The sequence below is a fragment of the Campylobacter sp. CFSAN093249 genome (assembly GCF_011067895.1).
GTDB classification, from domain to species: domain Bacteria; phylum Campylobacterota; class Campylobacteria; order Campylobacterales; family Campylobacteraceae; genus Campylobacter_D; species Campylobacter_D jejuni.
Genome location: NZ_JAAMWM010000002.1, coordinates 112,179 through 168,600, shown reverse-complemented (window position 1 = coordinate 168,600; position 56,422 = coordinate 112,179). Strand labels below are relative to the sequence as shown.

Genomic DNA, 56,422 nt, shown 5'->3' with positions numbered 1-56,422 from the left:
AACTGCAGTAAATTTAATGAAAGCTTTTGCAGGCGAATCTATGGCAAGAAACAAATACGATTTATTTGCTGATGTAGCTGAAGAAGAAGGTTGGCATGCGGTTGCTAGACATTTTAGAGAAGCGGCTGAAAATGAAAAATGGCATGCAAGAGCAGAATTTAAAGCTTATCATGAAATCGTTGATGGAAAACCTTTAGAAGTAACTACAAAAAACCTAGTAAGTGCTGCAGAAGGTGAAAACTATGAGCACACAACTATGTATCCAAATTTTGCAAAAATTGCTGAAGATGAAGGTAAAAAGGCTATAGCAAGATTATTTACAGCTATTGGTAAAGTAGAAATCGAACACGAAAGAGAATATCTAGCGCTTAAAAAAATGCTCGAAGAAGAAGAATTTTTTAATAGTGAAGTAGAAGAATTATGGGTTTGTGAAGTATGCGGACATATACATCGTGGCAAAAAAGCTCCAGCAGCCTGTCCTTTATGTAAAGCACCAAAAGAGTATTTTAAACGCGAATTTTTGGGTTAAGTTAAGAAATTCTTATCCTTTTTAAGATAATATTATAATTATTTTTTAATAAAAGGATAAGAAAATGAAAAAATTACTATTTTTATTTTTTGCTTTAACGGCTTTTCTCTTTGGTGCTGTAAATATCAACACTGCAACACTAAAAGAATTAAAAAGTTTAAATGGTATTGGCGAAGCTAAGGCTAAAGCGATTTTAGAATACCGCAAAGAAGCAAATTTTACAAGTATTGATGATCTTAAAAAAGTTAAAGGCATAGGTGATAAGCTTTTTGAAAAAATCAAAAATGATATCACAATAGAATAAAAGGGCATTTTTGCCCTTCTTTTTAGAAAAATTTGAAAACTTTATTTGACACAAAAGAACTTTTAAACGAATTTGATATAAATTTAATCGGTATTGATGAAGCAGGACGCGGTGCTTTAGCAGGTCCTATGATGATGGCAGCTTGCAAACTGAACAAACAACTTGATGGGTTGTGTGATTCTAAAAAACTAAGCGAAAAAAAACGCGAAGAACTTTATGAAATCATCATCAAAAATTCAAACTATCTCATACTTGCTTTTTCTTCAGAACAAATCGACGCACTAGGCTTAAGCACTTGTTTAAAAAAAGGCTTAAAACTTATAAAAAAGCATTTTAAAACAGAAAATAACTTCTTATATGATGGAAACACCAACCTAGGTATAAACGGGATAAAAACACAAATCAAAGCCGATGCTAGCATTTTGCAAGTAAGTGCAGCTAGCATACTCGCAAAAGTTAGTAAAGATAGGGTGATGAATTTCTTAGCTAAAGACTTTCCTTGTTATGAATTTGAAAAAAACAAAGCCTATGGCACAAAAGCTCATAAAGAATTTATAGCTAAATTTGGAATTTGCAAACTCCACCGAAAAAGTTTTAAACTTTTATGATTATTTTGCTAAATTTTGATGCAAACTCAAAGCACATTCTATACCATCTTTTATAGCCCAAACAACTAAAGATTGTCCTTTTCTAGCATCTCCACAAGCAAAGATTTTTTTATGAGTGGTTTGGAAATTTTCTGTGCTTATGTTGTTTTTCTCATCTAATTTCACTCCAAAATTTTTAGCGATAGCTTCTTCGCACCCGCTAAAACCCATAGCTAAAAGCACTAAATCCGCTTTATAAGTTTTTTTAGAATTTGAAATTTCAACATTTATAGCTTTGCCTTCTTTAAACTCGCGTTTTAAATCATTTGCTTCAACACATTCTACATGAGTTTTTCCTAAAAATTTCTTTGTCATTTTTTGATATTCCCTAGGATCTTTGCCATATACAGCAATGGCTTCTTCTAAACCATAATCAGTAGTAAAAATGTCAGCTTTTAAAGGCCAAGGATTGTTTTGGCTTCTTTGCAAAGGTCTTTTTGGACTTCTTTCAAAACGCACTATAGATTTAGCCCCTTGTCTTGTCGCTACAGCGATACAATCCACACTTGTATCCCCGCTTCCTATAACCAAGACATTTTTACCTTTGGCCATATCTGCACCCTTGCCTGTTTTTAACAAAGTTTTGGTATTTTGCGTTAAAAAATCAAGGGCAAATTCAACCCCTTTTAGCTTTCTACCTTCTATATCAAGATCTATAGGCTTACTTGCTCCTGTACAAAGCACCAAAGCATCAAATTCTTTTAGAAGTTTTGAAACCTTATCTTTGCTGTCTATATTTTCATTCACTTTAAATTCAATCCCACTTTTTTTAAGCAAATCCACCCGTCTTTGAACTATACTTTTATCAAGCTTCATATCAGGGATGCCATACATCAAAAGTCCGCCTATTTTATCGCTTCTTTCAAAAACACTTACTTTATAACCTAGTGAATTTAAAGTATTGGCACAAGCAAGCCCAGCAGGCCCACTTCCTATGACAGCGATTTTTTTGCCATTGTATTGCTTAGGTTTATTTACTCTTACTAAATTTTCCTTAAAAGCATTTTCTATAATGGATAATTCATTATTTTTTATGCTCACACTAACACCATTTATCGCACACACACAAGAATCCTCACAAGGAGCAGGGCAAACACGACCGGTAAATTCAGGAAAAGGATTGGTAAGATCAAGTCTTTCATAAGCTTCTTTCCATAAAGAACGATAAACAAGATCGTTCCATTCAGGAATGAGATTGTTTAAAGGACAGCCCACATCTTTTCCTTCGCTCATCACACCCGTATGACAAAAAGCTACCCCACAATCCATACATCGTCCACCTTGAATTTCTTGTTCTTTTTTATCCAAAGGTATAGTAAATTCTTTGTAATTTAAAACCCTTTCCTTAGGAGCAATTTTTTTAAAATCCATTCTTTTAAAGTCTAAAAAACCTCTTGCATTTCCCATTTTTACTCCTTATTTTTGTGTGATTTTCAAAAATGCTGCTAAATTTGGATCTTTTTCATTTTTACAAAGATCAAGCATTTTTAACATCTTTTCATAATCTCTTGGCATGACTTTAAAAAAGTCTTTTTTATCGAATTTTTCTAAGATATCTTTAGCCTTTTTAGAATCTGTATAAGCGATATGTTTTTCTATCACGGCTTTTAATTCTTTTTCATCCTTGGCATTAAGATCTTTAATATCCACAAGCTCGGTATTTACATGAGCTTCATTGTGTCTTCCAAAGATATAAACAACGCCCCCACTCATACCAGCAGCGAAATTCGCACCCACATCTCCAAGAACTACAACTTTTCCACCTGTCATATATTCACAACCATGCACACCTGTTCCTAAAACCACAGCCAAAGCCCCTGAATTTCTTACACAAAATCTTTCCCCTGCTATACCATCTAAATACACTTCACCTTTTGTAGCTCCATATAAACAAGCATTTCCTGCGATAATATTTTCTTCAGGTGAAAAAGTGGCTTCATTTGAAATTTTTGCTATGATTTTACCACCACTTAAACCCTTGCCTAAATAATCATTGCTATCGCCTATAATCTCAAGTTTAATGCCCTTTAACAAAAACGCTCCAAAGCTATTGCCTGCATTGCCTATAGCTTTGATATGGATACTATCTTCATCTAAAGCATCTTTTCCATAAGTTTTTAAAATTTCACTTGAAAGCATAGTTGCAAAAGTACGACTTTGATTTCCTACTTCTAAAGAAAGTTTGATAGGCTCTTTTTTCTCCACAGCATTTTTACAAAGTGGTAGTAAAATTCTATAATCAATCGTTTTTTCAAGTTTATTGTCTTTATAATCTTTAAAATGCACAGCGGTTCTATTATAAGTAGGCAAGGATTTTAAAATTTTATCTAAATTTAGCTTTCCTGCTTTACCTTGCACACTTTTTTGGCGGAGTTTATCCACGCGACCTATCATATCATCTAGGCGTTCAAAACCAAGCCTTGCCATGTATTCTCTAAGCTCCTCAGCTATAAAATACATGAAATTAATCACATCATCTACTTTGCCTTTAAAACGATCTCTAAGTTCTGTATCTTGAGTGGCTATACCAAAAGGACAGGTATTTAGATGACAAACTCTCATCATTGTACAACCTAAAACAATCAAAGGCGCGGTTGCAAAACCAAATTCTTCAGCTCCTAAAAGTGCTGCTATGGCTAAATCACGCCCGTTCATAAGCTTTCCATCAGTTTCTAATCTTACCCTATCTCTAAGCTTATTTAAGATCAAAGTTTGATGCGTTTCAGCTAAGCCTAACTCCCAAGGAATTCCAGCATGCGGTATAGAAGTTCTAGGACTTGCACCCGTACCTCCATCATAACCTGAAACAAGGATTAAATTCGCGCCTGCCTTAGCCACACCTGCAGCAACCGTTCCTATGCCATTTTCGCTTACAAGTTTTACTGAAATTTTAGCGTCTTTGTTCGCATGTTTTAAATCATAAATGAGTTGAGCCAAATCCTCAATAGAATAAATATCATGATGAGGAGGTGGGGAAATAAGCGTCACACCTGCAGTAGAATGTCTAGCCTTAGCTATCCAAGGATAGACTTTAAAGCCCATTAATTGTCCGCCCTCACCTGGTTTTGCACCTTGAGCGACTTTGATTTGAATTTCTTTTGCATGACTTAAGTAGTTTAAATCCACGCCAAAACGCCCACTTGCTACTTGCTTAATGGCTGAGTTTTTATCCACACCCTCTTTGATTTCATAGCGTTCTTCATCCTCGCCACCTTCACCTGAATTTGATTTAGCACCTATTTTATTCATAGCCTGTGCTAAACACTCGTGTGCTTCTTTAGAAATAGAACCATAACTCATCGCTCCTGTTCTAAAGCGTTTAACTATACTTTCTACACTTTCAACCTTATCTATACTGATAGCTTCACTAAAATCAAATTCCATCAAAGAACGCAAATTAACTTGTTTTTCATCTACTAAAGCCGAGTATTTTTTAAAGCTTTTATAGTCTTTGTTGCGACAGGCTTGCTGAAGATTAAAAATCACAAGTGGATCGATTAAATGTTCTTCTTTAGCACTTCTAAAACCATGAATTCCTTTAGAATCTAAAGCCTTATGCGTATCGTTAAAAGCATGTTTATGTAAAGCAATGAGCTCTTTTTCAAAATCTTCTAAATCCATACCTTCAATGCGTGAAGTTGTAGAAGTGAAGTATTTATCAATCACTTTAGAGCTTAAGCCCAGACATTCAAAAAGTGCAGAGCCATTATAACTTTGCAAGGTAGAAACTCCCATTTTAGAAGCAATTTTGACTATGCCACTTGAACTTGCCTTGATGAAATTTTCTACCGCCTTTTCATAACTTAAATTTAAATCTTTATTGACAATGAGTTTTTGTATGCTCTCATAAACCAAATAAGGATTAATAACAGTCGCACCATAACCTAAAAGACATGCAAAATGATGAATTTCTCTAGGTTCACCACTTTCGATAATAAGACTTGTGTGTGTTCTTAAATTTTTTCTTACTAGATGATTATGCACTCCAGAAACAGCAAGCAAAGCGGGGATATAAGCGTTTTTTTCATCCACTCCTTTATCGCTTAAAATGATAATAGAAACACCTTTTTTAACCTCATCTTCTATCTTAACGCAAAGCTCATCTAAAGCCTTTTCTAAAGTTTTTTTAGAATAATCATAAAGTATAGAAAATTCTTTAACTTGAAATTTATTTAAAGCCTTAACTTCAAAAAGTTCTTCATTGCTTATCACAGGCAAGGCTATTTTTACGCGTTTTGCATTGTTTTCATCAGGTTTTAATAAATTGCCTTCGCTTCCTAGATAAATCCTTGTAGAAGTAACAATCTCTTCTCTTATGGCATCAAGAGGAGGATTAGTTACTTGTGCAAAAAGTTGTTTAAAATAATTATACAAAGGTTGATAAGTTTTAGAAAGTATAGCCAAAGGAGTATCTACACCCATAGCTGCTATAGCTTCTTTACCATTTTGAGCCATAGCAGCCACACTCATTTTAAGCTCATCATAACTCCAACCAAAAGCTTTTTGGAGTTTTAAAACCTCATCTTCTTTTAAAAACTGATGTTTATAAACTCCGCTTTTTTGTTTTTCAAGTTCAACTAAATTTTTAAGCCATTTTTTATAAGGCTTAGCATTAGCATAATGCTCTTTGATTTCATTATCAGCTATAACCCTACCTCTTGCTGTATCAACGAGTAAAAGTTTTCCAGGTTCTAAGCGTTTTTTGGCTTTGATATTTTTTTCATCAAGTTTTAAAGCCCCTGTTTCACTTGAAAGTATGAGCATATCATCTTTTGTAAGATAATACCTTGAAGGACGAAAACCATTTCTATCCAAACTCGCCCCCATAATCACTCCATCAGTAAAAACTATAGCAGCAGGCCCGTCCCAAGGCTCCATCAATAAAGAATGATATTCATAAAAAGCACGCTTTTTGCTTTCCATATTTTCATTTTTATGCCAAGGTTCTGGCACCATCATCATAAAAGCTTCTTCTAAAGTACGACCATTTAGAGCTAAAAATTCTAAAGTATTATCAAACATTGCAGAATCACTGCTAGGCTTAGCTATGATAGGAAAAATTTCATCTAAATTTTCAAAATACTCACTTTGCATCAAGCCTTCTCTAGCTCTTATGCTATCAACATTTCCGCGTATGGTATTAATCTCTCCATTATGCACCATATAACGGTTTGGATGGGCTCTTTCCCAACTTGGGAAGGTATTAGTCGAAAAGCGAGAATGCACCAAAGCGATGGCTGATTTCATATTGACATCTTTAAAATCAAGATAAAAATCGCTCAATTGAGTTGAAAGAAGCATTCCTTTATAAACTATGGTGCGTGAAGAAAAACTTGAAAAATAAAATTTTGGCACATTAATAGCTCTTTTTTCTATAAGGCGACGCGTACTATAAAGCACTCTTTCAAACTCAAGTCCTGCACTTATTTTACTTGGTTTTTTCACAAAGGCTTGTAAAAAATAAGGCATAGCTTTTAAAGCACTTGCACCTATATCGCTAGGATTAAAAGGCACTTCTCTAAAACCTAAAAATTCAAGTTTTTTATCCTTTAAACCTTGTAAAAATATCTCTTTTGCTTCTTCTTTTGCATCAGTATTGGGTGATAAAAACATCTGTGCTACGGCATAATCACCCTTTTTAGGAAGTTCAAAACCCAATTCTTGAGTTTTAAAAAAATCATGTGGAATTTGGATCAAAATCCCCGCCCCATCACCTGAATTTTCTTCAGCTCCTGCACCACCTCGGTGCTCAAGATTCATCAAAATTTCTAAAGCATCACAAATAACCTTATAAGAGGCAATACCGCGTATATTAGCAACTGCAGCGATACCACAGGCATCGTGTTCGTTCTTTGGGTGATATAAACCTATGCTTTGATTATTTTCTAGGATATTTTCTAAATCCATTTTGCTCTCCTTATAAGACTGATTTAAATTTTGTTAGCTTTATAAGGATTATAGCATACATTTTTTTAAAATCGATATAATTTTTATCTTAAAAATAAATAAATTAAAAAATATTTTGATAGATTTGTAAAAATTATAAAAACATGGCGATAATACTACCTAAAATCAATAATGGGCCATTATAAAAAATAAAAGTTGGTATGCAAGTATCTTTAATGTGATCGTGTTGTTTATCAGCATTTAATCCTACAGTAGTTCCCATGGTTGTTTCACTGGCTGGACTTCCTGCATCTCCTAAAGCTCCTGCTACTCCTAAGATAAATATAATAAGTGCTGTACTAAAACCAAGTTCCAAACAAATAGGACAAAAAAGCGTAGCTATGATAGGTATAGTTCCAAAAGAAGTACCTATACCCATAGTGATGATAAGTCCTATTAAAAGCATGAAAAATACTGCTAAAAATTTACTTTGCTCCATCCAAGGAACGACTGAATTTACAAGATCTACTACTGATCCACTTTCTTTTAAAACTTCTCCATATCCTGCAGCAACAAGGATAACAAAAGCTATAAAACCCATCATTTTAAGCCCATCATCAAAAACTTCATTGACTTTTGAAAATTCAACTCCACCCAAAATAACCATTAAAACAAAACCCAAAAGCCCTGATAAAGGTAAATTCATAGTCAAAATTTGCAAAATTAAAGTTAAAACAAGCCCAGCTAAAACACCCCATTCTTTACGCGTCATTTCAAGATTTTCTAAATCCACTTTAGCAATTTCTACTTCTTGATACTCTCTTGACTTACGATAAAACACAAAAAGCGCTAGAAAAAGTCCTGCTATCATACAAATAGCAGCGAAATACATAGTATTTGTAACATCATTTAAAGATACACTTACATTATTTGCATTTAAATTATCTTTTAAAAGATCTTGAAAAGTAAGTCCAAAGCCTACTGGCAAAACCATATAAGGCGTAGTAAGTCCAAAAGTTAAAGCACAAGCAACCGCTCTACGATCGATTTTAAGTTTATTAAAAAGACTTAAAAGAGGTGGAATCAACAAAGGTATAAAAGCCACATGAATAGGAATTAAATTTTGAGAAAAACAAGAAATCAAAGCTATAGACAAAAGCAATAAATATTTTTTATGAGATATAAAATGACTTACTATCTTAATCAAATATGCAGTTAAATTTGTCTTTGAAATCGCTGCGGCAATGGCCCCTAAAAGTATATAGCTAAGAGCTGTTTTTAAATTTTCTTTCATTCCGCTTATAAGTATATTCATAGTATCTACGAGTTCAAGATGAGAAAATACACCTGCAACAAGAGCTGAGATCAAAAGACTCAAAAGTACATTAAAACGAAACAAACAAAGTAAAGTCATCAAAACAACACTGATAATGATAGGATTAGTAAGTAAAGTCAAAATTATTCCTTAAATAATTTTAAAAATTTAATTGTAGAAAAAACTTAGTTAAAATGTAATAAAACTCGAACATATAATGATTTTATTTTAATATGCAAAATTATAAAAATAATTATTTTTTTTAATCAAAAAGATTAATATAATCAATTATTTAAATTCCTAAAATTTATAATAAAATAAAAAAATCATAAAAATATAAGGATATTTCAATGAAACAAAACAATCAAAAAGAAGATCGCAGAAATTTCTTAAAAAATATAGGATTTGGTTTGCTTGGCATCAGTGTATTGTCAAATTTTTCTTTTGAGAATTTTTTAGGAAGTAAGGCTTTGGCAAAAGAATTGCCTGATTTTAAAATAGAAGGTAAAAAAGATCTTATCTACCATGGCGAAAAACCATTAACAGCAGAAACTGAAATTTATGCTCTTGATTCTGATTTTACCAAACCTGAAAATTTCTTTGTTAGAAATAATGGCTTACCACCAAGCCTAGAAACGATAAAAGAAAGACTTCACAAAGGTTGGACTTTAGAAATCGATGGAGAAAGCATTATCAATAAAAAATCTTACACCATAGAAGATTTAAAAAAGAAATTTAAAACCTATACTTATGCCTTAACAGTTGAATGCGGTGGAAATGGTAGATCCGAAGTTATACCTAGCACAAAAGGAACTCAATGGGGTTATGGTGCAGTAGCTTGCGGTAGATGGACAGGAGTGCGTTTAAAAGATATTTTAAAAGATTGTGGCATCAAAAATGATGCGGTTTATATCGGATATTATGGCATAGATACAAAATTAAATGGTGAAGAAACTTCACCTATTAGTAGAGGAGTTCCTATTTCTAAAGCTTTACAAGATGAAACTCTAATAGCTTGGGCTTATGAAGGCAAAGATATTCCTTTAGTCAATGGCTATCCACTTAGACTTGTTTGTGGTGGTTACCCTGCAAGTACAAGTGGTAAATGGCTTTATAAAATTTCAGTAAGAAATAAAATTCATGATGGTGAAAAAATGGAAGGTTCTTATAAAGTTCCTGTAAATCCGGTAAAACCAGGAGATTTTAACTATAAAGGCGAGATGAAAATCATAGAATCAATGCCTATAAGATCTGTAATTACTAATATCAAAAATGGTTCTGAAATAAAAGCAAATAAAAAATTTGAAGTTAGAGGTAAAGCTTGGGCTGGAGAACTTGAAGTTAGTGAAGTTTATATAAGCAATGATTATGGCGTAACATGGACTAAAGCAAAGGTAGAAAAACCATTAAATAGATTAGCATGGCAAAAATGGAGTGCTCAAATATCAATACCAACAAAAGGATATTATGAAATTTGGGCAAGAGCTATCGATAGTCAAGGTAACAGTCAACCTATGGTTTTAGCACAGTGGAATCCAGGAGGATATATCAATAATGCATGCCATAGAGTTAATATTTATGGAGTTTAAGTATGAAAAAAATTATATTGATCTTAGCATTGTTTTTAAGTGCAAGTTGGGCTCAAAATCTTGAAATTAACCCTGATACAGGATTGATTATCGATCCTGATTCACCTTTAGTGGAAGCAAATTGTTTAGCTTGTCATGGATCCAATCTCATTACTAATATGCATGCAAGTAGAAAAGCTTGGTTAGCAGCTATAAGATGGATGCAAGATAGTGAAGGACTTTGGGAAATAGAACCTGAAGATGAAGAAAAAATTTTAAATTATCTTGAAAAATATTATGGAGAAAAATACGATACAAGAAGAAGAATTCCTCTAGCTATACTCTTACAAAACAAAACTCATTGAAGAAATCATTTCTTCAATGATAAATTTACACATCCAAATGCTTTACATCTTTAGCGTGTGCTTGGATATAATCGCGTCTTGGTTCAACCTCATCACCCATAAAGAGATTAAAGGTATCATTTGCACTTTGTGCATCTTCAATAGTGATTTTTAAAAGTCTTCTTACACTTGGATCCATTGTGGTTTCCCAAAGTTGCTCAGGATTCATTTCCCCTAAACCTTTATAGCGTTGTATAGTAGCACCTTTTTTAGCATTGGTTTCAACATCTTCAAGAACTTCTAAAATATCTTTATCAAATTCCAAGCCTCTATCTTTAATCTTATCAAAAATATAATTTGCTTCTTCATATAGTGGATGAGTGAAAAGTTCTTCATTGATCACAAGTTCTTCTAAGCCATTTTGAGTTTGAACGAAAGCTCGAATTTCATTTTCGTTGATATAATGATTTAAGATATTGTGTCCTTGTGTTTCTAAAAATTGTTTGATTACACTAAATAATTCTTCATTATTTCCTTTAACTAAATTTGAATTTTCTATCATATAGCGTATCACAGAAATCACATTAAAACGCTTTTCAAGATCTTTTAAAATCGCACGATAAGCTGCAACGATTTTTAAATAATCTTTTAAATCATTCATTCCTATACCTTCATAGTTTAAACCTTCTATTCCTGTTTCTATCAGGTATTCGCTCAAAGCTTTTTCATCCTTTAAATAAATTTGCTTTTTAGCTTTTTTATAAAGATATAAAGGTGGTTGTGCTAGATAAATATGTCCATTTGCTACAAGTTCATTCATAAAACGGAAGAAGAAAGTTAAAAGCAAGGTTTGTATATGTGATCCATCAACATCCGCATCTGTCATGATGATGATTTTATGATATCTAAGTTTTGAAAGATCAAAATCTTCACCTATACCACAGCCAAAAGCGGTAATCATATTTTGAATTTGCTCAGATTTTAAAATTTTATCTAATCTTGCTTTTTCAACATTTAAAATTTTACCACGCAAAGGCAGTATAGCTTGAAAAGATCTTTCTCTACCTTGTTTTGCAGAACCTCCTGCAGAATCCCCTTCCACAAGATAAATTTCACTTTCACTTGGATCTTTACTTTGACAATCAGCTAATTTCCCTGGTAAAGTTCCTACGCTTAAACTTTCTTTTTTACGCGTTAATTCTCTAGCTTTTTTCGCTGCTTCTCTTCCTCTAGCTGCCATTAAGGCTTTGTTCATTATAGCTTTAGCTTCGATAGGATTTTCTTCAAAATATTTAGTCAAATATTCAAAACTTGCTTTTGAAACTATAGGACGCACATAAGTTGAACCAAGTTTTCCTTTGGTTTGTCCTTCAAATTGTGGTTCAGGCACCTTTACACTCACAATAGCGATCAAACCTTCACGCACATCATCACCCGTGATTTTATTATCCTTTTCTCTAGCACTTGCATTTGCTTCTATATAGTTACTTATCACACGAGTTAAACCCATTCTAAAACCAGCTTCGTGTGTTCCACCATCTGGAGTTTTGATATTATTTACAAAAGAGAGTAAATTTTCACTATAAGTATCATTGTAAAGCAAAGCTACTTCAACATTCACATCTTCTTCATCTACGCTAAAGAAAATTGCTTTAGTTAAAGCTTCTTTTTTATTTAAGTCTGTAACAAACTGAGAAATTCCACCTTCAAAGTGAAAACTTTCATGTTTGCCTACGCGGTTATCTTTAAAATTTATAGTGATTTTTGGATTTAAGTATGCAAGTTCACGAAATCTTTTAGCCAAAATTTCATAATCAAATTCAGTCACTTCAAAAATTTGATCATCAGGCCAAAATTCTATAGTTGTTCCTGTTTTTTTACTTTTTCCTATCACACCAAATTCACTGATAACTTTACCTTCTGAAAATTCTTGACGATAAATTTCTCCATTTCTTTCAACTGTAGCTACAAGTTTTTTAGAGAGTGCATTTACAACTGAAACCCCAACACCGTGCAAACCACCTGAAACTTTATAAGTATCTTTATCGAATTTTCCCCCTGCATGTAGGACAGTTAAAACAACAGTTAAAGTTGGCATATTTTCAGTTGGGTGCATATCAACAGGAATACCACGACCATTATCACTAACTATACAGCTTCCTTCAGTAGTGATTTCTACATCTATAGTATCACAATGTCCTGCCATAGCTTCATCGATAGAATTATCCACAACTTCATAAATCATATGATGAAGTCCGCCTATGTTTGTATCTCCTATATACATACCTGGGCGTTTTCTAACAGCTTCTAGGCCTTTTAGGACTTTAATATTACTCGCACCGTAATTTTCTTGCATATTTTTCCTTTATCTTTTACTTGTTTTATTACAAAATCATAGGCATGATAATCATTGATAGTCCTTGGGATTTGACTATAAATGCTGAATTAGGTTCATTTACACTTAAAGTGAATTTTTCTTCTTCTATAGAAGTTAAGAAATCAAGTAAATATTTGATTTTTATAGTAAGATTAAATTCTTCACTTACTCCTGTTTGAATTTCAAGTTCTGTTTTTGCTTCCATATTGTCTAAACTTATACCTTCAAAGATGATTTTATCTTTGTTAAAATGAAGTTTCATTTTTTCAGTTACAACGCTGATTTTTTTAAGACTATCTATAAAATCTTCAGTTGAAAAACTGAGTTCTTGTTTGAAAGTTTTTGGTATAACTTTTTCATAATCTGGAAATTTATCATTGATAAGTTTTGTAAAGAATTCAAAATTTTCATTTTTAGCGATAAGCATATTTTGATCATAAAAAATTTCTATTTTTTCATAGAAAAGTTTTTGCATTTCCATAATAGCTTTTTTAGGGATACTAAAACTAAATTCTTGATTATTTGCTTTTTCTAAAGTATAGATTGCAAGGCGTTTTGTATCAGTTCCTACGAAGTTAATTTTATCTGTTTTTATATCTAAAAATGCACCATTTAAGGAGTATTTTGGGTTGTTTGTATCAATACTTGGTAATATCTTTTTAAGAGAACGGCTTAAATCACTTGAATCAATGTCAAATTGGTTTTTTCCTTCTGTATTTGGAAAATTTGGAAAATCTTCGTGATTAAACATAGGAAGTTTGTATTTTGTACTCTTTTGTCTTATAAATAAAAAATTATCAATGGTTTCTAAAACAACTTCTTCATTATTTAAGCTTTTAATAACATCTGCAATACTTTTTGCGTTTGCAGTAGCAAAACCACTTGATTCTACGCGGATTTTTTTTATTTTATAGTTGATACCTATTTCATAATCACTAGCTTTAATAAGAAGTTTATCTTCATCAGCATGAAAAAAAAGATGAGAAGTAATGGTGCTTGAGTCTTTTTTTTCTACATAAGCATTACATAAAATCACTGCAGATTCTAAAGTATTTTTATTGATACTTAACTTCATTTTTTCTCCTTGGTTTATTTTAATTTTAAATTCGTTGTAATAATAAGCTTGTTGAAATTGTGAAATTTTTCAAAGCAAAATAATCAAATTTGTATTTTATCATACTTTGCTTAATTTCTTTTTTTCACACTCTAGAATTTATTTTTCACATCCTTTCACTTAACTTTGACTTTTAACAAGAATTTTGTTTTTAAGTTCTTCGATTTTTGCTTTTAAAGAACCATCATTTTCTATCATTTCTGTGATTTTTTTAACATTATGTGAAATAGCCGTGTGATCTTTCATTTCAAAATAATTTGCAAGTTGTGGCATAGTCAAAGCCGTAAGTGTCCTAGCTAAGTAAATCACAATGCGTCTTGCTGTGACTATATTTTGAGTTTTTTTATTGGATTTCACATCGCTTGGTTTGATGTTAAATTCCTTACATACCAAAGATAAAATGTCATCTATAGTGATATTTTCTTTCTTTTCTTTGATATGATCTTTCATCACACTTTTTGCAAGTTCGAGTGTGATTTCTTGTCCTAGTATGGTTGCATAGGCATTTAAACTTATAATGATACCTTCGATTTCTCTTATATTATCCCCTAAAGAAGTAGCGATATAGTTTATGATATCATTAGAAAGATTGATATCGTTAAATTCACATTTTTTTCTTATGATGGCTATTTTTGTATCTAGTTGAGGTGGAGTTATATCAGCTATGATCCCATGTGCAAAACGACTTTTTAAGCGTTCGGTTATACCTTTTAGCATGTTGGGTGGATTGTCTGAAGTCATGATGATTTGTCCATCGTTATTTTTGATTTCATTAAATATAAAGAAAAATTCTTCTTGAATTTTATCGGTTTTTCCTAAAAACTGCACATCATCTATAAGTAAAACATCGCAGTTTCTATATTTTTCATGAAATTTATCTAAAGAGCCATTTTTTAAATTTGAAGTAAAATCATTGATAAAATTTTCACTGGTAGCGTAAATAACTTTTTTTCCCATTTCTAAGCTTGCATTTCCAACTGCTTGAAGTAAATGTGTTTTTCCAAGTCCTGTAGGCCCATAAACAAAGATTGGATTATAAAGTTTTCCAAGCTTGTCTTTATGTATTATGGCTTTACACGCTCCATAAGCGTATTTGTTAGAATCCCCCACAACAAAACTTTCAAAAGTAAAAGAAGGATTTAAAATCGTGCTTTGTGCCTTTATATGAGCTATGTCGATTTTTGTGCTTTTGTTACTTTGTTTAGCACTTTGTGCTTGTATATTTATGATGGCTTTATTTCCACTTTGCACTTCATAAAAATGTGCGATTTTTTTACCGTATTTTGTTTGTATGAATTTAGCCATGAGTTCATTTGGAGCGTTGAAAACTAAAAGATCTGCTTTGCTTTGTTTTTCGTTGAATTTTAAATTTGATAAATAGTTTTCGTATTCGTTTTCACTTAATTCTTTTTTTAAATTTTCAAGTATTTGGCTTGGATTCATAATCTCTCTTTAAATTTTGCATAATGTATAAATTTTATCTTAAATTTTATAAAAAAAGGTTAAAATCCGCTTTCGTATTTTATTTTTCAAAAGGTATGAATTTGAAAATTTTAGGTATAGATCCAGGTTCAAGAAATTGCGGTTATGCTATCATAGAAGCCAACAAAGGAAAAAACATTCTCATAGAAGCAGGACTTATAAAGATAAAGCCAAGTACCTTACAGTATCAAATCACAGAGCTTTGTGAGGGTTTGGACTTGATTTTTAAAAATCATTCTTTTGATGAGGTGGCTATAGAAGATATCTTTTTTGCTTACAATCCAAAAACCGTTTTAAAACTCGCACAATTTCGCGGAGCCCTATCTTTAAAAATTCTTCAAATTCATGGAGACTTTGCAGAATACACTCCCTTACAAGTAAAAAAAGCCGTTACAGGAAAAGCCAAAGCAACTAAAGAACAAGTTGCTTTTATGGTAAAAAGGCTTTTAGGACTTAGTAAAGATATCAAGCCTTTAGACATCACAGATGCTATCGCAGTGGCTTTAACTCATGCGGCAAATTTAAGAGTTAGGGTGTGATTTTGGTAATTTTTATTACACAAAAGCCCAAAGCTTCATAAACTCCCAAAATACCTTTAAATTTTTTCTATAAATTTTTAAAAAATTCATAAAAAATTTCAAAAGTTGGAACAGAACTTGCTTGTAAACTTCACATAAACGCAAAAGTTTTTTAAAGCCAAAGCGTTAAATTTTTTAAAGCAATATTTTATAAAGGATTTAAGATGATGAGATCACTTTGGTCTGGCGTAAGCGGACTACAAGCACATCAAGTTGCGATGGATGTTGAAGGTAATAACATTTCAAATGTTAATACCACTGGTTTTAAATACTCCCGTGCAGATTTTGGGACTATGTTTAGCCAAACTGTGAAAATCGCTACAGCTCCAACTGATGGAAGAGGCGGATCTAATCCACTTCAAATCGGTCTTGGCGTTTCAGTAAGTTCTACAACTAGAATTCATTCTCAAGGTTCAGTTCAAACCACAGATAAAAACACTGATGTTGCTATAAATGGTGATGGTTTTTTTATGGTGAGTGATGATGGTGGTCTTACAAACTATCTTACAAGGAGCGGGGATTTTAAACTCGATGCTTATGGAAATTTTGTTAATAATGCAGGTTTTGTTGTCCAAGGGTGGAATATCAACTGGGATACTCAAAGTATAGATAGCTCAAGAACTCCGCAAAATATTTTTATCGATCCAGGTATGCATATCCCTGCAGCGCAATCCACAGAAGTAGCCATCAAAGCGAATTTAAATAGTGGTTTAAATATAGGAACAGCTAAAACTCCTATATATGGACTTGATTCTGTTCATGGATATAACAAAAAAGATGGAACAGCAAAAAATGAAAATGATACAGGAATCACTCAGTTTTACACGACTTCCAAAAATTCTATAGAAGTGACGGAAAAGGGTGTGGATGCGGGATCACTTTTTAATGCTAATGGCACAGGATTAAATCTTAGAGATGGACAAGGGATTTGGGTATCTTATGCAGATGCTAAGTTTAGTACAGCTGGAGAAGGAGCTCAAGCAAATCAAGGTAATAATGGTGTTTTTGATCCTAATCAAAAAGTTCTGCAAGATAGAGTTATATTTTGGGGACATGAGCAAAAACCTACAACTTTGGATATTACTTTAAATGGAGTTCATATACAGAATAATTCTATAAAAAGTTTAGATGAAGCTATAGCTTATATCAATACCTTTACTGCACCAACGGATACAAGGGATGGAACAGGAGTAAAAGCGGTAAAAAAAGCAGATGGTAGTGGGATTGATTTTATCAATGATAATGCTGATGGCACTACAGATAACATGAAAAATATAGATTTACAAGTAAATCCTCAAAATTCAGCTGGAGAATTAGTAAGAGTAAGAGTTACTAACACCAATCCTCCTGATTTTGATTGGCAAAATACTCAACTTAGACCTGCAGGTAATCCTATAGTAAATAATGCTGGTAGTGCTTGGATAGCAGGAACTGCTGCTCAAAATCAAAATAGAATACAAATAGTAACAGCACATAAATATATTTATAGTTCAACTCCAGTTGAATTAGATCCTATGTATAATCCAGATGGTGGACCTGTTTTTAATCCTGCAAATCAAAATACTGCTGGTACTGCTGAAAATAATTATATGAATGCCATTCAAGGTTCTTTGTTAAATACAACTCCAAGAACTTTTAGAACCACAGAGGATTTAAGAGAACTTTTACAAAGAGATGCTAGATATGGGGTGGATTATGATGGAAGTGGCGGATTTGAAATTACAGGTGAAGATGTAAATGAAGGAGTAAAAGTTACAGTGGGTGCAACAGGCGAATTTATAATATCAAATCCAAATGAAATTCCAGCTAGGCCAGGTGTAACACCTCCAGGTGGACAAGATAATAGAAAACCTCATAATATAAGCTTTAATGTAACAGCTTATACTGATACTCAAGGTAAAATTAGTAAAAATGATGCTTTTACAACTATTTTTAAAGGTTTTGATGGAGTTTTAACCGTGGGAAATTCTAATCGCCAAAGCGAACAACTTTTCTTAAGTGCTTTTTCAGCTGGACTTGAAATTTATGATTCCTTAGGTTCAAAACATACTTTAGAAGTGCAGTTTGTTAAGCAAAGCACCACTCAAGATGGGGGTAATGAATGGCAAATGATTATCCGTGTGCCAGAACCTGCTGAGATTAACACTACAGGCGAAGGACCAAACAATATCATCGTAGGAACAGCAAGATTTAATAATGATGGTTCTTTATCAAACTATACACCAAAAACTATAAATTTCTCACCAAACAATGGTGCTGCACCAAATCAACAAATCAAACTTTCCTTTGGAACAAGTGGAAGTAATGACGGCCTTGTAAGCTCAAATTCTGCTTCAACTCTAACAGGACAGGCAACTGATGGTTATACTTCAGGTAACTTAAAACCTGATGCTATCCGTGTGGATGATAAAGGTAATATCTTAGGTGAATTTACTAATGGCAAAACCTTTGCTGTAGCAAAAATAGCAATGGCTTCAGTGGCAAATAACTCAGGTCTTGAGGAAATTGGTGGAAATCTTTTTAAAGTCACTGCAAATAGTGGTAATATCGTAGTAGGTGAAGCAGGAACAGGAGGTCGTGGTGAGATGAAAACCTCAGCTCTTGAAATGTCAAATGTGGATTTAAGTCGTTCTTTAACAGAGCTTATTATCATTCAAAGAGGTTATCAAGCAAACTCAAAAACCATTTCAACGAGTGATCAAATGCTTCAAACTCTAATCCAGCTTAAACAATAATTTAAGCTTAGTATTCTATAAAATATTGTTTTTTGCTCCCTTTAAGGGAGCAAGCCTTGCTTTACAAGCCTATCTTGGTAGTCTTGTAATACTAGGCTTAGGCTTGAACTGCCTTCAATTTATTGCTAACTCACTCTTGCTAGGGGTGAGTTGCAATAAAATTTTAAGCAATGTGATATAAATTTTTTAAAATTTAATTTTAATTTTATTTTTTAAAGATAGAATAATCAATAATTTTTTAGAAAGGAGAAAAAATGTCTTATATTAGTTTTAACTTAATGCTTTCTTCTTTCTGTATGCGTGCTTGGCACGCTTAATCTACTCGTATATACTCATATTCTATAAATTTACATTTTCAAATAGCCTAGTTTAAAGCCGATAAAAAGCTTTTTAACATTTTTTCATTGACACAATAAGGATAAAAAATGAATTTCAATAAAGAAACTTTAGCATTACACGGAGCTTATAATTTTGATACTCAAAGAAGTATTAGTGTGCCTATATATCAAAACACTGCGTATAATTTTGAAAATTTGGATCAAGCTGCAGCAAGGTTTAATCTTCAAGAACTTGGCAATATTTACTCAAGACTTAGCAATCCTACAAGCGATGTTTTAGGACAAAGACTTGCTAATGTCGAAGGAGGGGCTTTTGGAATTCCTGTTGCTAGCGGTATGGCAGCTTGTTTTTATGCTCTTATCAATTTAGCAAGTTCGGGAGATAATGTCGCGTATTCGAACAAAATTTATGGTGGGACTCAAACTTTAATTTCTCACACACTTAAAAATTTTGGCATAGAAGCTAGGGAATTTGATATCGATGATTTAGATAGCTTGGAAAAAGTTATAGATCAAAACACAAAAGCGATTTTTTTCGAAAGTCTTTCAAATCCTCAAATTGCCATAGCTGATATAGAAAAAATAAGCCAAATAGCAAAAAAACATAAAATCGTTAGCATTTGTGATAATACCGTTGCTACTCCTTTCTTACTCCAACCTTTTAAACATGGCGTGGATGTAATCGTGCATAGTTTAAGTAAATATGTAAGCGGTCAAGGCAGTGCTTTGGGTGGAGCACTTATAGAAAGAAAAGATTTAAACGACTTGCTTAAAAATAACGATAGATATAAAGCTTTTAACACTCCTGATCCAAGTTATCATGGACTGAATTTAAATACACTTGATTTGCCGATTTTTAGTATTAGAGTCATCATCACTTGGCTTAGAGATCTAGGAGCTAGCTTAGCACCTCAAAATGCTTGGTTACTTTTACAAGGACTTGAAACCTTGGCAGTGCGTATAGAAAAACACAGTCAAAATGCTGAAAAAGTTGCGAATTTTTTAAATTCTCATCCTGATATCAAGGGCGTAAATTATCCTACTTTAGCAAGTAATGCTTATCATAATTTATTTAAAAAATATTTTGATAAAAATTTTGCTAGCGGGCTTTTAAGCTTTGAAGCTAAAGATTATGAGCATGCTAGAAGAATTTGTGATAAAACTCAACTTTTCTTACTTGCTGCAAATTTGGGTGATAGCAAGTCTTTGATCATCCATCCTGCTTCTACTACTCATTCGCAACTAAGCGAAGAAGAACTCCAAAAAGCAGGCATTACGAAAGCTACTATACGCTTAAGCATAGGACTTGAAAATAGCGATGATTTGATAGCGGATTTAAAACAAGCTATAGAAAGTTAAAAGTGTGTTTGCATTGAGTGGAATGAGATAAAAATTCCACCATGCTTTATCATAAATAAGGTTTATTAAATAAAGGAGAAAAAATGCCACTGATTATTCCAGAAAATATACCCGCTTATGAGCTTTTAAAAGAGCATGCTTTTATCATGGGATTAAGGAGAGCAAAGCATCAAGATATCAGGCCGCAAGAAATTTTGATTGTCAATCTTATGCCAAAAAAAATTGAAACAGAAAATCAAATTCTAAGCTTACTTGCAAATTCTCCTTTGCAAGTAAATATCACACTTTTAGCCACGACTAGCTATGTGGGTAAAAATACTCCTTTTACTCATTTGGAAAAATTTTACAAGGGTCTTGAAGAGGTTAAAAAACATAAATTTGACGGTGCTATCGTTACGGGAGCTCCTGTGGAACAAATGGATTTTGAAAAGGTTGCTTACTGGGAAGAATTGCTAGAAATTTTTGATTTTTTAAAGCAAAATGTAACAAGTTCTATGTATATTTGTTGGGGTGCCATGGCTGCTTTAAAATACTTTTATGGTGTGGATAAAATCTCTTTAGATAAGAAAATTTTTGGAGTCTATAAGCATGATAAAGTTTCGCCTGATCTGCTTTTAACAAATTTAGATGAAAAGGTTTTAATGCCTCATTCAAGACATTCTAGCATGGATGAAGAGCAAATTTTAGCACTACAAAAACAAGGGAAATTAAAAATTTTGCTTAGAAATAAAAAAATCGGTTCGGCTTTATTAAGAGATGAAAAGAATATTTTTATTTTAGGGCATTTGGAATATTTTAAAGAGACTTTACATCAAGAATATGTAAGAGATAATTTCATACAAAAAGCTAAAAATTATTATGATAAAAAGGGCAATATAAAATACAATTGGCGTTCAAATGCAAATACCATTTTTGCAAATTGGCTCAATTATGATGTGTATCAAAGCACACCTTTTGTGCTTTGATGATTTAAACTCTTGTAGTAGGTGTATCGTGATATACGCTTACTGCACCTTTGATATCGCTTAAAATCGCGCAAGCTGCTTCATTGGCACTTCCCATCGCGCAAGCTACCATAGTCGTAACACCTGAAGCAAGTCCTGCTGCGTAAATTCCTTCTTTGATAATCTGTCTCCCGTGATGTTTGAAGCAAAATTTGTTTGGTTTTGGTATAAGCTCATGCGGTATTACAAAATCTTCAAGTTCTTTGATATCGCTTTTGTTTGCCCCTGTTGCTACGATGATATAATCTGCTTTTATACCCAAGCCTTGCTCATCATTAACAGTAAAATCTCCTTTTTCTCCGCTTATGCTTACTACTTTTGAATCGATGTATTTTACTTCGAGCATAGAAGCAATTTGTGCTTTTATGTGAGTGTAAATTTCATCTGCTTTTGCACCCTTTGGGAAAAAAGGAACATTGTAAATTGCTGCTGCTTTTAAATCTGCTTTACCCTCATCAAAAACAGTGATATCAAAGTCAAGTTCTTCATTTTTAGCTGAAGCGAAAAATAAAGCCGCGCTAAGTCCTGCGATGCTACCGCCTATAATTGCAATTGATTTTCTCATTTTTTTCCTTTTGAAAGATTTGCCTTATTCTAGTATAAAAAGCTTTATTTAATATAATATTTGTCTTTTTTATGCAATTTGCTAAAAATGTTTATTTTTCAATTGTTCTAAAAGTAATTTTTTATATAATTTTCTAAAAATTTTCAATAAGGAAAGCTCATGCGTTATGGTGAAAAAGAAATCAAAGAATTTGATGTGGAAAATATGGAAATTTGGCCAAATGATGCGAAAAATGACTATATCATTAAAATCACTTTGCCTGAATTTATGTGTTGTTGTCCGCGTTCGGGCTATCCTGACTTTGCAACGATTTATCTTGAGTATATGCCTAATAAATTTGTGGTTGAGCTTAAGGCTATAAAACTTTATATCAATACTTTTATGTATAGAAATGTTTCACATGAAGCAAGTATCAATGAAATTTATAATACTTTAAAAGATAAATTAAAACCAAAATGGATTAAAGTTGTTGGGGATTTTAACCCGCGTGGAAATGTACATACGGTGATAGAATGTCGTAGCGATATGGTAGTGCCAAAATAATATTTGAGTAAAATATTAACATATTTTTATGTAAAGATTAAGTATTTTATAAAAAATTCTTATTTAATCTTTGAAGAATATATAATATAAAAAGATCTAAATTTTTTAGATCGAATTTTATTATAAGGAGTTAGGTTATGAATAAAAAATTATTAAGCATTATCGCAAGTGCTACTTTGTTTTCAAATTTGGCTTTAGCAGATGAGAATTCTGGTTTTTTTATAGGTGCTGATGCAGCTTGGATGCATGCTCAAGTAAAAAGTGAGTTAAAACATAAGAATACAAAGCAAAATTTTAATGGAGATATTTCAGGTAATATACCATCGTTTGGTCTAAAACTTGGATATCGTCTAAATGAAAATCATAGAATTTATGCTGGTTATAATTATTCTGATGAATTTAGTGATTTTATCAAAACTCCTAAAATTCAAATCGAAGGTGATTTTACTACACATAAATTTTTAACAGGTTACGATTTTACTCCTAAGCTTTTTGAAAAAACCAGAGCTGTTTTAGGTGTGTATGGAGGATATGCAAGAACAGATCTTACCTTAAAAACAAGCTTTTTATCTTTGTCGCAAAATTTTGACGGTTATTTTTATGGAGCGAAAATAGGTGCTTTATATGATTTGACATCACATAATGAAATAGAATTAGGCTTTAAAGCAGAGCAAATTCATTATAATTCTAGAAATTTTTATCAAAATAAAGTGGGTTCAAACTTTTACGATCCTAAACAAACAAATTATGGTGTATATTTAGGATATAATTATAAATTTTAATCTAATGCAAGTTTTTATAACTTGCATTAATGAAATCAACCTCCACCGATAAAGTATTTTTCAACATCATCAAGTAGTTTTTCACAAATTTGAGAATCTGTATTTTTTTCTACTACAAGATTGATATAAGTTTTAGTATCTCTGAAACTTCCTGCTGATTTTGAATTTTCACGAGTGAGTTTTTGATTCTCTTTAGTATATTCTATAGTGATGTTAAATTTTAGAGCAGCACTTGCTTCACCTAAATTCGTTTTTACTACCACATTCATTTTAGAAGCTTTAGCAAGTGTAGCTTGGGTTTTGTTTATGATCTCTTTAAAGCGTTGGCAAGATCGTATAAGTGTAGCGATAAATTTGTTATCAAGTCCTTCATAAGCTACTTTGAGTTTATTTTTGATATCTTTTGTACTTTCTTTTTCAGGGGCAACAAAAACCATATAAAAACCATTTTTTATAGTCACATTGTCTGTTTTTACATCGCGTCCACTTGACATAACTTTAACATAAATGGCATTATCAAGATAAACACGATCTACCATAGGCCCATAAATTTCGTATTCTTTTTTTCGGACTATGACTTCACGAGCTAGGACATTTAATTTCACATTGGCTTCGTGGATAACAGGTTCCATTTCTTTTTTAATCTCTAAGAGTTCTTTTAACATCAACTTCCTTTTTGTTACTTAAAATTACAATTATATCAATAATTTTCTTAATTTAAGAATTTTACAAACACATTTACTAAAAATATGATACATTAAGTATTAATTTTAACAAAGGAGGAAAAGATGAAACAAATTTTTGAAATTTCAAATTCAGTCCAACAAAAAAGTAAAGACAATACTTTTAATCTGCTACTGCAACTCTCACTCTAAAACTCAATTTTATTTTTAATCATTTTTTACATTTTTAATTTTTTATCATTGTTGTTAAGTTTTTGAATTTTTAATTCATTCAGTCTGTTTGGTTTTAAAGGATTAAATCATGAAAGATAATAAAATCATAATCTTTGATACCACTTTGCGTGATGGAGAACAAGCTTTAGGTAGTTCTTTAGGTATCAATCAAAAATTACAAATTGCATTAGCGCTTGAAAATTTAGGCGTAGATGTTATAGAAGCAGGTTTTCCGGTATCTTCACAAGGGGATTTTAAAGCGGTGCAAAAGATCGCTTCTAAGGTGAAAAACTCAACTATTTGTGCACTTTCTAGAGCATTGGATAAAGATATAGATATGGCTTATGAAGCTTTAAAAGTGGCAAAGCATTTTAGAATTCATACTTTTATAGCCACTTCGACTTTGCATATGCAAGATAAATTAAAAAAAGATTTTGATGAAATTTTGTCTATGGCAAAAAGAGCGATTATAAGAGCAAGATCTTATACTGATGATGTAGAATTCTCATGCGAAGATGCAGGAAGAACTCCGATAGATAATCTTTGTTTTATGGTGGAAAATGCGATAAAAGCAGGCGCTAAAACTATAAATATCCCAGATACCGTAGGCTATACCTTGCCAAGTGAATTTGCTGATATCATCAAAATTTTATTTAACAAAGTGCCAAATATAGACAAAGCTATCATTTCTGTGCATTGTCACAATGACTTAGGTATGGCAACGGGCAATAGTTTAAGTGCTATTTTACAAGGTGCAAGACAGATAGAGTGCACTATAAATGGACTTGGCGAAAGGGCGGGTAATTGTGCTTTAGAAGAAGTGGTTATGGCGATAAAAACTAGGAAAGATTATTTAAAAGGTTTTTATACTGATATTAAATGTGAAAATATCTTTAAAACTTCAAAATTAGTTTCAGCTATCACTAATGAAAGTATACCTTCGCATAAAGCTATAGTGGGTAGCAATGCGTTTTCTCATAGTTCAGGCATTCATCAAGATGGAGTGCTTAAAAATAGGCAAACTTACGAGATCATAAGCCCTAGTGCCATAGGAATTCATGAAAATCGTATGTTAATGACGGCAAGAAGTGGAAGGGCTATGATAAAAACTTGCCTTGAAAATTTAGGCTATGATGAAAATACTTATAATTTAGATGATGTTTATGAGCGTTTTTTACGCCTTGCGGATAAAAAGGGTCAAGTATATGATTATGATTTGGAAGCTTTGATGTTTTTAAGCTATGAAAATGAAGAAGAAAATGAATTTGTGATTGAAAAATTAAGCGTGATTAGTGGCAATATCCCAACCGCTTGTGTTTGTATGCGTATCAAAGAAGAGCTAAAAACTGAAGCTTGCACAGGAAATGGTCCTGTTGAAGCAGTTTTTAACTGCATTGCTAGGATAACAAATTTAAAGCCTGTGTTAAAAGCTTATAGTATCAATGCAAAAAGTTCAGGAGTAGATGCTCAAGGGCAAGTGGATGTGGATTTGGAATTTAAAGGGAGAAAATTCCATGGAAAAGGACTTTCAACAGATGTTATAGAAGCTTCAGCACAAGCTTTTGTGAGTGCTTACAATGCGATTTATCGCTCTTTAAAAGTAGAAGAAAGGAAAATGGCATGAAAACTTATAAAGTAGCTGTCTTAGCAGGAGATGGTATAGGGCCTTTGGTAATGAAAGAGGCTTTAAAAATTTTAACTTTTATCGCGCAAAAATACAATTTTAGTTTTGAATTTAATGAAGCTAAAATAGGCGGTGCAAGTATAGATGCTTATGGAGTGGCTTTAAGTGATGAAACTTTAAAGCTTTGTGAGCAAAGTGATGCGATTTTATTTGGCTCTGTGGGTGGGCCTAAGTGGGATAATTTGCCCATAGATCAAAGACCTGAAAGAGCCTCGCTTTTGCCTTTAAGAAAGCATTTTAATTTGTTTGCAAATTTGCGTCCTTGTAAAATTTATGAAAGTTTAACTCATGCTTCACCTTTAAAAAATGAGATTATCCAAAAAGGAGTGGATATTTTATGTGTTAGAGAGCTTACAGGTGGGATTTATTTTGGCAAGCAAGATTTAGGCAAGGAAAGTGCGTATGATACTGAAATTTACACTAAAAAAGAGATAGAAAGGATAGCCCATATCGCTTTTGAAAGTGCAAGAATAAGAAAGAAAAAAGTGCATTTAATCGACAAGGCGAATGTTTTAGCAAGTTCTATTTTGTGGCGAGAAGTGGTGGCAAATGTTGCAAAAGATTATCAAGATATAAACTTAGAGTACATGTATGTGGATAATGCTGCGATGCAGATTGTAAAAAATCCTAGCATTTTTGATGTTATGCTTTGTTCAAATCTTTTTGGTGATATTTTGAGCGATGAGTTAGCTGCCATTAATGGATCTTTGGGTTTGTTAAGTTCAGCAAGTTTAAACGATAAAGGTTTTGGACTTTATGAGCCAGCAGGTGGAAGTGCACCTGATATAGCTCATTTAAATATAGCTAATCCCATAGCTCAAATTTTAAGTGCGGCTTTGATGTTAAAGTATAGTTTCAAAGAAGAACAAGCCGCACAGGATATAGAAAATGCTATATCTTTGGCATTGGCACAAGGAAAAATGACTAAGGATTTAAATGCTAAGTCGTATTTAAATACCGATGAAATGGGGGATTGTATTTTAGAAATTTTAAAGGAGAATAATAATGGCTAAAACTTTATATGAGAAAGTCTTTGATGCTCATGTGGTTTATGAAGGCAAAAACGAACTTCCTATACTTTATATCGATAGACATTTAATCCATGAAGTAACAAGCCCTCAAGCATTTTCAGGGCTTAAAATGGCTAAGCGTAGAATGGCAAGAGCGGATTTAACTTTGGCTACCATAGATCATGATGTTTCAACTAAAAGTGTGGATTTAAATGCTTGTTCTGATATGGCAAAAGAGCAAATTACAACTTTGATGCAAAATACTAAGGAATTTGGAGTAAGGCTTTTAGGACTTGGAGATAAAAATCAAGGCATAGTTCATATAGTAGGTCCTGAGCTTGGCTTTACTTTACCTGGGGTTACTTTAGTTTGTGGGGATTCTCATACGGCAACACATGGGGCTTTTGGAGCTTTAGCCTTTGGTATAGGCACGAGTGAAGTAGAGCATGTCATGGCAACGCAAACTTTAAAACAAGCCAAACTTAAAACTATGAAAATCGAATGTAAAGGGCAGTTTCAAAAAGGCGTTTATACTAAGGATTTGATTTTGTATTTGATCGCACAATACGGCACAGCAAAAGGCACAGGCTATGCTATAGAATTTTGCGGAGAACTTATAAGAAATCTAAGCATGGAAGCTAGAATGACTCTTTGTAATATGGCTATAGAATTTGGAGCGAAAGTAGGTATGATAGCTCCTGATGAGATCACTTTTGAGTATATTAAGGGAAAGGAATTTGCACCTAAAGGAGAAGAATTTCAAAAGTATTGTGAGTATTGGAAGAGTTTAAGAAGTGATGAAGGAGCAAAATATGATGCGAGTATTACTCTAGATGTAAGCAAGATAAAACCACAAATTAGCTATGGAACAAATCCTTCGCAAGTGATTGGCATAGATGAAAAAATTCCAAAAATAAGTGATTTTAAAAATCAAAGCGAGCAAAAATCTTTGTTTGATGCTTTATATTATGTAAATTTAGAGCAAGATCAAGTTATAGAAGGGGTAAAAATCGACATTGTATTTATAGGATCTTGCACAAATGGGCGTTTAGAAGATCTTAAAATAGCCGCTGATATCTTAAAAGGGCGCAAAATTCATAAAAATGTTAAAGCTTTAATTGTGCCTGGTTCAATGCAAGTAAGAAAAGAAGCTGAAAATTTAGGACTTGATAAGATTTTTATCGAGGCAGGGTGTGAGTGGAGATATGCAGGGTGTTCTATGTGTCTTGGTATGAATGATGACAAAGCAAATTCAGGTCAAAGAGTTGCTTCAACTTCAAATCGTAACTTTGTAGGCAGACAAGGCAAAGGTTCTATCACTCATTTGATGAGTCCTGCAAGTGCAGCAGCTTGTGCCATAGAAGGTGTTATTTGTGATAATAGAAAGTATTTAGGAGTTTAATATGCAAAAATTTATTATACACAAAGGTATAGCTTGTCCTTTAGAATATGCCAATATAGACACAGATCAAATTATACCTAAGCAATTTTTACTTGCAGTGTCTAAGCAAGGTTTTGGCAAGCATTTGTTCCATGATTTGCGTTATTTAGATGATAAAGAAAGTGTTTTAAATATGGATTTTAATCTCAATAAAAAAGAATATCAAAATAGCTCTATTTTGGTGAGTTTTGAAAATTTTGGTAGTGGCTCTTCAAGAGAGCATGCGCCTTGGGCTTTGGTTGATTATGGTATTAGAGCTATTATCGCACCTTCTTTTGCGGATATTTTTAAAAACAATGCCTTAGGAAACGGTTTGCTCACTATAGAACTTGCTAAAGATGAGGTTTTGGAAATAGTTGATGAGTTAAAAAAATCCCAAGATAAAAATATAGAAATTTCTTTGTTGGAAAAAAGAGTATTTTTTAAAGATAAGATTTTTTCTTTTGATTTAGATGATTTTCACAGAATTTGTCTTTTGGAAGGACTTGATAATATAGCTTTAACTTTAAAACATGAAGCACAAATCAAAGCCTATGAAAAAAACTCAAAAAGCTTTTTGGTTTAGAATTTTTTCATAAGCTAAAAAAGGATCTTGGTAATTAGGTATGTCAAAGTTTCCACAAAAATTAAAATCAAGCTTTTTAAAAAGCGAATTCATAGGAAAATTTTTACTATGAGTATCTGCTCTTAAACTTGCCTTGTGATTTTCCAAGGCAAAATTTTCGCAAAAATTTAAAAGTTTTTGTGCCACGCCTTTGCCTTTTGCATTTTGTTTGACAGCTAAACGGTGTAGATAAAAGGCTTTATCATCATAATTTTTGTTAAAAATAACTTGTTTGTAAAATTCAGGTTCAAATTTTTCATTGATACAGATAAAGCCTAAAATTTCATCATTTTCTTTAAACACATAAAGTTCTTGTGCTTGTATATCTTCTTGAAAAACTATTTCATTGGGATAATTCTCATCCCATTGGTGAAAATTCATAGCTTTCATAGCATTTAAAGCATCTTTTGTGATTTCAAGTATAGAATTTAAATCTTTATTGACGGCTTTTTGTATGATAGTGTTTTGCATGATAATCCTTTGTATAAGGAAGGGTGATGGTGGCTCCGATTGGACTTGAACCAACGGCCACTACCATGTCAAGGTAGTGCTCTACCAGCTGAGCTACGGAACCATATGGTGGAGCATAGCGGGTTCGAACCGCTGACCCCAACGCTGCCAGCGTTGTGCTCTCCCAGCTGAGCTAATGCCCCTTTATAAGTCTGAGATTTTATCGCAATATTACTTGTTTTTGGCTGAAAACTAAAATCAAATTTTTAATTTATGATGTAATATATGTATAAAAAGATTTATTTTTTATGAAAAATTAGAGAATTAATGAGAGTAATTTTACTATTTGATTAATTCTAAAATATCTCTTTTTTTGTTAAGTTCAAGTTGTCTAGAATAATAAAAATATTTGGTCAAAACCAAAATTCCTATATGGAATTCTTTTTTCTTATCTAAAAATTTCTTAATATATTGATGAGCATTATTAATAATTTCCAATGCATCTTTTGGGCGACTTTTAAAATATTCAATTACTGCTGACAAATTCTCATTATCAATCAAAGCAAAGTGATAATTTGGTTTTAAAGTTCCTTCCATAAACCAAGTTTCGCAAGTTATTTTTGGAGCTAAAACTAAAGAATTAGAATTCATAGCCCATTTTAAGTTGCTTGCTACATCGTTACCCTCTAAAGAAATTATAAATTTATATTTCATTTGTTCTTTTTTGTTTAAAAAGTTTTTTTTCCATTGGCTAGGTTGTTTTGAAGTATCTCCTATATCGCAAAAAGTTCTACCAAAATAAGAATCAAAAAATTCTTTTCGATGATTTTGATATACTGCTCCTCTAAATATTGCTATATCCTTTTTATTTTCATAGTTTATGTTATCTTTTAAAAAGCAAAAGTGCCTATTTTTATCAAGTTTTAATAAAATATTATTTATATTATTTTCCAAAGATCTCGATTTGCAAATAGTTGCTTCTTTAAAAGTATGTCTTACATCGCCAAATTCTTTATTCCATAAAAATTCATCTTTGAAGTATTTACTGACTTCATAAGCATCAAAAGCATAAGAGGTGCTTTTAAAAGGAAATTTTCCTATTTTTTCCTTTGCTGTAGGTGTAAAAAATTCATTTATTTGATTATAATATTTAACTCGAGTTTGTATTTCTTCTAAGTCTTTAATATTGTATTTTAAAATATCATTAAAAATTTTATCTAAATTTATTTGAAAAAAATATCTTGGTATAAAAGATATTCCTATTCCTCTTAAATTCATCAAAAGTCTTGATTGTAGCATTATAAAAAACCTAATAAATAAAATTTTTAATATTTTATCAAAAATTTAAGAATTTATAAACAATAAAATAACTTTTGACAAAACAATAGTATTTTAAATATTAAAAATAAGAATGGCAGACAGGAAGGGATTTGAACCCTCGAAAGCTTGCACTTTACACGCGTTCCAGGCGTGCTCCTTCAACCGCTCGGACACCTGTCTATGAAATAAAGCGTTTATTATATCTATAAAAGCTTTAAAAATAAAGAAATTTTTTAAATATTGAAAATAAAATTATTTTTTTTAAAAATCAGAAAATTTTTAGTAAAAAGTAGTATAATTATATTTTTATTTTTAGTCAGGGTAGCTCAGCTGGTTAGAGCGCTGGTCTCATAAGCCGGAGGTCGGGAGTTCAAGTCTCCCCCTTGACACCATTAAGTGTAATAATTATTTTTTTTCTTTTGTTACTACAAAAACAATTCCACCAAAACCTATAATTACAACAGCTGTTATAAAAATGATTTCAAAAATATCTAGCATTGTCATTGTTCTTTTGCCCTTTCTTTAAGCTGTCCACAAGCAGCTGAGATATCAAGCCCTTTACTTTCTCTTATAGTACAAGTTACACCTTTATTGCTGAGTAAATCTTGAAATTTAATCGCGTTTTCTAAACTAGGGCGTTTATATAAACCTCCTTCATGTGGATTAAAGAGTATTAAATTTACTTTGGCTTTAATACCATTTAAAAGCTTGACTAATTCTTTAGCGTGTTCAAGCTTATCATTGATACCATCAATTAAAAGATATTCAAACATCACTCTTTTTCTTTGATCTATAGGAAATTCACGCACCGCATCCATAATCGCAGCGATATTATAAGCTTTATTGATAGGCATGAGTTCGGTTCGAAGCTCATCATTAACCGCGTGTAATGATATAGCAAGTAAAACACCTAAATTCATTTGACCTAATTCTTTGATTTGTTTTGCCAAACCGCTAGTACTGATGGTTTGACGGCGAGGACTTATGGCAAGCCCATCATTTTGTGCTAAAATTTTTACCGCTTTAGAAACATTTTTAAGATTATCCAAAGGCTCGCCCATACCCATATATACTATATTTACACGGCGTTCATAAGGGATATTATTTTGTTTTTTGATCCATAAAATTTGTCCGACTATCTCCCCTGCACTTAAATTTCTTTTCAAACCACCCTTGGCAGTAAGACAAAAACTACATCCACTTTTACAACCCACTTGAGAAGAAACACAGATAGTGTATCTTGCATGAGAAATTCTTTTGCCTTCTGCGTCTATTTTTTCTTCTTTCATAGGCAAAAGCACACTTTCTACCCTTAAACCATCAACGAGTTCAAAAAGATATTTTATACTTCCATCTTTACTTTGCTCATTTTTAACACATTTTACAGGAGAGAAATGAAAATTTTGCGCAAGTTCTAAACGTAGATCTTTTGGTAAACTTGACATATTGGAAAAATTATTGGCGTATTTTTGATAAATCCATTGATAAATTTGTTTCACGCGAAACATCGGTTTGATTTTTTCTCCTAATTCTTCAGGTAAAAAATCTAAAATATTAACAAGCTCTTTCAAAATTATTTTCCTTTTTTGAATTTTTAAATATAATGATATTTTTTTAAGTATTCTTCTAATTTTTCTTTTGCCTTTTGATGATTTTTTATAAAATCTTCGTGAGCGTTTTCATTGCAAAAATTTGTTGCACACAAAATACACTCTGCATCAATATTTAAATTTTTAGCTACGCTCAAAACAGAAAAGGCTTCCATATTTTCTGCAAAAAAACCTAATTTTGAAAATTCTTTTGCTGCTTTTGAATTTTGACAAATATAATTTGAAGAATTGATTTTTATTGTTTCACGAGAAACATTTTCTTTTTCTAAGCAAATTTCATATTTTGCAGGAGTATAAAATGCATGTGAAATTTTAGAAAATTCTACATTAAAAGCGTGTGAACTTCTATAAATTTCTAAAATCTCTCCCTTATCATAAAGCCCACAAGTTCCTATAAATATAAGTTTTGATGGTTTTTCTTTGAAGCAAAGTTGACTCAAATGAAAAGCTGATTCAACCAAACCTATGCCTATAGCTTTTGCAAAAGAAAAATTTTCATTTCCACCCGCACAAACAATCATTTTGATCCTTATGAAATTTTACAAAAAATAATTCTACCTAAAAAGACTTAATTAAGAATTTTTAGATAAAATTATTTCTTATGGTTAAAGCAAAAAAACAATACGGACAAAATTTTTTAATCGATAAAAGCGTATTAGCAAAAATCATCCAAGCCATACCCAAAGAGATGAACAATATCATTGAGATTGGGCCTGGCTTAGGTGATTTAACGCAAGAACTTTTAAAAATTTCTCAAGTAAAAGCTTATGAAATCGATAATGATCTCATACCTATTTTAAAAAAGAAATTTCAAAAAGAACTTGAATGTGGAAAATTTAACTTGATCCATCAAGATGCAAGCGAAGCTTTTAATCCTAGTCTTGATGAAAAACCATATTTTTTGGTTGCAAATTTGCCTTATTATGTTGCAAGTCACATTATATTAAAAGCTTTAGAAGATAAAAATTGTCTAGGGCTTATTGTAATGGTACAAAGGGAAATGGCTGAAAAATTCTGCGCTAAAGAAGGAAATAGTGAGTTTTCTTCCTTAGGTGTTTTAAGTGCAATGATTTGCGAAAGAAAAATACTTTTTGATGTTGATCCACAATGTTTTAATCCTCCACCAAAAGTTATGTCAGCGGTGATGAGTTTGATTAAAACTAAGGATTTTGATGAACTTTGCGAAATAGAAAATTTCAAAAATTTTCTAAAAGATTGTTTTAAAGCTCCTAGAAAACAACTCTTAGGAAATTTAAAAACATATAAAGCAAAAGTTTTAGAAGTTTTAAGCACTCTTGGCTTAAAAGAAAACATCAGACCACATGAAATTTGCGTTGATTTATACCTTAAAATTTATGACAAATTAAAGGATGAATATGGACGAAAACAAAGAGATAAATAAAAACGAACAAAATCCGAACTCAAATTCAAAAAACAATAAACGCTATAAATATAAAAATCGTAGAAAAAAATTAGCTGATTCTTTGCAAAATGAAAATGATACTCCAAAAATTGATCAAAATTCCAACAAGGAAAATTCTGAAAACTCAGAAAATAAAACTGAGAAAAAAAAGAAGAAAAATCGCAATCTTCCTTCAAAACTCACAGGTAATGAAGATTGGCAAATCGCTCTTGCAGAATGCATAGAAGCTAACCGTGTTTCACATGAAAACCGCTTACACCCTTTAAAATATAATAATTCTAGCGAGCATAAAATCCGCATCACTCCTTTAGGGGGCTTAGGAGAAATTGGTGGAAATATCAGTGTTTTTGAAACCAATAAAGACGCAATTATAGTAGATATAGGTATGAGTTTTCCTGATGGAACTATGCATGGGGTAGATATCATCATCCCTGATTTTGACTATGTAAGAAAAATTAAAGATAAAATTCGTGGTATAGTGATCACTCATGCACACGAAGATCATATCGGTGCGGTGCCTTATTTTTTTAAAGAATTTCAATTTCCTATCTACGCTACGCCTTTGGCTTTAGGAATGATTTCAAACAAATTTGAAGAACATGGCTTAAAAGCAGAACGCAAATGGTTTCGTCCTGTAGAAAAACGCAAAGTTTATGAAATAGGTGAATTTGATATAGAGTGGATCCACATCACGCATTCTATCATTGATGCTTCAGCACTTGCGATCAAAACAAAAGCAGGAACGATTATCCACACAGGTGATTTTAAAATCGATCAAACTCCAATCGATGGCTATCCAACAGACTTAGGACGTTTGGCACATTATGGAGAAGAAGGAGTTTTATGTCTTTTAAGTGATAGTACAAATTCTTATAAAGAAGGTTATACAAAAAGTGAAAGCTCTGTAGGGCCAACTTTTGATCAAATTTTTGCGCGTACTAAGGGTAGGGTGATCATGAGTACTTTTAGTTCTAATATCCACCGCGTTTATCAAGCTATCACTTATGGTTTAAAATACGGCAGAAAAGTTTGTGTTATTGGTCGTTCTATGGAAAGAAATCTTTATACTACTATGGAATTAGGCTATATTAAACTTGATAGAAAAATTTTCATCGATGCTGATGAAGTAAGCAAATATAAAGACAATGAAGTGCTTATTGTAACTACAGGAAGTCAAGGCGAAACCATGAGTGCGCTTTATAGAATGGCAACTGATGAGCATAAATTTATAAAGATTAAGCCTACAGATCAAGTAATCATTTCAGCTAAAGCTATACCAGGAAATGAAGCAAGCGTTTCTGCAGTACTTGACTATCTTTTAAAAGCAGGAGCTAAAGTAGCGTATCAAGAATTTAGTGAAATTCATGTAAGCGGACACGCTAGTATAGAAGAGCAAAAGCTTATGCTAACTCTTACTAAACCTAAATTTTTCTTACCGGTTCATGGGGAATACAACCATATCACCAAACACAAAGAAACAGCAATGAAGTGCGGTATCCCTGAAAGAAATATTTATCTTATGAGTGATGGCGATCAAGTAGAACTTTGCCAAAAATATGTCAAACGCATAAAAACCGTAAAAACAGGTAAAGTTTTTGTAGATAATCAAATCAACAAACAAATCGCCGATGATGTAGTTATAGATCGTCAAAAACTTGCAGATAGTGGTATAGTAGTTATTATCGCACAAATTGACAAAGCTACAAAAACACTGATCAACAAACCAAGAGTATTTAGCTATGGGCTAGTAGCTGACAAACACGATCATGCTTTTAGCAAAGATATGGCTGAAGTTTTAGGACAATTTTTCATCAATGTTAAAGATGAAGTACTCAATGATCCAAGATTTTTAGAAAATCAAATCCGCCAAGTTTTAAGAAAACACATCTTTAGAAAGATTAAAAAATACCCAACCATAGTTCCAACTATTTTTGTAATGTAAAAAAGGCAAAAACGCCCTTTTTAAGGAAGATCAAATGAGAATTAATAAATTTATATCCCATAACACCCGCTATTCACGCCGTGAAGCCGATGAACTTATCAAACAAGGCTTAGTAAAAATAAACAACAAAATTGCCCTTTTAAGCGATGAAGTTAAATTTGATGATAAAGTTTTTGTTAAAGGTAAAAGAGTACAAAAAAGAACGCAATTTAGCGTGATAATCTACCATAAACAAAAAGGTGAAATTGTCAGTAAAAAAGACGATCGTGGAAGAAAAACTATATATGATACCTTGCCAAGACAATTTAGTACTTGGCTTAGCGTAGGTAGGCTGGATTATGCAAGTGAAGGCTTACTTTTGCTTACAGATTCTCCTGTGATTGCCGATGCTTTAATGCATAGCGATTTAGAAAGAGAATACTACCTTAAAGTTAAAGGCACGGTGAGCAAACAAGTCATCGAAGCCATGCAAAATGGACTTGAGATTAAAAATGAAAAAAAAGGCGCACATGCAAAAACTAAAATTACCTCTATGAGTTTTGCTCCTTTTATAGACTTTGAAATTTTTGGATCAAGTGGAGGCTATACTAAGCTTAGAGTGGTTATAAATGAAGGTAAAAATAGAGAGCTTAGACGCTTTTTTGGACATTTTGATCTTGAAGTCATGGATCTTAAGCGTGTTGCTTTTGGGGCTTTAGATCTTGGTATGTTGAAGGCGGGAAAACATCGTTATTTAGAAAATGGCGAATATGAAAAATTAAGAGATTTTTTAAAATTTAATGAAATAAGATATTGACCATTATATACAAAAATTTAAAAAATAATGATAATTTTTAAATTCTAAAAATTCTATTTTTATCCTTTTTAAAAGGAAAATAATAGAAAAATTTCATCAAATTCCTTGACTTTGAAAACAAGATTTTATATACTTTCATTTCAATTTTTATAAATTGGTTAGTTTTTAACTAACGAGTTCTTTTTAAAGGAAATATTATGGAAAGAATTAGGCTTAAGCTAAAAGCTTATGACCATCGAGTACTAGATAGAACAGTTGCAGCAATCGTAGAAGCTGTTAAAAGAACAGGTGCGGATATTAGAGGTCCGATACCAATGCCTACTAAAATCAAACGCTATACAGTTTTAAAATCTCCACACATTAACAAAGATTCTCGTGAGCAGTTTGAAATAAGAATTCACGCGCGTATGCTAGATATAGTAGCAGCGACTCCAGATACAGTTGATTCTTTAACGAAGCTTGATTTAGCTCCAGAAGTAAGCGTTGAAGTAAGAGCTATGGGTAAGTAAGGATAAGATATGGAATATATTGTAGAAAAAATTGGAATGAGCAGAACAATTACTAATCCAAGTATCGCTGTAACTTTGCTAAGAGTTGTAAATGCAAAAGTATGTGAAGTTGAAGGCGGAAAGGCTTTAGTAGCATATCCAAAAGGTAAAGCAAGTAATAAATGTGTCGCAGGACAACAAAAAAAATACAATCTTTCTGCAGAATACAATAGATTTGCGACTTTAGAAGTAGCAAATACTGAAGCAGGAGATTTAGATGAAACTCCATTAAATGAAGCAAAAATTTTAAAAGTAAGCTTTAACACTAAAGGTAGAGGTTATAGCGGTGTTATGAAGAGACATAACTTCGCAGGGGGTCCAGCAAGTCACGGTTCTAGATTTCACAGACGCCATGGATCTATTGGTAATAGAGAATGGCCAGGTCGTGTTCAACCAGGTATGAAAATGGCAGGACACTATGGAAATACTAAAGTGACCGTTAAAAACGAAGTTGTATCTTATGATGCTGAAAATAAAATTTTAGTAGTTAAAGGTGCAGTACCAGGTTATAATGGTGCTATGGGTAAAATAAGGATTGCAAAATGAGTAAAGTAGTTGTTTTAAATGATAAATTAGAAAAAGCAGGTGAACTTGATTTACCTTCAAAATATGCGGAAGTAAATCCACACAATCTTTACTTGTATGTAAAATCTTACCTTGCAAGTTTAAGAGCAAATACAGCTCATACTAAAGGTAGAAGTGATGTAAGTGGTGGTGGTAAAAAACCTTGGAGACAAAAAGGTCGTGGCGGTGCTAGAGCGGGTTCAACAAGAACTAACATTTGGGTAGGCGGTGCGGTTGCTTTTGGTCCAACAAATGAAAGAAACTACTTCCAAAAAGTAAATAAAAAACAAAAAAGATTGGCGCTTGAAAGAGCTTTAGCAGATAAAGCAGCTAAAGGTGTGTTATTTACTGCTGATTCTTTGGCTATTGAAAGTGGTAAAACAAAAGATGCAAACGCTGTGATTAAAAAACTTGGCGTCAAAGATGCTTTAATCGTTAAAGATTTACTAGATGAAAAAACACTTTTAGCTTACAGAAATTTAGCAAATTGCTATGTAGTTGATGTAACTGAAGTAAATGCTTATTTAGTATCTGTATTTAATGCTGTTATTATGGAAAAATCAGCGTTAGAATCTATTACAAAAGAGGGATAATTATGGCAGATATTACTGATATAAAGACTATACTTTACACAGAAAAAAGTTTGAATTTGCAAGAGCAAGGTGTCGTAGTTATTCAAACTTCGCCAAAAATGACTAAAACAGGCTTAAAAGCGGTTTTAAAAGAGTATTTTGGTGTAACTCCAAAAAGCATCAATTCCTTAAGAATGGATGGAAAAATTAAGCGTTTTAGAGGTCGTTTAGGTCAAAGAAACAATTACAAAAAATTCTATGTTAAGCTACCTGAAGGTGTTAGCTTAGAAAATACGGAGGCTTAAGATGGCAATTAAAACTTATAAACCATATACTCCAAGTAGAAGATATATCACAGGTTTAAGTTCTGAAGATATTACAGCTAAACCAAGTGTACGCTCACTACTTGTTAAACTTCCAGCACACGCGGGTCGTAACAGCTATGGAAGAATTACAAGTCGTCATAAAGAAGCGGGTGCTAAAAAACTTTACAGAATTATTGATTTTAAACGTCGTAAATTCGGTATAGAAGGCAAAGTAGAAGCAATCGAGTATGATCCATATAGAAATTGTAGAATTGCTTTGATTGCTTATAAAGATGGGGAAAAAAGATATATTCTTCAACCACGTGGATTAAGCGTTGGTGATATAGTTTCAGCTGCTGAAAGCGGACTTGATATTAAACCAGGCAATGCAATGAAACTTAAAAACATTCCTGTGGGTACTATTGTTCATAATGTTGAGTTAAAACCAGGTAAAGGCGGTCAAATGATCCGTTCCGCAGGTGCTTATGCACAACTTATGGGTAAAGAAGAAAAATATGTTATTTTAAGACTTGCAAGTGGCGAAATGAGACAAGTTTTAGCTGAATGTATGGCAAGTATCGGCGAAGTTGGAAATGAAGAATGGGCTAATGTAACTATCGGTAAAGCAGGTAGAAATCGCCATAGAGGTATCCGCCCGCAAACTCGTGGTTCTGCAATGAACCCAGTAGATCACCCGCACGGTGGGGGTGAAGGTAAGAAAAATTCAGGCCGTCATCCAGTAACTCCGTGGGGTAAACCAACCAAAGGTGCGAAAACTCGTCGTAAAAAGGCTAGCGATAAGCTAATAATTTCAAGAAGAAAAGGAAAGTAAGATGGCTAGATCACTAAAAAAAGGTCCTTTTGTTGATGATCATGTAATGAAAAAAGTCATCGCTGCTAAAAAGGCTAATGATAATAAACCAATTAAAACTTGGTCAAGAAGAAGCACAATTACTCCTGATATGATAGGACTTACATTTAATGTTCATAATGGCAAAAGCTTCATTCCGGTTTATATTACTGAAAATCACATCGGTTATAAACTTGGTGAATTTGCTCCAACACGCACATTTAAAGGGCATAAAGGCTCTGTGCAAAAGAAAATTGGTAAGTAAGGGATAAGATATGAGTAAAGCATTAATTAAATTCATAAGATTATCTCCAACTAAAGCAAGATTGATTGCTAGAGAAGTTCAGGGGATGAATGCAGAATTAGCTATGGCTAGTTTAAAATTTATGCCAAATAAAGGTGCAAAATATATCGCAAATGCAATTTCAAGTGCAGTAGCAAATGGTGGCTTTGAAGCAAACGAAGTGATTGTAAAAAGTTGTCGTGTTGACGCAGCTGCGGTATTAAAAAGATTTAGACCAAGAGCTAGAGGAAGTGCAAGTCGTATTAGAAAACCAACTTCACATATTTTAGTAGAAGTGGTAAAAGCGGAAGTGAAAGCTGAAGAGAAAAAAACAGTAGCTAAAAAAACTACTACAACAAAAGCTCCAGCTAAAAAAACAACAAGCACTAAAAAAGCAACAGCGAAAAAGGAAAGCTAATGGGACAAAAAGTTAATCCAATTGGTCTAAGACTAGGAATCAATAGAAACTGGGAATCAAGATGGTTTCCAACTAAAGCAAATTTAGTAGAAAATATCGGTGAAGATTACAAAATCAGAGCTTTCTTAAAAAGAAAACTTTATTACGCAGGAATTAGCCAAATTTTAGTAGAAAGAACTGCTAAAAAACTTCGCGTTACTGTAGTTGCTGCAAGACCAGGTATCATCATCGGTAAAAAAGGTAGTGATGTTGATAATTTAAGAAAAGAATTGCAAGATTTAATCGGTAAAGATGTAAATATCAATATCAAAGAAGAAAGAAAAGCAGGAGCTTCAGCTCAACTTGCTGCTGAAAGTGTTGCAACTCAACTTGAAAAAAGAATTGCTTTTAGAAGAGCAATGAAAAAAGTAATCCAAGGTGCGCAAAAAGCAGGTGCTAAAGGAATTAAAGTTTCAGTTTCCGGTCGTTTAGGCGGTGCTGAAATGGCAAGAACAGAATGGTATCTTGAAGGACGCGTTCCACTTCATACTTTAAGAGCAAAAATCGATTATGGTTTTGCAGAAGCTAGAACTACTTATGGAAACATAGGAGTTAAAGTATGGATCTTTAAAGGTGAAGTATTGCACAAAGGTATGCAACCTGAAAAAACTGAAGAAAGTGCTCCAGCTAAAAAGCCAAGACGCACAAGAAGGGGTAAATAATCATGTTAATGCCAAAAAGAACTAAATATCGCAAAATGATGAAAGGGCGTAACAGAGGTTATGCTAATCGTGGAACAGAATTTACTTTTGGTGAATTTGCATTAAAAGCAACTGAAGCAGGACGCATTAACTCACGCCAAATCGAAGCAGCGCGTATCGCTTTAACTCGTTTTGTTAAAAGACAAGGAAAAACTTGGATTAGAGTTTTTCCAGATAAGCCTTTGACAAAAAAACCTTTAGAAACTCGTATGGGTAAAGGTAAAGGTGCTGTTGAGGAATGGGTAATGAATATCAAGCCAGGTCGTATCATTTATGAAATGGCAGGAGTAAGCGAAGAAATGGCAAGAGAAGCATTGACTTTAGCTATGCATAAACTTCCATTTAAAACTAAGTTTGTTACAAGAGAGAGCCAAAATGAAATATACTGAGATTAAAGATAAAACAGCAGCTGAGCTTGCAACAATGCTAAAAGAAAAAAAGGTGCTTTTATTCACTTTAAAACAAAAGCTAAAAACAATGCAACTTACTAATCCAAAAGAGATTAGCCAAGTAAAAAAAGACATTGCTAGAATAAATACAGCAATTAACGCTTTAAGATAAGGATAGAAAATGGCATTTAAAAGAGAAATTCAAGGCGTTGTTGTTAAAATCGCTGGTGAAAAAACCGCAAGTGTTTTGGTTGAAAGAAAAGTGGTTCATCCAAGATATAGAAAAATTGTTAAACGCTTTAAAAAATATCTAATTCATGATGAGAGAAATGAAGTTAAAGTGGGTGATACTGTTGTTGCAGTAGAATGCAGACCACTTTCAAAAAGAAAATCATTTCGCTTAAAATCTGTATTAGCTACAGGAGTTGAGTAATGATTCAAAGTTTTACAAGACTTGCAGTTGCTGATAATAGCGGTGCAAAAGAATTAATGTGTATCAAGGTTTTAGGGGGTAGCAAAAGAAGATACGCTACCGTGGGTGATGTAATCGTTGCATCTGTTAAAAAAGCTTTACCAAATGGAAAAGTTAAAAAAGGTCAAGTGGTAAAAGCGGTTATCGTTAGAACTAAAAAAGAAATTCATAGAGATAATGGTTCTTTGATTCGTTTTGATGAAAATGCTGCGGTTATTCTTGACAACAAAAGAGAGCCTATCGGAACTCGTATCTTTGGGCCAGTGGGCAGAGAAGTTAGATATGGTGGCTTTATGAAAATCGTTTCACTAGCACCGGAGGTATTATAATGGCGGTTAAATTAAAAATCAAAAAAGGTGATAGCGTTAAGGTTATCACAGGTGATGATAAAGGTAAAACAGGTAAAGTTTTAGCGGTATATCCAAAAACACTTAAAGTGGTAGTTGAAGGATGTAAAATCGCTAAAAAAGCTATTAAGCCGAGTGAGAAAAACCCAAATGGTGGTTTTATCAATAAAGAAATGCCAATGGATATTTCCAATGTGGCAAAAGTTCAGGAGTAAGCGATGATGAGATTAAAAGAAAAATATAATCAAAGCATTAAACCTGCATTGGTTAAAGAATTTGATATTAAAAATCCTATGCTTATCCCTGTGATCGAAAAAGTAGTTATCAGCGTAGGTGCTGGTGAGTTGGCTAAAGATCAAAAAGTATTGCAAAATGTTGCAGATACTATTTCTTTAATTGCAGGACAAAAGGCTGTGATTACTAAAGCTAAAAAATCAGTTGCAGGATTTAAAGTTCGCGAAGGTTTTCCTGTGGGTGTAATGGTAACTTTAAGAAAAGAAAATATGTATGCTTTTCTTGATAAATTAATTTCTATTGCTTTGCCAAGGGTGAAAGACTTTAGAGGTTTAAGTAGAGATGGTTTTGATGGACGCGGAAACTATAACTTCGGTCTTGATGAGCAGTTGATGTTCCCAGAAGTGGAGTATGATAAAATTTTAAGAACTCATGGTATGAACATTTCTATAGTTACAACAGCACAAAATGACAAACAGGCACAAAAGTTATTAGAACTTATCGGTGTGCCATTTACAAAAGGAAAGTAAGATGGCTAAAAAATCAATGATTGCAAAAGCGGCACGCAAGCCTAAATTTAAGGTTAGAGCTTATACAAGATGCCAAATTTGTGGGCGTCCGCATTCGGTTTATAGAGATTTTGGAATTTGCAGAGTTTGCTTAAGAAAAATGGGCAATGAAGGTTTGATTCCAGGTCTTAAGAAAGCAAGTTGGTAAGGATAAAATATGATAAATGATATTATTTCAGATTCACTCACTCGTATCAGAAATGCAGGAATGAGAAAGCTTGAAACAACCAAGCTTTTACATTCTAAAGTTGTAGAAGCTTTAGTTGGAATTTTTCAAGCTAAAGGCTATATTGAGAGTTTTAATGTTATTGAAGAAGATAAAAAGAAATTTATCAATGTAGTTTTAAAATACGATGAAAAAGGTAAGAGTGTTATCAATGAGCTTAAAAGGATTTCTAAGCCTGGTCGTCGTGTTTATAAAGGTAAAGATGAAATCAAGCGTTTTAAAAATGGTTATGGTACTATCGTAGTTAGCACAAGTCATGGCGTTTTAGCTAATGATGAAGCTTATAAAGCAGGTGTTGGCGGCGAAATTTTATGTACCATTTGGTAAAAAATCTGCTTTTTATGGCATTGGGTATCCATTCTTTTAAAAAAGTAGAAATATCCTAGACAAATAAAAAGGAAAAATATGTCTCGTATAGGTAAACAACCGATTGCTATTCCAGCAGGAGTAGAAGTAAAATTAGAAGGAAATTTGCTTAAATTTAAAAAAGGAAATTTAGCAAAAGAACTTGATACTAAAGCAAATGTAAATGTTGAGATTAAAGATAATAATATTCTTTTTTCTCCAAAAGGTCAAGACAGACAAAGTAGAGCTTATTGGGGAACTTACAGAGCTTTAGCTTACAATATCGTTGTAGGTTTAACTCAAGGTTTTTCAAAAACTCTTGAAATCAATGGAGTTGGTTATAAGGCAGCTTTAAAAGGTAAAGTTTTAGAACTAAGCCTTGGTTTTTCTCATCCTATTAATTATGATATTCCAGAAGGAATTGAAATTGTAGTGGATAAAAATACTATTGCAGTTAAAGGAAGTGATAAACAAGTTGTAGGTCAAGTTGCTGCTCAAATTCGTGAATTTAGACCGCCAGAGCCATATAAAGGAAAAGGCGTTAAGTATTCTGATGAACGCATTATCCGCAAAGCTGGTAAGACATCTAAGAAGTAAGGGTAGAATATGAGAGCAAATGTATTAAAAAGAAAACTAACTTTAAGAATCAAAAGAAAAAAAAGAATTAGAGCGAAAATTTCAGGTTGTGAAAATTTTCCAAGAATTTCTGTATTTAAATCAAACAGAACTCTATATATCCAAGCGATTGATGATGTAAAAGCTGTAACTTTAGCAGCAGTTGATGGACGCAAACTTGGCGTTAAAGCAAATAAAGAAGGTGCTAAAAAAATCGCTGCTGAATTTGCTAAAACTTTAAAAGCTAAAAAGATAGAACAAGCTGTTTTTGATAGAAATGGTTATGTATATCATGGTGTTATCGCAGCATTGGCTGAATCTTTAAGAGAAAATGGCATTAGGCTATAAGGGGTAAATCGATGGAAAAATATAATAGAGAAGAATTTGAAGAAGTAATCGTCGATATCGGCAGAGTTACTAAGGTTGTTAAAGGTGGTAGAAGATTTAGATTTACTGCTTTAGTTATCGTTGGAAACCGCAAAGGTTTAGTAGGTGTTGGTTATGGTAAGGCTAAGGAAGTTCCAGATGCCATCCGTAAAGCTGTTGACGATGCGTTTAAAAATATCGTTGAAGTTAAAACTAAAGGCTCAACTATCGCTCACGATGTAGAGGTGAAATACAACGCAAGTAGAATTTTACTTAAACCAGCTAGCGAAGGTACAGGAGTTATCGCAGGTGGTTCTACACGCCCTATCGTGGAACTTGCAGGTATTAAAGACATCTTAACCAAGTCTTTGGGTTCAAATAATTCAGCTAATGTGGTTCGTGCTACAATCAAAGCTTTAACAATGTTAAAAGGATAAGAAGATGAATTTAACAAAAGCAGCGGGTTCAACGCATAAAACTAAAAGAATTGGCCGTGGTCAAGGTTCTGGCATGGGTAAGACTGCTACTAAAGGGGGTAAAGGTCAAACTGCTAGAAAAGGTTATAATGAAAAAAGAGGTTTTGAAGGGGGGCAACAACCACTTCAAAGAAGACTACCAAAAGTAGGTTTTACTTCTAAAATTCAAAAACCTTATGTGATCAATGTTGAAAAAATCACAGCTGTAAAAGAGCTTAGTGAAATTACATTTGAGAGCATTAAAAGTGTTCACAAAATTTCAAAATCTGTGAATAAAATCAAATTAATTGGTGCAAGTGCAAAAGACTTAGTATCAAAAATCAAAGACGAGAATATTAGCGTCACCGGATCAAAATAATGAATAGAGCATTGACGAATAAGATTTTAATCACCTTAGCATTTTTATTTGCTTATAGGGTTCTGGCTTATGTGCCAGTTCCTGGCGTCAATGCTGATGTGATTGCGGAATTTTTTAATAACAATCAAAACAATGCTTTGGGTTTATTTAATGTTTTTAGTGGTGGAGCGGCTGAACGCTTTTCTATCATTTCTTTAGGTATTATGCCTTATATTACTGCTTCTATTATTATGGAGCTTCTTGCAGCAACTTTTCCAAATATTGGTAAGATGAAAAAAGAGCGTGATAGTATGCAAAAATATATGCAAATTATCCGTTATGCGACTATTGTGATTACTTTGGTTCAAAGTATAGGCGTTGCTATAGGTTTGCAAAGCTTGCACGGTCGTGGTGGTGCAGGGGCTATAATGGTGGAAGATTTAAATATGTTTATCGCACTTTGTGCTATTTCTATGCTTGCTGGAACTATGCTTTTAATGTGGCTTGGCGAACAAATCACACAAAGAGGTATAGGAAATGGTATTTCTTTAATCATTTTTGCAGGTATTGTTTCAGGTATTCCAAGAGCGATTTCAGGAACTGTAGGACAAATCAATTCAGGCGAGATGAATTTCTTAACCGCTTTTGCAATTTTTGCTTTGATTTTAATCACCATAGGGGTGATTATTTATATAGAACTTGGAGAAAGAAGAATTCCTATTTCTTATTCTCGTAAAGTTGTAATGCAAAATCAAAACAAACGCATTATGAATTATATTCCTATTAAACTCAATCTTAGTGGGGTTATTCCACCGATTTTTGCTAGTGCGATTTTGATGTTTCCAACAACAATTTTACAAACTAGTACAAATCCTTATCTACAAGCCATTAATGACTTTTTAAATCCAAATGGTTATTTGTTTCATGTTCTAACTTTCTTGTTTGTAATTTTCTTTGCTTATTTTTATGCTTCTATCGTATTTAACGCTAAAGACATAGCAGAAAATTTGAAAAAACAAGGCGGTTTTATCCCTGGAATTCGTCCAGGTGAAGGAACTTCAAGTTATCTTAACGAAGTGGCTTCTCGTTTAACTTTATCAGGTTCTATTTATTTAGGGCTTGTTGCAACCTTACCTTGGGTTTTGGTGAAATTTATGGGTGTGCCTTTTCATTTTGGCGGCACTTCTGTACTTATTGTAGTTCAAGTAGCACTTGATACGATGAGAAAAATTGAAGCTCAAATTTATATGAGTAAATACCAAACTTTAAGTGCGGTAGGTTTGTAATAAATAAAATTAGCAAGATTTTTCTTGCTAATTTATTCTAGGTTTTTGCTTTAAAAATAAAAACACAATGCACACTATAAAAATTACTATTGACCATATTAAAAAAGCATCTACAAGACCCATTTGTCTAACGATAGGTTGAGAGATAATAGGACTTAAAAATTGTCCTAAAAATATACAACTTGCTAAAATTCCATAAGCCCTAGAGCGAGCATTTTCAGGACAGATTGAAAAAAGATAAGCCGTATTATTTACAAGCATAATACCTCCACCCATTCCAAGCAAAGCTAAGGCGATTAAAACTGTGAAAAAGCTATCTACTAAAAAAAGCAGCAAAAAAGAACAAGATACGATAAAAAGAGTTAAAACATAAATAGTTTTAATACTTAAGAATTTTATAATATATCTATAGCTTAGAGAGAAAAAACCATAACATAGTGCAGATACAGACATCGAAATACCTATATATTTAGGATCCAATCCCAAATGTTCTTCTATATAGTAAGGAAGTTGAGTTGGCGAAATATAATAAACTACCATGATAAAAAAACCTATAAAATAGATAGGGAAAAATTGCCAATAATTTGTTTTTGTTTCTATTTTTGTATGATTATAGAATTTAAATTTTCTAGGTTCAAAAAGATAAATGATAGCCATTAAGGTAATTAAAATTCCAAGTCCATATACCAAAAAAGGATAACGCCAAGAATAACTTGAAACAAATCCCGCAATAGAAATAAAAACAGCACCCCCTACTGCACAAAAAAATCCTTGAAGACTTAAAGCATTTTCTCTGCGATTAAAGCCACCACGACTATAATAATCCCCAAGCAAAGCCGAAGCGCCTGTCATTATAAAAGCAGTTGCCATACCAAAAATAGCTCTTGAAGTCAGTATAGCATAAATATCATTTAAGAAAAAGCCACTTATCCCAGAAAGAGTCCAAACCACCATAGCTGGAAGAATGAATTTTAATTTGCCAAATTTATCCATTAAAATACCAGCAAATGGAGATAAAATGACAACAAAAATAGCAGGGATGGTTAAAACTAAGCGAACAAGTATATCAAGATGAGCTAATGTGAAACTTGAAGCAAGAGTAGCGCCACTTTGGGTTAAAAGTTCTTCAAAATGTCTGTTGATAGCAGGCAGAGCAGATGAAATGACCACACTTCCTAGCATAGTCATAGCAGCCATAGAAAACACAGCTGCTTTAAATCCGGACTTTTCAGTAATTTGAATTATTTTTTTATCCATTTTTGTGTCATTTGGATGAAATTTATAAGTTTTGTCATTCATAATTTTTACCTTTTTTATTTTATTATACTCCAAAAATTATGGTTTGTATTTAAAATTACTTAAAATTAGATTTTATTTATTTTGTTATGATAGTTTTGTTTTTAAAATATTTTAGCTTGATTAAAATATATTTTATAAGTAGAATTTTAAATATTTTTAGCTAAATTCAGCTTTTTATTTAACAAGGGTGCAAAATGAAGAAAAATTTAATCATAGTAGAATCTCCTGCAAAAGCTAAAACCATAGGAAATTTTTTGGGAAAAGATTATGAAGTTATCGCTTCTAAAGGACATATTAGAGATTTGCCTAAATCAAGCTTTGGGATTAAAATAGAAGATGATGAATTTATCCCTGAGTATAGAATCACAAGTGATCATAGCGCCTTAGTTAAAGAACTTAAAAGCAAAGCCAAAGATGCCAAAGAAGTCTATCTTGCAACGGATGAAGATAGAGAAGGAGAGGCTATAGCCTATCATATTGCAAAAGCTATAGGAAAAGATGAAAACACCTTACCACGCATTGTTTTTCATGAAATCACTAAAAGCGCTATAGAAAATGCTTTAAAAAATCCAAGAAAATTAAACATGCACTCTGTAAATGCTCAGCAAACCAGACGTCTTTTAGATCGCATTGTAGGGTATAAGCTCAGCCCTTTATTAGGACAAAAAATTCAAAGAGGACTTAGTGCTGGGCGTGTTCAAAGTGCGGCTTTAAAGATCATAGTCGATCGTGAAAAAGAAATTCGTGCCTTTGTACCCCTAGAATACTTTAGTATTGATATGATTTTTCAAAAAGATTTAGATGCAGAACTGGTTGAGTTTGACAAAGCTAAGATAGAAAAACTTACCATTACCAACAAAGATCGTGCTAAGCTTATACTAGAGGCTTGTAAAAATGAAGCTTATGCTATAAGCGACATTGAAAGCAAAGAAAGAAAAATCGCTCCGCCTCCTCCTTTTATGACTTCAACCTTGCAGCAAAGTGCCAGCAATCGCCTTGGTTTTAACCCTAAAAAAACCATGATGATAGCTCAAAAGCTCTATGAAGGAGTAAATACCCATGAAGGCGTGATGGGGGTTATTACTTATATGAGAACCGATAGTTTAAATTTAGCCAAAGAAGCAGTAGAAAATGCAAGAAAATTCATACAAGCAAATTTTGGCAAAGACTATCTTCCAAGCAAAGCAAATGTATATACTACAAAGACTAAAGGCGCTCAAGAAGCTCATGAAGCTATACGCCCTACAAATTTAAGTTTTACTCCAGAAATTGCGGCTAAATTTTTAGACAAAGATGAGTTAAAACTTTACACACTTATTTACAATCGCTTTTTAGCCTGTCAGATGAGTCCTGCTATCTCTCAAACTCAAAATGTATTTGTAAAAAATGATAGAGCAGTTTTTAAAATAAGCGGTAGAAAAATCCTTTTTGATGGATATTATAAAGTTTATGGTGATATGGATAAGGATAAAATTTTGCCAAATTTTAAAATAGGCCAAAATTTAAAAGTGCAAAATTTAGAAATGAACTCACATTTTACCGAACCACCTTCAAGGTATTCAGAAGCAGGACTTGTAAAAAAACTTGAAAGTTTAGGCATAGGTCGCCCTTCTACTTATGCACCAACCATTTCTATACTTACAAGCCGTGATTATGTAACAATAGATAAAAAACAACTCATTCCTAGCGATGTTGCTTTTAATGTAACCGAAGTGCTTGAGAAAAATTTTAGCGATATAGTAGATAGTAAATTTACTTCAAACCTTGAAAATACCCTAGATGAAATCGCAGAAGATAAGGCAGATTGGCAAGAAACTTTAAAAGAATTTTACTATCCTTTTATGAGAAAAATCGAAGAAGGAAAAACAAAAATAGCTAGTCAAAAAACTGTCACAAAACTAGGCGAAAGTTGTCCTGATTGTGGCGGAGAGCTTGCTATTAGAAAAGGGCGTTTTGGAGAATTTGTAGCGTGTTTAAATTTCCCAAAATGCAAGTATTCAAGAAATTTAAAAAGTGAAAGCAAAAACGAAAGCGAAAATACAGCCGCAAAAGCTAAAGCTAATGGTACAGGCATTACTTGTCCAAGTTGTCAAAAAGGTGAAATCGTAGAACGCTTTTCAAAACGTGGTAAATTTTATGGCTGTAGTGCTTATCCAAAATGCAATTTTATAAGCAAATACAAACCAAGTGAAGAAAAATGCGAAGAGTGTGGCGAAACTTTAGTGATAAAAGAGCTTAAAAAAGGTACATTCTTAGAATGTTTAAAGTGTAAAATCAAAAAAGAAATGAAGGATTAGAATGCAAATCATGCTTTGTGCTATTTCAAATATAGCGAGTGGAAATTGTTCAGAAGACTGCAAATACTGCACCCAAAGCGCTCATGTAAAAACAGATATTCAAAAATATCGTCGTAAAGAACTTTCACAAATCGTTTTAGAAGCAAAAATGGCAAAGAAAAATGAAGCCTTGGGTTTTTGTTTGGTTACGGCAGGACTTGGGCTTGATGATGAAAAGCTTGAGTATGTTTGCGAAGCTGCCAAGGCTGTGCAAAAAGAAGTGCCTAATTTGCTTTTAATTGCCTGTAATGGTATGGCAAGCGTGGAACAACTCAAAGAACTTAAAAAAGCAGGAATTTTTTCTTATAATCACAATCTTGAAAGTTCTAAGGAATTTTTTCCACAAATTTGCACCACACATACTTGGGAAAGTAGATTTCAAACCAATTTAAACGCTAAAGAAGCAGGGCTTATGCTTTGTTGTGGTGGAATTTATGGTATGGGTGAGAGCGAAGAAGATAGGCTAAGTTTTAGAAAATCTTTGCAAGAATTACAACCTTTTTCAACGCCTATTAATTTTTTTATAGCAAATGAAAATTTAAAACTACAAGTTCCAAGACTTAGCGCTGATGAAGCCTTAAAAATTGTTCGTGATACCAAAGAGGCTTTACCGCAAAGCGTGGTAATGGTAGCAGGTGGGCGTGAAGTGGTATTACGAGAAAGACAATATGAAATTTTTCAAGCAGGTGCTGGGGCTATTGTTATAGGGGATTATTTAACCACTAAAGGTGAAGAACCAAGTCAAGATATAATAAAATTAAAAGAAATGGGATTTACTTTTGCATCAGAGTGTCATTGATACACAGGCTTTAATCGATTTAAAAATTCTCATTGTTATAGCCTTGTGTTTGCTTTTTTCTCCGCATATTGCGAGAATTTTACGCTTGCCTCTTTCAGCTACTGAAATTATTTTAGGGGCAATAATAGCGTATTTTGGTTTCATAGGAAAAAGTGAAAATTTTGCACTTTTAGCCAATGTAGGTTTTTATTATCTAATGTTTATAGCGGGTATGGAGGTAAATTTAAGAGCCTTTTTTAATATGGATAAAGAAGTCGCCAAAAAAAGTTTTTTTTATATTTTTTTACTTTATACTTTATCTTCTTTTATAGTATGGATTTTTGGACTTTCTTTAGTATTTGTTATCATTATACCTGTGATGAGTGTAGGGCTTTTATCTTTACTTTTTAAGGATTTTGGAAAAGAGTGTTATTGGCTAAATATTGCTATGATAGTAGCTACTTTAGCTGAGGTGATTTCTATTGTGCTTTTGACTATAGCGGGAGCTTTTTTGCGCGAAGGAACAGGTATTATTGATGTAGCGCAAAGTATTTTATATCTTAATATCTTTTTGGGGCTTTGTTTGCTTGGATTTAAAATGCTTGGTGTGCTTTTTTGGTGGTATCCTCAGCTTAAAGTTGTGCTTATGCCATGGGAAGATAAAAATGAAAAAGATATAAGATTTTGTATGGCCATTTTTATACTGATCATTGTTGCTATGGTTATTACAAAACTTGAAATCGTTCTTGGTTCTTTTATAGCAGGTTCATTTATAGCTACTTTTTTTGATCATAAAAAAGATCTTGAGCACAAGCTTTCTACTTTTGGACACGGGTTTTTGATCCCTATTTTTTTTATCCATATAGGTTCAACCTTTGATCTTAAAATGATTTTAGATTATAAAATCGTTTTACAAGCATTTTTACTTATGTTTGTTATGGTGGGTTTAAGAATTTTATGTGCAAGTGTTTTTTTAAAAAGAATTGGTTTTAAAAATATGATTTTATTTGGTCTTAGTCATTCTATGCCTTTAACCTTGCTTATAGCAACAGCTACTCTGGGTTATTCGGGCAAGGTTATTGATGAGAAGCTTTATTCAGCACTTATTTTAACAGCGTTATTTGAGGCTGTTATTGTTATGAGTATGATTAAATTTCTTTCTAATTCTAAAAAATGAAAGTTACTTTTTTACTCAAAAAAGCAAACAAAATCTTAAAAATTTAATAATAAAAAAACTCATAATCGTCCTTTTTTGTTAGAATTAATAAAAGTAACAATAAAAGGAGCGAAAATGTCAAATTCCGTTACTATAACCGATAATAGAAATGGAAAAAGCTATGAATTTCCTATATATGACGGTACAACTGGGCCAAGCGTTGTAGATATGTCAAGTTTTTATAAACAAACAGGAATGTTTTCTTATGATGAGGGCTTGACTTCTACAGCTACTTGTAAATCAAAAATCACTTATATTGATGGAGAAAACGGAATTTTAATGCACCGTGGCTATCCTATAGAGTGGCTTGCTGAAAACAAACTTTATTTAGATGTGGTTCATCTTTTACTTTATAAAGAATTACCTGATGCTACGCGTCTTGAAGCATTTCGTTATGAAATGAAAAAGCGTTCTTTTATCCATGAAGGTATGCATCGTCTTTTTGATTCTTTCCCTGATAATGCTCATCCTATGGCAGTTTTACAAGGTGCTGTTTCATCGCTTAGTGCTTTTTATCCTGATCATTTAAACATGAATGTAAAAGAAGAATATATGGAAATGGCAGCTAGAATAGTAGCTAAAATCCCTACTATAGTGGCCACTGCTTATAGATATAAACACGGCTTTCCTATGGCTTATCCAAATTTAGATCGTGGTTTTACAGAAAATTTCTTATATATGTTAAGAACCTATCCTTACGATCATGTAGAGCTTAAACCTATAGAAGTAAAAGCACTTGATACAGTTTTTATGCTTCATGCAGATCATGAGCAAAATGCTTCAACTTCAACAGTTCGTGCTGTGGGTTCAACTCACGCTCATCCTTATGCCTGTATAGCAGCAGGTATTGGTGCGCTTTGGGGTCATGCACATGGTGGAGCTAATGAAGGTGTTATTAGAATGCTTGAGCAAATAGGTAGTGTTGATAGGGTAGATGAATTCATCAAAAGAGCTAAGGATAAAAACGATCCTTTCCGCTTGATGGGCTTTGGGCATAGGGTTTATAAAAATTTTGATCCTAGAGCAAAAGTACTTAAAAAACTTCGTGATCAACTTATTGATGAGTTGGGTATTGATACCAATCTTATTAAAGTAGCAACGCGTATAGAAGAGATTGCTTTAAGTGATGATTATTTTGTTCAAAGAGGGCTATATCCGAATGTTGATTTTCATAGTGGACTTATTTTAAAAGCCTTAGGTATTCCAAATGAAATGTTTGCTACTTTATTTGTTATAGGACGCACCCCAGGATGGATAGCTCAGTGGATAGAACAAAAAGAGCAAGAAAGTCTTAAAATAGTCCGTCCAAGACAACTTTATTTGGGTGAAACTAGTAAAATATAATTAAAATTTTTGTGGAAATTAAAAATTCCACAAAATCTTCTTGTATAATTTTAAAAAATCTTATAGAAAGTTTATAATCATGCTTAATCTTGATAAATTTTTAGAAATTGCTATAAATGCTAGCAATCAAGCTTCTAAAGCTATTTTAGAAGAGAGAAAAAATTTCAAAACTTGGGAAAAAGAAGATAAAAGCCCGCTTACATCAGCAGATCTTGCTTCTAATAAAATTCTAAATGATATTTTAGGTTCCACGGATATTAAAATTTTATCAGAAGAAAAATTACTCAGCAAAGAAGAGTGTGAAGAATTAAAAACTTTTTGGCTTATCGATCCTCTTGATGGAACAAGTGGTTTTTTAAAAGGCAGTGATGAATTTTGCGTTATGGTAAGTTTGGTTCATGACAATCGCCCTGTTTTATCGCTTATACAAAATCCATCAAAAGGTGATATATTCTATGCTCATGCAAAAACCAAGGTTTATAAAAACGATAAACCTTTGCAAATTGACCAGCAAGAATACGAGAAAAATAAATATAAAGCCTTATTGAGTGTTAATCATCTTAGCAAAGAAGATGAAGACTTTGCAAAAGAGCATCAATTAGAAGCTATTAATATAGGCTCTGGATTGAAATTTTGTGCTATTTTAGAGGCTAGGGCAGGAGTTTATAAAAGATTTGAAAAGCTTAATATTTGGGATATTGTAGCAGGAGATTTTTTGATTAATCAAAATGGAGGATTTATGGGGGATTTTTCTAAAAAATACATTTTATATAACCCTTTAAATTATAAATCCAGTCCTTTTATTTGTGTTTCATCTAGGAATTTTTTACAAGATTTTTTATAAAATAAAGAGTATAATTTTATATTTAAATAGTTTATAAGGATGAAGATGAGGTATTGTTTCATTTTGTTTTTAAGTTTAGTTTTAAGTTCTAATCTTTTAGCGAATAATTTTTCTCAGAAAAAAGTTATTAAAATTGAAAAAAGCGCAGATAGCTTTGAAGTAATAGATCTAAATCAAAATGTTGCAAATCCAAATTTAAATCAACAAAAAGCATTGTTTGATAGTTCTACTTTAATTGAAAAAAAATCGCAAATCACCAAAGATAAGGATATTGATTTTGCTATTGTATTAACTTCTAGGAAAAATTTTGGTTATTTTTTAGATGGTTTTAGGGTGAGTGATAAGGAATTTTCTATATTATTTGCTAAAAATTTGATTCAAAGTTTAAGGCTTGATTGGGTTAATTCTGCTGCAAATGGTATTTATCAAAGTCCTAAAACTTTGTCATATTTTAGCCCTAAGGATGCAAAACTTATAAATGTAAGTCCTTTTTTAACACAAGAAAAAGATAAGGCTAAAATGTATGCCAAATTTACAGATTATGTTGTGGTGGTAAATTTGCAAGATTTTTATGTAAATATTACAAATTATTTTATCACAACTAGTAAAGAGGGTGTGGCTAGTGTTAATTTTAAAATTATTTCTACAAGCAATGGAAAAATTCTTGCAGCAAAAAATGCAAAATTAAATTTGATATTAAAAGATCAAGATACAAAACAAAATTATCAAGATATTGTAAATCAAATGCCAAAAATGTTAGCTAGTGTTATAGATAATGAAATAAAAAAATTAAAGATATATTGAAAAATTTTTAGATAATAATCACTTCATTTTCTAAGTTTATGCCAAATTCTTCAAAGACTTTTTTTCTAGCCAATTCGATAAGAAAAAACGCATCTTCAAAACTTGCATTTTTTTTATTGATTAAAAAATTTGCGTGTTTATCGCTTAACATAGCATCTCCTTTACTAAAGCCTTTAAGCCCTGCAGCTTCGATTAAACGTCCTGCAAAGTCGTTTTTTGGATTTTTAAAGATAGAGCCAAAGCTTGCTCCACTAGGTTGGTTGCTTCTTGCATTTTTTAAAGCTTCATCTTTAAGGGTATCAAAGCCAAAATTTAGTTTAAATTCAGCCCAAAAAAAAGGCATATTTAAAGGACAAAAACGATAATCAAAATTTATATTTTCTCTTAGAATTTCGCCTTGAGAAGTAGCAATTTTGATTAAATTTTGACTGATACACTCTCCTTTAAGCCCTGCATTCATTTTCAAAAGCCCACCAAGTGTGCCAGGAATTTTGCTTAAATACTCAAAACCCTTAAGATTATTTTCTTTAGCAAAGCGATATATTTTGCTTGATTTTGTTTTGCAGCCTATGCGAAGATGTATAAAATCTTTATTTTGATCTAAAATTTGCATAAAATCAAAACCATCTCCTAAAATTCCTATATTTTTAGGTTTTGGGCTAATTAAAAGGTTATTTGCACCACCTATTAAAAAACCATCAAAATCACAAATTTGATCCAAAACTAAAACTTCAAATTCATTTCCTATACGCACAGAAGAGTATTTTTTAAAATCAATGATCATTTGATAAAAGTTGGAATTTGATTTAGTATATTCTCAGTAAAATCAATCATAGTTGTAGTCATCCAAGGCATTAAAAAGATTAAAATAACCACAACCAAGATGATTTTAGGAACAAAAGAAAGTGTCATTTCATTAATCTGTGTAGTTGCTTGAAAAATACTGATCACAAGCCCTGCAATAAGTCCTGCCAAAAGCATAGGCAAGGAAAGTAAAAGTGTGATTTTAAAGGTTTGCACTCCAAGAGCAACTAAGGTACTTTCGTCCATTTTTATCCTTTTTAAGAATTTCTAGCTTCTTCGTATTCGCTAGGGATAAGATAATCATTTACATGTATGATTTTATCATAAAATTTATAATCATATCCTAGTTTAAAAAGCGTATCTACAGCTAAAAGTTGAGTTTGATTCATGCTAATAGAGTTTTTATTGG

At 32.4% G+C, this 56,422-nt stretch carries 62 protein-coding genes and 4 tRNA genes (2 of these 66 only partly in view); 46 read left to right on the top strand and 20 right to left on the bottom strand.

The annotated features are described in order from the left end of the window. The 3 genes from FBF10_RS01820 to FBF10_RS01810 all read left to right on the top strand — a co-directional run. Positions 1-529: the 3' portion of a ferritin family protein gene (locus tag FBF10_RS01820; protein WP_002855562.1), read on the top strand. 119 nt of this gene lie to the left of the window's left edge; the window shows 529 of its 648 coding nt (coding positions 120-648); its start codon lies beyond the left edge, outside the window; it ends in the stop codon at positions 527-529. Positions 530-593: 64 nt separating this feature from the next. Next, on the top strand, positions 594-833 hold the full coding sequence (locus FBF10_RS01815; RefSeq protein WP_002853093.1) for a ComEA family DNA-binding protein: 240 nt from the start codon (positions 594-596) through the stop codon (positions 831-833). Between the two features lie 32 nt (positions 834-865). Further along, positions 866-1,441 carry a ribonuclease HII gene (locus FBF10_RS01810; protein ID WP_002857688.1) on the top strand — a complete coding sequence of 192 codons (576 nt, stop codon included), beginning with the start codon at positions 866-868 and terminating at the stop codon, positions 1,439-1,441. Here the strand turns inward: FBF10_RS01810 and FBF10_RS01805 are convergent, their stop codons facing one another. The 3 genes from FBF10_RS01805 to FBF10_RS01795 form a co-directional block, all read right to left on the bottom strand. Beyond that, entirely contained in the window at positions 1,442-2,887 is a 1,446-nt protein-coding gene (locus FBF10_RS01805) for a glutamate synthase subunit beta (protein WP_020246801.1), read from the bottom strand. It lies immediately after the preceding gene. Positions 2,888-2,896: 9 nt separating this feature from the next. Continuing rightward, positions 2,897-7,387 carry a glutamate synthase large subunit gene (gltB, locus tag FBF10_RS01800; protein ID WP_002888387.1) on the bottom strand — a complete coding sequence of 1,497 codons (4,491 nt, stop codon included), beginning with the start codon at positions 7,385-7,387 and terminating at the stop codon, positions 2,897-2,899. A gap of 133 nt (positions 7,388-7,520) precedes the next feature. Beyond that, positions 7,521-8,828, bottom strand: a complete 1,308-nt coding sequence (locus FBF10_RS01795) for a Na+/H+ antiporter family protein (protein ID WP_072227286.1) — start codon at positions 8,826-8,828, stop codon at positions 7,521-7,523. A gap of 203 nt (positions 8,829-9,031) precedes the next feature. On the opposite strand from FBF10_RS01795, the gene FBF10_RS01790 reads away from it, so the two are divergent. Together FBF10_RS01790 and FBF10_RS01785 are read left to right on the top strand one after the other, a co-directional pair. Then, positions 9,032-10,270, top strand: coding sequence for a sulfite oxidase (locus tag FBF10_RS01790; protein WP_002888412.1), 1,239 nt, complete (start codon positions 9,032-9,034; stop codon positions 10,268-10,270). Positions 10,271-10,272: 2 nt separating this feature from the next. Continuing rightward, entirely contained in the window at positions 10,273-10,614 is a 342-nt protein-coding gene (locus tag FBF10_RS01785; RefSeq protein ID WP_002853099.1) for a monoheme cytochrome C, read from the top strand. 25 nt (positions 10,615-10,639) lie between these two features. Here the strand turns inward: FBF10_RS01785 and gyrB are convergent, their stop codons facing one another. The 3 genes from gyrB to dnaA all read right to left on the bottom strand — a co-directional run bounded on the left by gyrB (position 10,640) and on the right by dnaA (position 15,527). Continuing rightward, positions 10,640-12,949 (bottom strand): DNA topoisomerase (ATP-hydrolyzing) subunit B, encoded by a 2,310-nt coding sequence (gyrB, locus tag FBF10_RS01780; protein WP_002859723.1) that lies wholly within the window; start codon positions 12,947-12,949, stop codon positions 10,640-10,642. Positions 12,950-12,977: 28 nt separating this feature from the next. Further along, a complete protein-coding gene (dnaN, locus tag FBF10_RS01775) occupies positions 12,978-14,045 on the bottom strand; it encodes a DNA polymerase III subunit beta (protein WP_002873265.1) in 1,068 nt (355 codons plus the stop codon). A 159-nt stretch (positions 14,046-14,204) separates the two neighbouring features. Next, a complete protein-coding gene (dnaA, locus tag FBF10_RS01770; RefSeq protein ID WP_052797500.1) occupies positions 14,205-15,527 on the bottom strand; it encodes a chromosomal replication initiator protein DnaA in 1,323 nt (440 codons plus the stop codon). A 95-nt stretch (positions 15,528-15,622) separates the two neighbouring features. On the opposite strand from dnaA, the gene ruvC reads away from it, so the two are divergent. From ruvC to metA, 4 genes are all read left to right on the top strand, one after another. Further along, positions 15,623-16,105 carry a crossover junction endodeoxyribonuclease RuvC gene (gene ruvC / locus FBF10_RS01765; protein WP_011050020.1) on the top strand — a complete coding sequence of 161 codons (483 nt, stop codon included), beginning with the start codon at positions 15,623-15,625 and terminating at the stop codon, positions 16,103-16,105. A 203-nt stretch (positions 16,106-16,308) separates the two neighbouring features. Further along, complete coding sequence (gene flgE, locus FBF10_RS01760; RefSeq protein WP_002912916.1) at positions 16,309-18,879, top strand: flagellar hook protein FlgE; 2,571 nt, start codon at positions 16,309-16,311, stop codon at positions 18,877-18,879. 425 nt (positions 18,880-19,304) lie between these two features. Then, the gene (locus tag FBF10_RS01755) at positions 19,305-20,576 is read left to right on the top strand and encodes an O-acetylhomoserine aminocarboxypropyltransferase/cysteine synthase (protein WP_002859718.1); all 1,272 of its coding nucleotides are present in this window, start codon (positions 19,305-19,307) and stop codon (positions 20,574-20,576) included. 83 nt (positions 20,577-20,659) lie between these two features. Continuing rightward, a complete protein-coding gene (metA, locus tag FBF10_RS01750; RefSeq protein ID WP_002783526.1) occupies positions 20,660-21,541 on the top strand; it encodes a homoserine O-succinyltransferase in 882 nt (293 codons plus the stop codon). Positions 21,542-21,545: 4 nt separating this feature from the next. On the opposite strand, the gene FBF10_RS01745 is transcribed toward metA, so the two are convergent. Then, positions 21,546-22,145: an NAD(P)/FAD-dependent oxidoreductase gene (locus FBF10_RS01745; RefSeq protein ID WP_002783528.1), complete on the bottom strand. Its 600-nt coding sequence runs from the start codon at positions 22,143-22,145 to the stop codon at positions 21,546-21,548. 159 nt (positions 22,146-22,304) lie between these two features. Here FBF10_RS01745 and queF point away from each other — a divergent pair, with 159 nt between their 5' ends. Continuing rightward, positions 22,305-22,688, top strand: a complete 384-nt coding sequence (queF, locus tag FBF10_RS01740; protein WP_002783530.1) for a preQ(1) synthase — start codon at positions 22,305-22,307, stop codon at positions 22,686-22,688. Positions 22,689-22,825: 137 nt separating this feature from the next. After that, a complete protein-coding gene (locus FBF10_RS01735; RefSeq protein ID WP_002860141.1) occupies positions 22,826-23,470 on the top strand; it encodes an outer membrane beta-barrel protein in 645 nt (214 codons plus the stop codon). 35 nt (positions 23,471-23,505) lie between these two features. Here FBF10_RS01735 and FBF10_RS01730 read toward each other — a convergent pair whose 3' ends face one another. Beyond that, on the bottom strand, positions 23,506-24,135 hold the full coding sequence (locus FBF10_RS01730; RefSeq protein ID WP_002853105.1) for a hypothetical protein: 630 nt from the start codon (positions 24,133-24,135) through the stop codon (positions 23,506-23,508). A 319-nt stretch (positions 24,136-24,454) separates the two neighbouring features. Here FBF10_RS01730 and leuA point away from each other — a divergent pair, with 319 nt between their 5' ends. The 4 genes from leuA to leuD are packed head-to-tail and all read left to right on the top strand — an operon-like array spanning position 24,455 to position 29,066. Continuing rightward, positions 24,455-25,990 carry a 2-isopropylmalate synthase gene (leuA, locus tag FBF10_RS01725; protein WP_044257806.1) on the top strand — a complete coding sequence of 512 codons (1,536 nt, stop codon included), beginning with the start codon at positions 24,455-24,457 and terminating at the stop codon, positions 25,988-25,990. Beyond that, a complete protein-coding gene (gene leuB / locus FBF10_RS01720) occupies positions 25,987-27,063 on the top strand; it encodes a 3-isopropylmalate dehydrogenase (RefSeq protein ID WP_002860139.1) in 1,077 nt (358 codons plus the stop codon). Before leuA ends, leuB begins: the two co-directional genes overlap by 4 nt. Further along, positions 27,050-28,462: a 3-isopropylmalate dehydratase large subunit gene (gene leuC / locus FBF10_RS01715; RefSeq protein ID WP_079355471.1), complete on the top strand. Its 1,413-nt coding sequence runs from the start codon at positions 27,050-27,052 to the stop codon at positions 28,460-28,462. Before leuB ends, leuC begins: the two co-directional genes overlap by 14 nt. A 1-nt stretch (position 28,463) precedes the next feature. Further along, entirely contained in the window at positions 28,464-29,066 is a 603-nt protein-coding gene (gene leuD / locus FBF10_RS01710; RefSeq protein WP_002853150.1) for a 3-isopropylmalate dehydratase small subunit, read from the top strand. On the opposite strand, the gene FBF10_RS01705 is transcribed toward leuD, so the two are convergent. The 5 genes from FBF10_RS01705 to FBF10_RS01685 form a co-directional block, all read right to left on the bottom strand. Next, the gene (locus tag FBF10_RS01705) at positions 29,046-29,576 is read right to left on the bottom strand and encodes a GNAT family N-acetyltransferase (protein ID WP_002867511.1); all 531 of its coding nucleotides are present in this window, start codon (positions 29,574-29,576) and stop codon (positions 29,046-29,048) included. The two genes, leuD and FBF10_RS01705, sit on opposite strands and share 21 nt — an antisense overlap. Before the next feature lie 27 nt (positions 29,577-29,603). After that, positions 29,604-29,679, bottom strand: a tRNA-Val gene (locus FBF10_RS01700). A gap of 3 nt (positions 29,680-29,682) precedes the next feature. Further along, positions 29,683-29,758 (bottom strand) — tRNA-Ala (locus tag FBF10_RS01695). A gap of 139 nt (positions 29,759-29,897) precedes the next feature. Further along, a complete protein-coding gene (locus FBF10_RS01690) occupies positions 29,898-30,854 on the bottom strand; it encodes a glycosyl transferase family 90 (protein ID WP_002884197.1) in 957 nt (318 codons plus the stop codon). Positions 30,855-30,967: 113 nt separating this feature from the next. Next, a tRNA-Ser gene (locus FBF10_RS01685) sits at positions 30,968-31,055 on the bottom strand. A 135-nt stretch (positions 31,056-31,190) separates the two neighbouring features. On the opposite strand from FBF10_RS01685, the gene FBF10_RS01680 reads away from it, so the two are divergent. Further along, positions 31,191-31,267 (top strand) — tRNA-Met (locus FBF10_RS01680). A 13-nt stretch (positions 31,268-31,280) separates the two neighbouring features. On the opposite strand, the gene FBF10_RS01675 is transcribed toward FBF10_RS01680, so the two are convergent. Genes FBF10_RS01675 through FBF10_RS01665 form a run of 3 tightly spaced genes read right to left on the bottom strand, consistent with a single transcriptional unit; the run spans position 31,281 to position 33,006 of the window. Then, positions 31,281-31,379 carry a hypothetical protein gene (locus FBF10_RS01675; RefSeq protein ID WP_002867513.1) on the bottom strand — a complete coding sequence of 33 codons (99 nt, stop codon included), beginning with the start codon at positions 31,377-31,379 and terminating at the stop codon, positions 31,281-31,283. Beyond that, positions 31,376-32,446, bottom strand: coding sequence for a 23S rRNA (adenine(2503)-C(2))-methyltransferase RlmN (gene rlmN, locus FBF10_RS01670; RefSeq protein WP_020247157.1), 1,071 nt, complete (start codon positions 32,444-32,446; stop codon positions 31,376-31,378). The genes FBF10_RS01675 and rlmN overlap by 4 nt, the downstream gene beginning before the upstream one ends. A gap of 23 nt (positions 32,447-32,469) precedes the next feature. Continuing rightward, the gene (locus FBF10_RS01665; RefSeq protein WP_002859707.1) at positions 32,470-33,006 is read right to left on the bottom strand and encodes a purine-nucleoside phosphorylase; all 537 of its coding nucleotides are present in this window, start codon (positions 33,004-33,006) and stop codon (positions 32,470-32,472) included. Positions 33,007-33,086: 80 nt separating this feature from the next. Between FBF10_RS01665 and rsmA the strand changes: the two genes are divergently transcribed. From rsmA to secY, 24 genes are all read left to right on the top strand, one after another. After that, positions 33,087-33,887 carry a 16S rRNA (adenine(1518)-N(6)/adenine(1519)-N(6))-dimethyltransferase RsmA gene (rsmA, locus tag FBF10_RS01660; protein ID WP_002860133.1) on the top strand — a complete coding sequence of 267 codons (801 nt, stop codon included), beginning with the start codon at positions 33,087-33,089 and terminating at the stop codon, positions 33,885-33,887. Then, on the top strand, positions 33,856-35,850 hold the full coding sequence (locus tag FBF10_RS01655) for a ribonuclease J (protein WP_079264877.1): 1,995 nt from the start codon (positions 33,856-33,858) through the stop codon (positions 35,848-35,850). The genes rsmA and FBF10_RS01655 overlap by 32 nt, the downstream gene beginning before the upstream one ends. 34 nt (positions 35,851-35,884) lie before the next feature. Continuing rightward, positions 35,885-36,646: a pseudouridine synthase gene (locus tag FBF10_RS01650; RefSeq protein ID WP_002853086.1), complete on the top strand. Its 762-nt coding sequence runs from the start codon at positions 35,885-35,887 to the stop codon at positions 36,644-36,646. 197 nt (positions 36,647-36,843) lie between these two features. Beyond that, a complete protein-coding gene (gene rpsJ, locus FBF10_RS01645; protein ID WP_002779353.1) occupies positions 36,844-37,155 on the top strand; it encodes a 30S ribosomal protein S10 in 312 nt (103 codons plus the stop codon). A 9-nt stretch (positions 37,156-37,164) separates the two neighbouring features. Beyond that, a complete protein-coding gene (gene rplC / locus FBF10_RS01640; RefSeq protein ID WP_002779987.1) occupies positions 37,165-37,740 on the top strand; it encodes a 50S ribosomal protein L3 in 576 nt (191 codons plus the stop codon). Then, entirely contained in the window at positions 37,737-38,351 is a 615-nt protein-coding gene (gene rplD / locus FBF10_RS01635) for a 50S ribosomal protein L4 (protein ID WP_002888813.1), read from the top strand. Before rplC ends, rplD begins: the two co-directional genes overlap by 4 nt. A 2-nt stretch (positions 38,352-38,353) precedes the next feature. Then, complete coding sequence (locus tag FBF10_RS01630) at positions 38,354-38,635, top strand: 50S ribosomal protein L23 (protein WP_002851441.1); 282 nt, start codon at positions 38,354-38,356, stop codon at positions 38,633-38,635. A gap of 1 nt (position 38,636) precedes the next feature. Continuing rightward, the gene (rplB, locus tag FBF10_RS01625) at positions 38,637-39,467 is read left to right on the top strand and encodes a 50S ribosomal protein L2 (RefSeq protein WP_002860131.1); all 831 of its coding nucleotides are present in this window, start codon (positions 38,637-38,639) and stop codon (positions 39,465-39,467) included. A 1-nt stretch (position 39,468) separates the two neighbouring features. Further along, the gene (gene rpsS, locus FBF10_RS01620; RefSeq protein WP_002851509.1) at positions 39,469-39,750 is read left to right on the top strand and encodes a 30S ribosomal protein S19; all 282 of its coding nucleotides are present in this window, start codon (positions 39,469-39,471) and stop codon (positions 39,748-39,750) included. A gap of 10 nt (positions 39,751-39,760) precedes the next feature. Beyond that, complete coding sequence (rplV, locus tag FBF10_RS01615; protein WP_002884207.1) at positions 39,761-40,186, top strand: 50S ribosomal protein L22; 426 nt, start codon at positions 39,761-39,763, stop codon at positions 40,184-40,186. Beyond that, positions 40,186-40,887: a 30S ribosomal protein S3 gene (rpsC, locus tag FBF10_RS01610; RefSeq protein WP_002851138.1), complete on the top strand. Its 702-nt coding sequence runs from the start codon at positions 40,186-40,188 to the stop codon at positions 40,885-40,887. Before rplV ends, rpsC begins: the two co-directional genes overlap by 1 nt. A gap of 2 nt (positions 40,888-40,889) precedes the next feature. After that, positions 40,890-41,315 (top strand): 50S ribosomal protein L16, encoded by a 426-nt coding sequence (gene rplP, locus FBF10_RS01605; protein ID WP_002779441.1) that lies wholly within the window; start codon positions 40,890-40,892, stop codon positions 41,313-41,315. Next, positions 41,302-41,487 (top strand): 50S ribosomal protein L29, encoded by a 186-nt coding sequence (rpmC, locus tag FBF10_RS01600; RefSeq protein WP_002851566.1) that lies wholly within the window; start codon positions 41,302-41,304, stop codon positions 41,485-41,487. Before rplP ends, rpmC begins: the two co-directional genes overlap by 14 nt. A gap of 9 nt (positions 41,488-41,496) precedes the next feature. Further along, positions 41,497-41,748 (top strand): 30S ribosomal protein S17, encoded by a 252-nt coding sequence (gene rpsQ, locus FBF10_RS01595; RefSeq protein ID WP_002851549.1) that lies wholly within the window; start codon positions 41,497-41,499, stop codon positions 41,746-41,748. Continuing rightward, positions 41,748-42,116, top strand: coding sequence for a 50S ribosomal protein L14 (gene rplN, locus FBF10_RS01590; RefSeq protein ID WP_002779438.1), 369 nt, complete (start codon positions 41,748-41,750; stop codon positions 42,114-42,116). The genes rpsQ and rplN overlap by 1 nt, the downstream gene beginning before the upstream one ends. Beyond that, complete coding sequence (gene rplX / locus FBF10_RS01585; RefSeq protein WP_002779437.1) at positions 42,116-42,349, top strand: 50S ribosomal protein L24; 234 nt, start codon at positions 42,116-42,118, stop codon at positions 42,347-42,349. The genes rplN and rplX overlap by 1 nt, the downstream gene beginning before the upstream one ends. Before the next feature lie 3 nt (positions 42,350-42,352). After that, positions 42,353-42,898 (top strand): 50S ribosomal protein L5, encoded by a 546-nt coding sequence (rplE, locus tag FBF10_RS01580; protein ID WP_002851453.1) that lies wholly within the window; start codon positions 42,353-42,355, stop codon positions 42,896-42,898. 1 nt (position 42,899) lies between these two features. Further along, positions 42,900-43,085, top strand: coding sequence for a type Z 30S ribosomal protein S14 (locus tag FBF10_RS01575; RefSeq protein WP_002851478.1), 186 nt, complete (start codon positions 42,900-42,902; stop codon positions 43,083-43,085). A gap of 9 nt (positions 43,086-43,094) precedes the next feature. Next, positions 43,095-43,490 carry a 30S ribosomal protein S8 gene (rpsH, locus tag FBF10_RS01570; RefSeq protein ID WP_002851353.1) on the top strand — a complete coding sequence of 132 codons (396 nt, stop codon included), beginning with the start codon at positions 43,095-43,097 and terminating at the stop codon, positions 43,488-43,490. A gap of 78 nt (positions 43,491-43,568) precedes the next feature. After that, positions 43,569-44,105, top strand: a complete 537-nt coding sequence (gene rplF / locus FBF10_RS01565) for a 50S ribosomal protein L6 (RefSeq protein ID WP_002888817.1) — start codon at positions 43,569-43,571, stop codon at positions 44,103-44,105. A gap of 9 nt (positions 44,106-44,114) precedes the next feature. After that, positions 44,115-44,471 carry a 50S ribosomal protein L18 gene (rplR, locus tag FBF10_RS01560; RefSeq protein ID WP_002785535.1) on the top strand — a complete coding sequence of 119 codons (357 nt, stop codon included), beginning with the start codon at positions 44,115-44,117 and terminating at the stop codon, positions 44,469-44,471. Positions 44,472-44,482: 11 nt separating this feature from the next. Further along, the gene (gene rpsE, locus FBF10_RS01555) at positions 44,483-44,926 is read left to right on the top strand and encodes a 30S ribosomal protein S5 (protein WP_002779428.1); all 444 of its coding nucleotides are present in this window, start codon (positions 44,483-44,485) and stop codon (positions 44,924-44,926) included. A 4-nt stretch (positions 44,927-44,930) separates the two neighbouring features. Further along, on the top strand, positions 44,931-45,323 hold the full coding sequence (gene rplO / locus FBF10_RS01550) for a 50S ribosomal protein L15 (RefSeq protein WP_002851292.1): 393 nt from the start codon (positions 44,931-44,933) through the stop codon (positions 45,321-45,323). Beyond that, entirely contained in the window at positions 45,323-46,588 is a 1,266-nt protein-coding gene (gene secY / locus FBF10_RS01545) for a preprotein translocase subunit SecY (protein WP_002864789.1), read from the top strand. The genes rplO and secY overlap by 1 nt, the downstream gene beginning before the upstream one ends. Positions 46,589-46,615: 27 nt before the next feature. Here the strand turns inward: secY and FBF10_RS01540 are convergent, their stop codons facing one another. Continuing rightward, on the bottom strand, positions 46,616-47,887 hold the full coding sequence (locus tag FBF10_RS01540; RefSeq protein ID WP_002851183.1) for an MFS transporter: 1,272 nt from the start codon (positions 47,885-47,887) through the stop codon (positions 46,616-46,618). 194 nt (positions 47,888-48,081) lie between these two features. On the opposite strand from FBF10_RS01540, the gene topA reads away from it, so the two are divergent. The 6 genes from topA (at position 48,082) to FBF10_RS01510 (ending at position 55,209) form a co-directional block, all read left to right on the top strand. Beyond that, on the top strand, positions 48,082-50,184 hold the full coding sequence (gene topA, locus FBF10_RS01535) for a type I DNA topoisomerase (RefSeq protein ID WP_002888820.1): 2,103 nt from the start codon (positions 48,082-48,084) through the stop codon (positions 50,182-50,184). A 1-nt stretch (position 50,185) separates the two neighbouring features. Then, on the top strand, positions 50,186-51,022 hold the full coding sequence (locus tag FBF10_RS01530; protein WP_002851400.1) for a biotin synthase: 837 nt from the start codon (positions 50,186-50,188) through the stop codon (positions 51,020-51,022). After that, entirely contained in the window at positions 51,003-52,178 is a 1,176-nt protein-coding gene (locus tag FBF10_RS01525) for a cation:proton antiporter (protein ID WP_002888822.1), read from the top strand. The genes FBF10_RS01530 and FBF10_RS01525 overlap by 20 nt, the downstream gene beginning before the upstream one ends. 114 nt (positions 52,179-52,292) lie before the next feature. Next, entirely contained in the window at positions 52,293-53,561 is a 1,269-nt protein-coding gene (locus FBF10_RS01520) for a citrate synthase (protein WP_002851494.1), read from the top strand. Between the two features lie 79 nt (positions 53,562-53,640). Then, positions 53,641-54,405: a 3'(2'),5'-bisphosphate nucleotidase CysQ gene (locus tag FBF10_RS01515; protein ID WP_052789854.1), complete on the top strand. Its 765-nt coding sequence runs from the start codon at positions 53,641-53,643 to the stop codon at positions 54,403-54,405. Between the two features lie 39 nt (positions 54,406-54,444). Further along, positions 54,445-55,209 carry a hypothetical protein gene (locus tag FBF10_RS01510; protein WP_079263725.1) on the top strand — a complete coding sequence of 255 codons (765 nt, stop codon included), beginning with the start codon at positions 54,445-54,447 and terminating at the stop codon, positions 55,207-55,209. Between the two features lie 7 nt (positions 55,210-55,216). Here the strand turns inward: FBF10_RS01510 and FBF10_RS01505 are convergent, their stop codons facing one another. The 3 genes in view from FBF10_RS01505 to FBF10_RS01495 are tightly spaced (at most 11 nt apart) and all read right to left on the bottom strand, a layout consistent with a single transcriptional unit that may run on beyond the window. After that, positions 55,217-55,993, bottom strand: a complete 777-nt coding sequence (locus FBF10_RS01505) for a UDP-N-acetylmuramate dehydrogenase (protein ID WP_002888831.1) — start codon at positions 55,991-55,993, stop codon at positions 55,217-55,219. After that, on the bottom strand, positions 55,990-56,259 hold the full coding sequence (gene fliQ, locus FBF10_RS01500; RefSeq protein ID WP_002851290.1) for a flagellar biosynthesis protein FliQ: 270 nt from the start codon (positions 56,257-56,259) through the stop codon (positions 55,990-55,992). Before fliQ ends, FBF10_RS01505 begins: the two co-directional genes overlap by 4 nt. 11 nt (positions 56,260-56,270) lie before the next feature. Next, positions 56,271-56,422, bottom strand: the final stretch of a protein-coding gene (locus tag FBF10_RS01495; RefSeq protein ID WP_002860117.1) for a menaquinone biosynthesis family protein. 709 nt of this gene lie beyond the right edge of the window; 152 of the gene's 861 nt are visible here — the last part of the coding sequence; its start codon lies beyond the right edge, outside the window — the gene reads right to left on this strand; its stop codon occupies positions 56,271-56,273.

Bases quoted from the DNA above. Each gene is read 5' to 3' on its own strand.
- leuB (WP_002860139.1), top strand. From the start codon at position 25,987: ATGAAAACTTATAAAGTAGCTGTCTTAGCAGGAGATGGTATAGGGCCT.
- leuA (WP_044257806.1), top strand. From the start codon at position 24,455: ATGAAAGATAATAAAATCATAATCTTTGATACCACTTTGCGTGATGGA.
- FBF10_RS01655 (WP_079264877.1), top strand. From the start codon at position 33,856: ATGAATATGGACGAAAACAAAGAGATAAATAAAAACGAACAAAATCCG.
- FBF10_RS01540 (WP_002851183.1), bottom strand. From the start codon at position 47,887: ATGAATGACAAAACTTATAAATTTCATCCAAATGACACAAAAATGGAT.
- fliQ (WP_002851290.1), bottom strand. From the start codon at position 56,259: ATGGACGAAAGTACCTTAGTTGCTCTTGGAGTGCAAACCTTTAAAATC.
- FBF10_RS01755 (WP_002859718.1), top strand. From the start codon at position 19,305: ATGAATTTCAATAAAGAAACTTTAGCATTACACGGAGCTTATAATTTT.
- metA (WP_002783526.1), top strand. From the start codon at position 20,660: ATGCCACTGATTATTCCAGAAAATATACCCGCTTATGAGCTTTTAAAA.
- topA (WP_002888820.1), top strand. From the start codon at position 48,082: ATGAAGAAAAATTTAATCATAGTAGAATCTCCTGCAAAAGCTAAAACC.
- rsmA (WP_002860133.1), top strand. From the start codon at position 33,087: ATGGTTAAAGCAAAAAAACAATACGGACAAAATTTTTTAATCGATAAA.
- FBF10_RS01505 (WP_002888831.1), bottom strand. From the start codon at position 55,993: ATGATCATTGATTTTAAAAAATACTCTTCTGTGCGTATAGGAAATGAA.
- FBF10_RS01815 (WP_002853093.1), top strand. From the start codon at position 594: ATGAAAAAATTACTATTTTTATTTTTTGCTTTAACGGCTTTTCTCTTT.
- queF (WP_002783530.1), top strand. From the start codon at position 22,305: ATGCGTTATGGTGAAAAAGAAATCAAAGAATTTGATGTGGAAAATATG.
- leuD (WP_002853150.1), top strand. From the start codon at position 28,464: ATGCAAAAATTTATTATACACAAAGGTATAGCTTGTCCTTTAGAATAT.
- FBF10_RS01745 (WP_002783528.1), bottom strand. From the start codon at position 22,145: ATGAGAAAATCAATTGCAATTATAGGCGGTAGCATCGCAGGACTTAGC.
- secY (WP_002864789.1), top strand. From the start codon at position 45,323: ATGAATAGAGCATTGACGAATAAGATTTTAATCACCTTAGCATTTTTA.
- FBF10_RS01690 (WP_002884197.1), bottom strand. From the start codon at position 30,854: ATGCTACAATCAAGACTTTTGATGAATTTAAGAGGAATAGGAATATCT.
- rplP (WP_002779441.1), top strand. From the start codon at position 40,890: ATGTTAATGCCAAAAAGAACTAAATATCGCAAAATGATGAAAGGGCGT.
- FBF10_RS01510 (WP_079263725.1), top strand. From the start codon at position 54,445: ATGAAGATGAGGTATTGTTTCATTTTGTTTTTAAGTTTAGTTTTAAGT.
- flgE (WP_002912916.1), top strand. From the start codon at position 16,309: ATGATGAGATCACTTTGGTCTGGCGTAAGCGGACTACAAGCACATCAA.
- rplB (WP_002860131.1), top strand. From the start codon at position 38,637: ATGGCAATTAAAACTTATAAACCATATACTCCAAGTAGAAGATATATC.
- rplN (WP_002779438.1), top strand. From the start codon at position 41,748: ATGATTCAAAGTTTTACAAGACTTGCAGTTGCTGATAATAGCGGTGCA.
- FBF10_RS01665 (WP_002859707.1), bottom strand. From the start codon at position 33,006: ATGATTGTTTGTGCGGGTGGAAATGAAAATTTTTCTTTTGCAAAAGCT.
- FBF10_RS01790 (WP_002888412.1), top strand. From the start codon at position 9,032: ATGAAACAAAACAATCAAAAAGAAGATCGCAGAAATTTCTTAAAAAAT.
- rplO (WP_002851292.1), top strand. From the start codon at position 44,931: ATGAATTTAACAAAAGCAGCGGGTTCAACGCATAAAACTAAAAGAATT.
- gltB (WP_002888387.1), bottom strand. From the start codon at position 7,387: ATGGATTTAGAAAATATCCTAGAAAATAATCAAAGCATAGGTTTATAT.
- rpmC (WP_002851566.1), top strand. From the start codon at position 41,302: ATGAAATATACTGAGATTAAAGATAAAACAGCAGCTGAGCTTGCAACA.
- rplC (WP_002779987.1), top strand. From the start codon at position 37,165: ATGGAATATATTGTAGAAAAAATTGGAATGAGCAGAACAATTACTAAT.
- dnaN (WP_002873265.1), bottom strand. From the start codon at position 14,045: ATGAAGTTAAGTATCAATAAAAATACTTTAGAATCTGCAGTGATTTTA.
- FBF10_RS01520 (WP_002851494.1), top strand. From the start codon at position 52,293: ATGTCAAATTCCGTTACTATAACCGATAATAGAAATGGAAAAAGCTAT.
- rplR (WP_002785535.1), top strand. From the start codon at position 44,115: ATGAGAGCAAATGTATTAAAAAGAAAACTAACTTTAAGAATCAAAAGA.
- rpsC (WP_002851138.1), top strand. From the start codon at position 40,186: ATGGGACAAAAAGTTAATCCAATTGGTCTAAGACTAGGAATCAATAGA.
- FBF10_RS01630 (WP_002851441.1), top strand. From the start codon at position 38,354: ATGGCAGATATTACTGATATAAAGACTATACTTTACACAGAAAAAAGT.
- gyrB (WP_002859723.1), bottom strand. From the start codon at position 12,949: ATGCAAGAAAATTACGGTGCGAGTAATATTAAAGTCCTAAAAGGCCTA.
- FBF10_RS01730 (WP_002853105.1), bottom strand. From the start codon at position 24,135: ATGTTAAAAGAACTCTTAGAGATTAAAAAAGAAATGGAACCTGTTATC.
- rpsS (WP_002851509.1), top strand. From the start codon at position 39,469: ATGGCTAGATCACTAAAAAAAGGTCCTTTTGTTGATGATCATGTAATG.
- FBF10_RS01735 (WP_002860141.1), top strand. From the start codon at position 22,826: ATGAATAAAAAATTATTAAGCATTATCGCAAGTGCTACTTTGTTTTCA.
- FBF10_RS01575 (WP_002851478.1), top strand. From the start codon at position 42,900: ATGGCTAAAAAATCAATGATTGCAAAAGCGGCACGCAAGCCTAAATTT.
- rplV (WP_002884207.1), top strand. From the start codon at position 39,761: ATGAGTAAAGCATTAATTAAATTCATAAGATTATCTCCAACTAAAGCA.
- rplD (WP_002888813.1), top strand. From the start codon at position 37,737: ATGAGTAAAGTAGTTGTTTTAAATGATAAATTAGAAAAAGCAGGTGAA.
- dnaA (WP_052797500.1), bottom strand. From the start codon at position 15,527: ATGAATCCAAGCCAAATACTTGAAAATTTAAAAAAAGAATTAAGTGAA.
- ruvC (WP_011050020.1), top strand. From the start codon at position 15,623: ATGAATTTGAAAATTTTAGGTATAGATCCAGGTTCAAGAAATTGCGGT.
- rplX (WP_002779437.1), top strand. From the start codon at position 42,116: ATGGCGGTTAAATTAAAAATCAAAAAAGGTGATAGCGTTAAGGTTATC.
- rplF (WP_002888817.1), top strand. From the start codon at position 43,569: ATGTCTCGTATAGGTAAACAACCGATTGCTATTCCAGCAGGAGTAGAA.
- rpsQ (WP_002851549.1), top strand. From the start codon at position 41,497: ATGGCATTTAAAAGAGAAATTCAAGGCGTTGTTGTTAAAATCGCTGGT.
- FBF10_RS01675 (WP_002867513.1), bottom strand. From the start codon at position 31,379: ATGACAATGCTAGATATTTTTGAAATCATTTTTATAACAGCTGTTGTA.
- FBF10_RS01650 (WP_002853086.1), top strand. From the start codon at position 35,885: ATGAGAATTAATAAATTTATATCCCATAACACCCGCTATTCACGCCGT.
- FBF10_RS01530 (WP_002851400.1), top strand. From the start codon at position 50,186: ATGCAAATCATGCTTTGTGCTATTTCAAATATAGCGAGTGGAAATTGT.
- FBF10_RS01705 (WP_002867511.1), bottom strand. From the start codon at position 29,576: ATGCAAAACACTATCATACAAAAAGCCGTCAATAAAGATTTAAATTCT.
- rplE (WP_002851453.1), top strand. From the start codon at position 42,353: ATGATGAGATTAAAAGAAAAATATAATCAAAGCATTAAACCTGCATTG.
- FBF10_RS01805 (WP_020246801.1), bottom strand. From the start codon at position 2,887: ATGGGAAATGCAAGAGGTTTTTTAGACTTTAAAAGAATGGATTTTAAA.
- rpsH (WP_002851353.1), top strand. From the start codon at position 43,095: ATGATAAATGATATTATTTCAGATTCACTCACTCGTATCAGAAATGCA.
- rpsJ (WP_002779353.1), top strand. From the start codon at position 36,844: ATGGAAAGAATTAGGCTTAAGCTAAAAGCTTATGACCATCGAGTACTA.
- FBF10_RS01515 (WP_052789854.1), top strand. From the start codon at position 53,641: ATGCTTAATCTTGATAAATTTTTAGAAATTGCTATAAATGCTAGCAAT.
- rpsE (WP_002779428.1), top strand. From the start codon at position 44,483: ATGGAAAAATATAATAGAGAAGAATTTGAAGAAGTAATCGTCGATATC.
- FBF10_RS01785 (WP_002853099.1), top strand. From the start codon at position 10,273: ATGAAAAAAATTATATTGATCTTAGCATTGTTTTTAAGTGCAAGTTGG.